This is a genomic window from uncultured Bradyrhizobium sp., from assembly GCF_936928535.1.
GTDB lineage: Bacteria > Pseudomonadota > Alphaproteobacteria > Rhizobiales > Xanthobacteraceae > Bradyrhizobium.
In genome coordinates this window covers 1-54,306 of sequence record NZ_CAKZHY010000018.1, presented here as the reverse complement: position 1 = coordinate 54,306, position 54,306 = coordinate 1, and the positions used below count along the sequence as shown (strand labels likewise).

Here is a 54,306-nt window from a genome sequence, read left to right as displayed (position 1 = left end):
TGCGGTCCACATCGCCGCCATTGTCGCCTATTGGATCAATTGAGTCTGAACCCTAGTTCACGCCGATCTTGAAGTTATTCATCGTGCGGAGGATCGGCTCAATGTCATTTACCCGGCACATCATCCGCTCGCGCGTATCAAGCGCGTCGGCGTCGAAGAACTGGCGGCGTTTCCTCTCATTTTGATGGACCCCGCGACCAGCGTGCGCGCGACCGTCGATGCTGCACTCGTTTCCGCAGGTCGTCGCGTCGAAGCCGCATGTGAAGTGACCTACATGATGACGGCCGTTGGCATGGTGCGCGCGGGCCTCGGCATCACGATATTGCCTGAATCCGCCCACGAAATCCGCGCCGAACCTGATCTCGTCGCCCGCACCATCGACGACCCGCATTTCGTGCGGTCCATCGCCGTCGTTCGAAAACGGCGTCGCACCCTTCCACCGGCGGCAGACAGCTTCATGGCTGTGCTCGTGGAGTTTCTAGACGGTCGAGGAGCGGAGCGGAAAGGACGCGGTGATCGCAGTGCGCGCGCGAAGCGGCGACGAATCTCTTAACGATCAACGCGGTGGCGCATCCGACAGGATTTGATCGTTCGATCCTCTTAGCAGGGATCAACTTCTTAGCCTTGAATCGACAGATGCGCTCGGACGGCGATTGACCCGTCGACACAATGTTCCTATTTTGTTCTGAAGCGTCGAGGTGTCATTCGGGCACCCCACCAACCGTGGGCCAATGGTCGGGACGGGCAATGAAGGCAACTATCCTTCACGCGGACCTGGATGCCTTTTATGCATCGGTTGAGCAGCTGCTCGACCCGTCGCTACGCGGAAAGCCCATTGCCGTCGGTGGCGGTGTTGTGCTTGCCGCTTCCTACGAAGCCAAGGCGTTCGGGGTCCGTGGCGGCATGCCGGGGCGGCAGGCGCGCGAGCTATGCCCTCAACTCACTTTTGTCGGCGGCCACTTCAAGGACTACCAACGGCTGGGTGATGCCGCCATTAAGGTGATCGGCGATTTCACACCCCTCGTTGAACGGATTTCCATCGACGAGGCCTTCGCAGACGTTGCTGGCTGCACTCATCTCTTCGGCTCGCCCGCCGAAATTGCTGCGACAATCCGCCAACGCGTGCGCGCCGAGCTGAGCCTTCCGATCTCGGTAGGTGTCGCGCGCACCAAGCATCTGGCGAAAATAGCTTCGCAAGTGGCGAAGCCCGACGGGCTCGTGGTTGTCGATCCCGACACTGAACTGGAGTTCCTTCACCACCTGCCGGTCGAGTTGATGTGGGGCGTGGGTCCCGTCACGATGGCGCGGCTTGCCGAGATCGGCGTACAAACGATCGGACAACTCGCGACGACTCCGGGATGGTCGCTCGAACAGTTGCTCGGCCCCGCGGCAGGCGAAAAACGCGCAGCGCTGGCGTGGAATCGCGATCCGCGTGAAATCAAGTCTCACCGCCGAGCCCGGTCGGCAGGGGCGCAGTCCGCGATCGGCAGGAGACCTGCGGTCGAGCGGGTTATTCGTCCCACTCTGCTTCACCTCGCGGATCGCATTGCCACCCGGCTCCGGGCGAAGTCCAGACCAGGTCGAACTGTGACGGTCCGAGTTCGCTTCGCCAACCTGCGCTCGGTGACGCGCTCGGTAACGCTTGATGCGCCGATCTTCGCTACCCTGATCCTCACCGAGCTCGCCGAAGAGCTGGTGCGCGCGATCCTTGTCAATTACCCGGACGAGAAGATCATTTCACTATTGGCGATCTCCGTGTCGCATCTCGAGGAGAACTGTGATCTGGAGCTGGAATTGCCGCTCGGGCTTGAAGGTGATGCGCGCCGCCCCGGCACCAAGAGAGGCTTGGCACGTCAGGCAGCCGACGGTGCAATCGATAAGATCCGCGATCGTTTCGGATGGAATTCTATCGGCTATGGCAGCGCTGCGTTGCCCAATTCTCATTCCGTGCCTGATGAGTTTCGCAGGCTCGCCGAAAAGGATCTGTAATCGGTATCAGTCCAGGCTACGCAAACTGAACCATGCTTGCTTTCCTTCGTTCATCACTGTCGCAGCGGACTCCGTCGCTCATCCGGCGAGAAACCCGCCATCCACGGCAACGACGGTGCCGGTCGCGTATTGCGAGGCCGGCATGCAAAGGAAGGCGACTGCGCCGGCAATATCCTCCGGCTGTCCCCAGCGCTTGAAGGCGGTGCGGTCGGCGATACGCTGATAATGCGGCAGGTCGGTACGGCCGGCGGCGTTGATCGCGGTCTGGATATAGCCCGGCGCAACCGCGTTGACGCGGATGCCTTCCTCGGCCCATTTCAAGGCAAGCGCCTTGGTCAGCATCACGACGCCGCCCTTGCTGGCGCAATAGGCCGGAATGCGCGGCAGCGCCAGGGTCGCATTCATCGAGGCGATGTTGACGATCGAACCCTTGGTCTCCGCGAGCCGTGCGTGGAACGCCATGCAGGTGCGGAATGTCCCGGTGAGATTGACGTCGATCACCTTCACGAAGGTCTCGATCTCGAATTCCTTGTCGCGCGCGAGAATGCCGGCACAGTTGACCAGCGCATCGACGCGTTTGTGCGTGCTGGCGAAGGACGTCACGGCCGCGTCGTCGGTGACATCGAGCGTCGCTAGCGTGAGGCCGGCGCGCGGCTTGAGCAGCGTACGGGCAAGATCGGCTTCGTTGGCGCCGGTTGCCGTGACCGTCGCGCCGAGATCGCAAAACTGGTTGCTGATCGCAGCGCCGATGTCGCCGGCGCCGCCGATCACCACGGCGTGAAAGCCGGGCGCGAGGGAAAAATTCGAACTCATGGGAAGGGTCTCACTTCAGCGATTTCGGGGGCGGGGCCGTCGACTCGCGAACCACCAGCGAGAAGTCGATCTCGCGATGCATGATGGTCTGCTCGCCAGCCAGGCTGCGCACCAGGTATTCGCCGGCGCGCTGCCAGGTTTCTCCGGTCGGCACGTGGATCGTGGTCAGGCTCGGCCGCAAATGCCGGCTCCAGTCGAGATCATCGAAGCCGACGACGGAAAGGTCGCGGGGCACGGAGAAGCCGTCGCGCTCCGCCTCGAGCAGCACGCCATAGGCGATGACGTCGTTGCCACAAACCACGGCCGTCGGGCGGTCCTTGAGGTTGAGGAGATAGCGCGCCGCCTCACGCGCGTCGTCCAGCGTGTAGGGCACCTCGACATGCCATTGCGGGGGAAGCTCAATACCGTTTTCCGCCATGGCGCGGCGAAATCCGGCGACGCGGGCGCTGGCACGGTCATTATTGCGCTGGAGCGCCGAGACGATTCCGATGCGGCGATGGCCGAGTTCGATAACATGCGCGGCGGCGCGATGGGCGGCGGCTTCGTTATCGGTGCCGACGCAGGGGTAGGGCCTGCCGGGATGGTAGATGCCGACATTGATGAACGGCACCGCATTGTCGGATAGCAGCTTGCGCAATCCATCGTGATGGCAATCACCGCGCAGCACGAGGCCGTCGACCCCGCGGCTGATCAGATTGCGCGCCTGCTGCAATTCGACATCGAGGTCGTAGCCGCTCGTCGTGAGGAACAGCATGTATCCGACCGACGAGAGATATTGCTGAAGCGAAGCGATGCCGCGCGCGAACATCGTGTTGTCGATCGTCGGCACGATTGCGCCAAGCGTGCGCGAGCGGCGAGACGAGAGAATCCGCGCCGGCGCATGCGGGATGTAGCCGAGTGCGTCGATGGCTTGTTCGATGCGCGCACGCAAGGAGGGGCTGACGGCATTCGGGTTATTGAGGGCGCGCGAGACCGACGCGGTTGAAACGCCGGCCCGCGCCGCCACGGCGCGGATGCCCTGTTTCACAGACTTGGCGGTGGTCAGCCTCATGAATGTAACGGTACATGTTGCGATGCGAATTGCGCGGCAGCGAAATTTCAGCAAATTTGCCGCAGAATGTGCGTCGTGTCCACCGCTTGACTTCACCAATGCGAGGTCTATTTTGTAACCGTTTTCAAGGGGTGTTCAAACCTGTTCAAATGGTCCGCCAGCATAAGGCGGCCAGCCGGGAGGAGAGTTCGATGAAGGCCAGGACGCTCGCGACGCAGGTCGCGTTGCCCGTTATCGCAATCGCCGTGATGACTGCGCCGTCCCGCGCAGCCGATTTCGACTGGATGAAGTTCAAGGGCAAGACCGTCACCTTTCTTGCCAACAACAATCCGGTCTCGCAGGCGCTGCTGACCTACAAGGCCGATTTCGAGAAGCTGACCGGCATGGCCCTGAAGGTCGACAGCTATCAGGAACAGCAGATGCGCCAGCGTCTGGTCACGGTCATGAACGCCGACAGCGATGAGGTCGACGTCTTCATGACGCTGCCCTCACGCGAGGGCGAGCAGTTCGCCGCCGCGGGCTGGTACGGCGATCTCACGGCAATGGCCAAGAACGAGGTGGCCAAGGACTATGACCCGAACGGGCTGAGCCAGGCTTTGCTGAAGGCGGCGACCTTCGGCGGCAAGCTCACGAGCATGCCGATGAACATCGAGGGCCCGATCTTTTACTACCGCACCGACATCTTCAAGAAGTGCGGCCTCGAGGCGCCGAAGACCATCAAGGATGTCGAGGCCGCTGCCGAGAAGATCAAGACCTGCGACAGCACGGTGACGCCGTTCGTCTCACGCGGCCTCAAGCCCGCGGTCGCCTACACGTTCAGCAACATGCTGCACAATATCGGCGGCAGCTATATCGCGAACGGCAAATCGAACCTCTGCTCGGCCAAGGGCAAGGAAGCGCTCGATACCTATAGCCGCCTGCTGCGCGACTTCGGCCCGCCCGGCGTCGTCAACTATAGTTTCCAGCAGATTTCCGCGCTCTATCGCAGCGGCCGCGCTGCGATGGCGTTCGAATCCTCGAATGAATTGCGCACGGTGATGGAAGGCGGGGCGCGCCTGAAGGACACCGGCCTGTTGCCGTTCCCTGCGGGCGATGCCGGTCAGGTGCCGACCACGATCGGCTGGGGCATGGCGGTGTCCTCGCACAGCAAGCAGCCGGATGCGGCCTGGTACTTCGTGCAATGGGCGACCAGCCCCGAGATTCAGAAGAAGATGGCGCTCCAGGGCATTGCCCCGCCGCGTCCCGCGGTCGCCGAGGATCCTGAATACCGCAAGTGGATCGACGAAGAGCCGGTCCGCAAGGAATGGCAGGCCGCGCTCGACGTGCTCGCCACCAAGGGCTCATCCGAAGTCGGCTATCCCATCGTCGCCAATCCGCAATCGCGCGAGTTCATCGGCCAGGCGGTGCAGGATTTGATCCTGAAGCAGAAGCCGGTCGACCAGGCTTGCGCGGATGCCGACAAGGCGCTCGACGCGCTGATCTCGCTGAACTAGCCGCCCGATGCCGGCTGGCTTCGCGCCAGCCGGCATCCCATTCGATTGAGGACACGACTGCATGTCTGATACGGCTGCGACACTCACGCAGGACCGGCAGAAGCTGGAAATGGCGGCGCTTGCGGCGCCGGCCGTGGTCTTCACGGTCGCGATGATCGCGTTTCCCGTCGTCTACACGATCTGGCTCGGCTTCCAGACCTTTTCCTCGGCCGGCAAGCAGTCCTTTGCGGGTCTTGCCAATTATTCGAAGCTGATCTCCGATGCCGAGTTCTGGCACGGCCTGTGGGTCACGATCGCGCTCTACGTGCTCTCGCTGACGCTTCAGCTCGTCTTCGGCATCTGGCTCGCGCTGGTGCTGTTTCATGCCAAGCGCTTGCCGGGCATCGTGCGCTCGCTGTTCATCTCGCCCTTCATGATGCCGCCGGTGGTGGCCGGAATGATGTGGCTGGTCATCCTCGATCCCTCGCTGGGCGCCGCCAACTACATCCTCCAGTGGCTCGGTCTGCCGCCGTCGGACTGGCTGGCCTCGCCGTCGCTGGTTATCCCGACCGTGGCGCTGATCGACAGCTGGCAGTGGACGCCTTACGTCGCGCTGATCGTGCTCGGCGGATTGCAGTCGCTGCCGCCGAGCGTCTATGAGGCCGCGCAGATCGACGGCGCATCTCCTTTCAAGACGTTCCAGCGCATCACGCTGCCGCTGCTGCTGCCGACCATCGTCACGGCGGCGATCCTGCGCAGCGTCGATCTCCTGCGTTTCTTCGACATCATCTACATCACGACCCAGGGTGGCCCGGGCAATGCGTCGAACACGCTCAACATCTACGGGTTCCGGGTCGGCTTCGAGTTCTTCAACATCGGCTATGCCAGCGCCCTGATGCTGACGCTGACGGCGATCGTGTTCGGTGCCGTGCTTGCCTTCAACCGCCTGCGCGGCGCCGTGGCGTGGTGATGTCATGAACGATGCCGCCAATACAGATCGTTGGATCCGCTGGCTCAACACATTGCAGCTCGTGCTCGCCGGCGTGCTCATCATGGCGCCGACGGTCTGGATGGTGTTGTCCTCGTTCAAGCCGTCTTTCGAGGTCACCGCCTATCCGCCGACGCTGATCTTCTCGCCGACATTGGACAACTATGTCGAGCTGACGAAGACCACGCCGTTCCTGAGCTACGCGCTCAACAGCCTCATCGTTACGGTGGGTTCGACCGCGCTGGGATTGCTGTTTGGAATTCCCGCCGCTTTTGCCGTCTCCTGGACGCGCATCTCCTGGCCGGCAATCCTGACGCTCGCGGCGCGCATGGCGCCCGGCACCCTGTTCCTGCTGCCATGGTATGTCATGTTCCGGCAGGTCGGCATGATCGGCTCCTATACCGCGCTGATTCTCAGCCACGCCGTGATCACGCTACCGATCGTGATCTGGGTCCTGTTGCCATCCTTCGACGGCATTCCGCGCAGCGTCTTTGAGGCCGCGCAGGTGGACGGGTGCAGTGTCACGCGCATTCTCTGGCGCATCGCGCTGCCGCTCGTAGCATCCGGCGTTGCCGTCTCTGCGATTCTCGCCTTCGTGTTTTCGTGGAACTACTTCCTGTTTGCGCTGGTGCTCTCCAATGGTGACACCAAGACGCTGATCGCGGCGGCCTTCAACTTCATCGGCGAAGGCTCGACGCAATGGGGCGCCCTCATGGCGGCAGCGACATTGATCGCGTTGCCCCCGCTGGTGCTGGCGGCTCTCGTGCAGCGCTGGCTGGTGTCCGGACTGACGCTCGGCGCGGTGAAAGGCTGAACCCGATGAACGTATCCCCCCGTCCGAATTCGATCATGCAGGCTGCGGTCTTCCACGGCCACGATCGCATCACCATCGAGCGCGTGGCGATGCCTGACGTCGGCGCCGGCGAGGTGCTCGTGCGCGTGTCGCGTACCGCGCTGTGCGGCTCCGATTTCAAGCTTTGGCACAAGGGTGCCGAGTTCACCGCCGGCCACGAGATCTTTGGCGTGGTCGAGCAGCCCGGTCACCGCCGGCATGGCCAGCGTTGCGCGATCTACATTCCCTTGCACTGCGGCCACTGCGCGGCCTGCAAGCGCGGCGACACGCAGATGTGCCTGGAAGTCTCCAGCCTGATCGGCTGGAACAGGCCCGGCGGCTACGCCGAATACGTGCCAGTGCCGGAAAACTGCCTGCTGCCGGTACCCGACGACATCGAGGACAGCCTCGCGCCACTTTTGCTCGACACCATCGGCACGTCAGGTCACGCTGTGCGCTTCGTCAGTCGCGTGGTGCCGGCGAACGAAGCCGGACCAGTTCTCGTGATGGGGGCGGGGCCCGTCGGTCTTGGCGTCGTGCTGGCGCTCCGCGCGCTCGGCTATGACGATGTCTACGTCGCCGATCCCAATGCAGCGCGGTTGAAGATCGCGCAATCCTTTGGCGCAAAGGTTCACCCCGTCGGCGATACGTCAAAGCGCTTTGCGCTCATCATGGAATGCTCGGGGGCGCATGCGGCGCGCAATCTCGGCATCGAGCTCGTGCTGCCACGCGGCGCGCTGGTGCTGATCGGCGAGAACGCCGCGCCCTGGACCATCGAGGAAGGCAAGGTCTTCCGCCGCAAGGATTTCTACATGATCCGGACCTTCTACTTCCCGTTCCAGGATTTCGAGCCAAACGTCGAGCTGCTGCGCAAGTACAAGGACGAATACCGCGTCCTCGTCGACGGCGAGTTTGGGCTCGCAACTCTCCCTGAGAATTTCGCCCGCTTCGCCAAGGGCGAGCTGATCAAGCCTGTGCTGGTGCTGGACTGAGCGATCATGGCCTCGATCTCGATCCGCAACCTCACCAAGCGCTACGGCAATTTCACCGTGATCCCCGATCTCAATCTGGAGATCGCGGACCATGAGTTCGTCGTCTTCGTCGGCCCGTCCGGCTGCGGCAAGTCGACCTTGCTGCGGATCATCGCCGGCCTCGAGCCGATTTCGTCCGGAGACCTCTATATCGGCGACAAGCGGGTTAATGGTGTTCAGGCCGCGCAGCGCGACATTGCGATGGTATTCCAGGATTATGCGCTCTATCCGCACATGCGCGTCTACGACAATATGTCGTTTGCGCTGGAACTGCGGGGCACGCCAAAGGCTGAGATTGACGCTCGGGTGAAGCGCGCCGCGGCCTTGCTGCACATCGAGCCTTATCTGGACCGCAAGCCGAAGGAGCTCTCCGGTGGCCAGCGGCAGCGCGTCGCCATGGGCCGCGCCATCGTGCGCAATCCCAAGGCGTTCCTGTTCGACGAGCCGCTGTCCAACCTCGACGCAAAGCTGCGCGGGCAGGTGCGCGCCGAGATCAAAGCATTGTCGCAGGAGCTGAAGACCACCATGGTCTTCGTGACCCACGACCAGATCGAGGCCATGACCATGGCCGACCGGATCGTGGTGCTCCAGAGCGGCGCCATCCAGCAATACGACACGCCGGAGACGGTCTATGAACGCCCCGCCAACCAGTTCGTCGCCGGCTTCATTGGTTCACCCGCGATGAACTTCTTCCCGGTCGAATGGCGCGACGAGCGTGCGATCCTTTCACATGGGGCGACCGCGGTGCCTCTGGATAGCGCGACCGCAGGCCGTCTGCGTCAGGCCGGCAATGCGGTGCTCGGCATTCGCCCTGAGCATTTTGTCGTCGCGACCGATGCTGCCGACGGCATTGCCATCAACGTCAAGCTGGTCGAGCCGCTGGGCTCGGATACGCTGATCCACTTCGATCTCGCCGGCGTCTCTGCCATCGCGCGGGTCGACCCATCGCTGCGGCCGAAGGTCGGCGATCGGCTTAGCCTCCGTCCGCAGCCAGGCAAGACGCATTTGTTCGATGCCGCCAACGGACAGGTCTTGCGGTGAGCGCGTCGGTCAACATCGGCGATCTCTCGGCACTGGCGGAGGTCGCGTCCAGAGCCAAGCCCGTGCACGTGATCTGTCTCGGGCTGTCGGCGCTTGACCAGGTCTGGCGCGTCGATCGGCCGTTCGCGGGCGGAAGCGAGAAGATCAAGGCCGTCGCGTACGGCACGCTTGGTGGCGGCATGGCCGCCAATGCGAGCGTCGCGGTGGCAAGGCTTGGCGCCTCTGTCGCGTTCTGGGGGCGGGCAGGGAATGACGCTGCGGGCCACGAGATGAAATCGGCCTTCACCGCCGAAGGTGTCGACGTCGAAAACTTTCGGCTGTTTCCGGAAGGGCGCTCCTCCGTTTCAGGTATTGTCGTGGACAGTTCTGGCGAACGGCAGATCGTCAATTTCCGCGGGCTATTCCCGGAAGCCGCGGACTGGCTTCCACATGACGCCGTCGCGCGCGCCTCATCCGTGCTGGCCGATCCGCGCTGGGTCGAGGGCGCGGCGGCGCTGTTCCGTGGGGCTAGGTCGCGCGGCATTCCGACAGTGCTCGACGGCGACGTGGCCGATGCCGAGGTGTTCGAACGTCTGCTGCCGCTGACCGATCATGCGATCTTCTCCGAGCCGGCGCTCACAGCCTTTGCCGGCTCGGCCGAAGACCAATCCCTCGGAGCGCTTGCGCGCTTCGGCTGCCGCGTCATCGCTGTGACCCGCGGTGAGGGCGGTGTGAGCTGGTACGAGAATGGCCAATTGTGTCGACAGACCGCCTATGCGGTTGACGTCGTCGACACTACGGGCGCGGGCGACGTCTTCCACGGCGCCTATGCGCTGGCGATCGGCGCCGGTCTCGACGTGCGCGCTGCCATGGCGTTCTCGGCGGCTACGGCCGCGATGAAATGCCGCCACGCCGGCGGCCGCAACGGAATCCCCACCATCAACGAGTGTCTTGCATTCATGAGGACGAAGCCATGAGAACGATTGGAAAGAACCGCGGCCTGGCACGGCTTGCCGACGCGGGTGGCCACTTTCGCATGGTCGCGCTGGATCAGCGGCCGCCACTGTTCGATGCAATCGCAAAGGCAAAAGGCATCACTCGGGAGCAGGTCGAATATTCCGACGTCACGGCGGCAAAGCGTCTGCTCGTCGAGAATCTCGCACCGCATTGCAGTTCGATGCTGTTCGATCCGAATTTCGCCGTGCCTGCGGCGATCGACCTGCTGCCGCCGCGCTGCGGCCTGATCATGACGCTGGAGGAGCATCGCGTCGAGGAGACCGCCGGCGGCCGCAAATCGCGAGCGATCACCAATTGGAGCGTGGAAAAGATCCGCGCCATGGGCGGCGACGCCGTCAAGGTGCTGGCCTGGTACCGGCCGGACGCCGATGCCGCCGTGAACGAGCACCAGAAGACGTTCGTGCGCGAGATCGGCGAGGACTGCGCGCGTCACGACATTCCCTACGTGCTCGAACTGCTGGTCTATCCGTTCCTCGGCAGCGCCCATCACACCGCCGACTACGTGGAATCGCCCGGCAAGTTGCCCGGTCTCGTTATCGAAAGCGTGCGCGAGTTTGCGAAGCCCGAATACGGCGTCGATCTCCTCAAGCTTGAGAGTCCGCTTGCTGCCAACAGCCTGCCGGCCCGCGACGGCGGCGCGGAGGCAAAAGCCGCACAGAAGGAGTTCGAGGCGATCGGCGATATCTGCCGCCAGCGGAGCATTCCCTGGGTGCTGCTGTCGGGCGGCGCCGCGCCCGAAAAATTCGAGCGCGTGCTCGACTATTCCTACGCCGCTGGCGCAAGCGGATTCCTCGCCGGTCGCACGATCTGGCTCGACGCTGTGCTGAAGAATTTTCCGGATCGCGCCGCCGTATCGGCGAGCCTGCGCAAGGACGGCCTCGGTGTGCTGGAGCGGCTCAACAAGCTGACCACGGCCAAGGGCACGCCGTGGAAGGCGCGTTTTCCGGTATTTACTGATATCAAGCAGGAAGGCGACTTCGCGCGCGCTTACTGAGATGGCAGCAGTCGAGCGTGGGCTCATCCCGATCACAGGATCTGCAACATGACCGACAGCTTCACCATCCGTTCGATCGAGGCGTTCTGCTATCGCTATCCACTGGTAACGCCGGTGGTGACGTCATTCGGCAAGATGCTCAACCGTCCGGCCGTTTTCGTTCGCGTGATCGACGAGGACGGCGTGGAGGGATGGGGGGAAGCCTGGTCCAACTTTCCGGCACCGGGCGCGGAGCATCGCGCCCGGCTCGTCAACGAAGTGCTTGCGCCGGGCCTGGTCGGACGCAAATTCGACGGTCCTGCTGACGCCTTCGAGACCTTGAGAAAGGGCACCGAGGTGCTCGCGCTTCAATGTGGCGAGCCCGGTCCGTTCGCACAGGCGATTTCGGGCATCGATCTGGCCCTGTGGGATCTCTCGGCGCGCCGGCAGCGCTTGCCATTGTGGCGGCTTCTCGGTGGGCAGTCGCGCAGGATCAAGGTCTATGCCAGCGGGATCAACCCCGGTGGTGCGAGGCAGACGGGCGAAGCCGCGCTCGCGCGGGGCCATCGCGCGTTGAAGCTCAAGGTCGGCTTCGGCGCCGATACCGACCTCGGCAATCTGACCGCGCTGCGCGGACTCGTCGGCGCCGGCATGCTCGCCGCCGATGCCAATCAGGGCTGGTCAATGGGGCAGGCGCTTCAGATGCTGCCGCGGCTTGCCGAATTCGATCTGCGCTGGTTGGAGGAGCCGATCCGCGCCGACCGGCCGCGCGAGGAATGGCGCGGTCTGCGCGCCCTGGCGAAGATGCCGATTGCTGCCGGCGAAAACATTTCGAGCATCGAGGCCTTCAAGGAGGTTCTGTCCGAAAGCGTGCTCGGGGTGGTTCAGCCTGATATTGCGAAATGGGGCGGCCTCAGCCTCTGCGCCGGGCTGGCTCGCGACATCCTGGGGGCGGGCAAGACGTTTTGCCCGCATTACCTCGGCGGAGGTCTCGGCCTGCTTGCGTCCGCGCATCTTCTCGCCGGTATCGGCGGTGATGGCTGGCTGGAAGTCGATGCCAATGACAACCCCTTGCGCGATTCGTTTTGCGGCCCGGTGATGAACGTGAGGGAGGGCACCGTTACATTGGGCGAAGACCCCGGGCTCGGAATAACGCCCGATCTTCCCGCGATCGAACGCTATCGCAGCATCTAGATAAGAGCGAAGAATGGCTCTCGCTTGATGGGCCTCGTCGATTCAATCCGACTAGCGTTATTTCCTCGCCACCTCGGCGCGGTACCAATCGCCGATTTCACTTGCGGTCATCAGGGCTACGCCATCATGGCAGATGACATGGTCGAGTAGCGCCTCCAGATATTTGATCCGGTGCGGCACGCCGGTGATGTAAGGATGGATCGAGATCGCCATCACCCGTGCATTGTCGGCGCCTTCGAGATAAAGGCGGTCGAACTGGTCGGTGCAGCGCTTCAAGAACTGCTCGGACGGCAGATGCTGGAGCGCATGGATCACAATGTCGTTGGTCTCCACCGAATAGGGGATGGTGGTGATGGTGCCATGGGGCGTGGCGATCTCCTGCGGCAGGTCGTCGATCACCCAGTCCGCGACATATTCGATGCCGTTGAGGCGGAGCAGGTCCAGCGTTGCCTCGGTTTCCGTGAGGCCCGGGCTTTCCCACGAGCGTGGCGGCTTGCCGGTAAATTTGGCGATGGTGTCGACCGCGCGCTTGATCGCGTCGGCCTGATTGTCGAGCTTGTGCATCGGCCCCTGCAGGAAGCCATGGCCCATGAACTCGAAGCCAGCCTCCAGCGCGGCGGAGGCGACGCGGGGATAGCAGTTGCAGACATTGCCGTTGATCGCGAGCGTGACCGGGACCTTGCGCTCGGTGAGCGCCTTGAACTGGCGCCAGAAGCCTGCGCGCATGCCGTATTCGTGCCACGACCAGTTCGGCACGTCGGGGAGCAGTGGCTGTCCCATCGGCGGCGACAGTATGGTACGCGGCATGGCACCTTCAATCCGCCATTCCTCGACATTGAGGATGACCCAGACGGCGAGCCGCTTGCCGCCTGGCAGCTTGAGTCTTGGGCGGTCGATCTGCGCGACGTAGGGGATGCGGTCGGAGAGGGCCATCGTGTTCAACCTGCAGCGTCACTGCTTCGGGCGGAGGCGGCGTTGACGCGCGGCATGACCTGCTCCGCCATCAGAATCATGGAGCGGCGGCCGAGTTCGCGGTCGCGCCAGTCCTTGCCGGCGTAGAGCAGCGTGCCGAAAGAGCCGACATCGTCCTGGAAAGCCAGCAACTGGTCGGCGACGCTGTCAGGCGTGCCGTGAATGATGAGCTTTTCGCAGATACTCTCCAGCGTGATTTCATCGTCGGGCTGATCGCGCCGGGTCTTGAACAGCTCGATGCGGCCGTTGCTCTTCAGCTTGGTGAAGAGCGAGCGGTAGTAGTATACGTAAGGCCCGTTCGGATCGGTGGCATAGGCCTTGGCGGTCGCGGCGTCCTTGGCCACGAACACGCTCTTGGCAACGCGCCAGTTGGCGGGATCGGCGGGACGGCCGGCGCGTTCGCAGCCCTCGACATACTTTGGCCAGTGGCTCTTCACCCACGCCGGCATCAGGAAGTTTGCGGAAATCGGTTCCCAGCCCCGTGCGGCCGCTTCGGTGACTCCCTTGGAGAACGGCGCGACCGCCGTCACCACGATCGGCGGATGCGGACGCTGCAGCGGCTTTGCGATAAAGCCCTGGCCAATGTCTTCGATGAGGGTCTTCTCGGTCGAGATGTTCCAGTATTTGCCCGCAAGATTATAAGGCGGCTTGCCGTCCCAGATCGCGAGCACCTGGTTGATCGCCTCCAGAAACATTGCGTTACGATCGGCATCGAGATTGCCGAACAGCTCGGCGTCCGACAGCAGCCCGCCCGGGCTGATGCCGAAAATCAGCCGCCCCTCGAGTATGTGGTCAAGCATGGCGATGGAGGCCGCGATCGCAGCCGGATGGCTGTTCGGCATGTTGATCGTGCCGGTCCCGAGCCGGATCTGCTTCGTCGCAGCGGCCAGCCAGGCGATGAAGGCGATGCAGGAGGTGATGTTTTCGGCGCGGTCGGTGACATGCTCGCCGACATAGGCTTCCGAAAATCCGAGTTCATCCGCCAGTAGGAAGGCTTCCCGGTCCTCCGCGAGGGATTGCCGCCAATCCTTGTCCAGCGGGTGGATCGGCATCGTGAAGAACCCGAGCTTCATGATCTCTGCGTCTCCCCGCATTCTTGGTTGGTAGGAGGGTGCGTCGGCAGGTCGTTCAAGGCAAGTCCGAAAGTCGAAAAGACCGCGGAGTCGGGGCGGCTTGACCTTTGAAAGGTCCCATCCTCTAATCCATCAAAAGCAGAAAAACAGGGGTCGGGAGGAGCCTGCCTGCATGAAAGCCTCGGCTTTCACTTACGCACGCGCGGCCAGCGTTGACAATGCGCTGGAGCTGCTTGCCGTGCATGGAGAGAGGTCGAGGGTGCTTTCGGGCGGGCAAAGCCTGATCCCCGCCATGAACCTGCGGCTGATTTCGCCCGAATTGATCGTCGATATCGGCGGGCTCGCGGAGTTGCGAGGAATCACGGCGAGGGGCGAAACGCTCGTCATCGGCGCGCTGACCCGGCATGCCGACCTTCTCGGATCATCCGACATTGTGAAATGCGCGCCGCTGCTCGCCGCCGCGGTCGCGCACATCGCGCATCCCGCGATTCGGAACCGGGGGACCATCGGCGGCAGCCTTGCGCAGGCCGATCCGGCATCCGAACTGCCCGCCTGCATGCTGGCGCTGGACGCAACCATCGTGGTTCGAGGCCCCGCTGGCGAGCGGCGGATTGCCGCTGAACAGTTTTTCACCGGGATCTATGAGACGCAGCTCGCGCCGCAGGACCTGCTGGTCGCCGTCGAAGTGCCGCTCGCCCGCAAGGGCTCGGTGCATTTCTTCAAGGAGTTTGCGCGGCGGCACGGCGACTATGCGATCATGGGGCTCGCCGCGCAAGCCGTGCTGGACGGCGACGAATTCGCCGACCTCCGGCTTGGCTATTTCGCCGTCGGCGACAAGCCTGTTTTGGCGAAGGCGGCCGGCAAGCTGCTTGGCACTGCGATGACGCCTGCGCGGCTTGCGGAAGCCGCTGACGCGCTTTCAGACGAGCTCGATCCGCATGAGGATCAGGAGGCGACACCGGCCATGCGCCGGCATCTTGCAAAGGTGCTGCTGACACGCTGCGTCGCGTCGCTGCTCGACCGCCCCGATCTCCTCCATATCGGAGGACATGTGTGACGGCTCCAGCGGCAATCTCGCTCACGGTCAACGGCGAACGCGTCGAGGCCCATGTCCTGCCGCGGCTCAACCTTGCGGATTTCCTGCGCGACCACCTCAAACTCACGGGCACGCATGTCGGATGCGAGCACGGTGTTTGCGGCGCCTGCACGGTGCGTGTCGGCGGCGAGATCGTGCGGTCCTGCCTGATGCTGGCGGTGCAGGCCGATGGCGCCGCGGTCGAGACCATCGAGGGCTTGTCCGATTCCGGCGAGATCGCCGATCTGCAGGCGGCGTTTCGCGATCGCAACGCGCTGCAATGCGGCTTCTGCACGCCGGCCATGCTGATGGCGGCGCAGGATTTGTTGCGGACGAAGGCGATGCCCGCACGCGAGGAGATCCGCGAGCATCTCTCGGGCAATTACTGCCGCTGCACCGGCTATCAGGCCATCATCGACGCGGTCGAGACCACCGCCCGGGCGCGAATGGAGCCGAAGGCATGAGCCCAATCCGCGTCAATCCCGATGGGTTGTCGGTGCTGGACCGGCCGAACTCCTATATCGGCAAGACGGTGCCGCGCCCGAACCTCGACCGTCTGCTGCAGGGCCGAGCCAGCTATGTCAGCGACATCGAACTGCCGCGCATGGCGCATGTCGCATTCCTGCGCTCGCCGCACGCGCATGCGAAGATTTCGAGCATTGATGCCGCCGCCGCAAAGCAGATGCCCGGCGTTATCGCGGTCGTCACGGGCAAGGAGCTCGCGGCGGTCATCACCCCCTGGGTCGGCGTGCTCTCGCATCTCAAGGGCCTCAAATCCGCACCGCAATCGGCGATCGCGGTCGACCGGGTGTGTTGGCAGGGCGAGGCGGTTGCCGCCATCGTCGCGACGAGCCGTGCGGCGGCCGAAGATGCCGCGGAGCATATCGCGGTCGCATATGAGGAGCTCGAAGCCGTCACGGACATGCGCACGGCGCTCCATCCCGGGACGCCGGTGATCCATTCCTCGCTCGGCGACAATCTGGCCTTCGAGCGCGTCCACGATGCGGGCGCCGTCGATCAGGCCTTTGCTGGTTCAGATGCTGTCGTCGAGGCTGATTTCATCTTCGGCCGCCACACCGGCGTGACGCTGGAGCCACGTTCGGTCGTTGCCGACTGGAATTCGGCGGAAGCGCGGCTGACGATCTACCAGGGCACCCAGGCCCCGCATATGGTGCAGAACATCGCCTCCATGCATCTGGGCTTACGGGAGGCGCAGGTTCGCGTCGTCTGCAAGGACGTTGGCGGCTCCTTTGGCATCAAGGTGCATATCTACGCCGACGAGATGGCGACCTATGCGCTGGCAAAGCTGCTGCGCCGGCCGGTAAAATTCGTTGCCGACCGGGTCGAGAGCTTCAATACCGACATCCACGCCCGCGACCATCGCTGCAAGGGCAAGATCGGCGTCAAGCGCGACGGCACCATTACGGCGTTCGAGATCGACGATCTCACCGGCATCGGGCCCTATTCGATGTATCCGCGCACCAGCGCGATCGAAGCCAACCAGGTCGTCAACCTTGTCGGCGGCCCTTACACCAGCAAGAACTACCGCGCGCGAGCGCGGGTGGTGTTTCAGAACAAGAACGTGATGTGCCAGTACCGCGCGGTTGGCCATCCCGTCGCCTGTTCGGTGACGGAGGGGCTGGTCGATCTCGCAGCCCGGAAGATCGGCATGGACCCCGTGGAGATCCGCCGCCGCAATCTGATCGCCGACGACGCTTACCCCTGCGCCTCGCCGTCGGGGCTGCGGTTCGAGCAATTGTCGCACCATGCCTCGCTCGACAAGCTCGTGACGATGATGAACTACGACGCGTTACGGGCCGAGCAGGCGGCGCTGCGCGCGAAGGGCATTCATCGCGGTATCGGTATCGCCAGTTTCATCGAGGTAACCAACCCCAGCGCAGCCTTCTATGGCGTCGGCGGTGCAAAAATCTCATCGCAGGATGGTGTGGCCGTACGGCTGGATGCCCAAGGTTCGGTGATCTGCCAGACCAGCATCACCGAACAGGGGCAGGGCTCGGAGTCGCTCACGGCCCAGATCGTGGGCAGCGTCCTCGGCGTCTCCATGGACCGGGTCCGGGTCGTCCTCGGCGATACCGAGATGACCCCCTATGGTGGCGGCACCTGGGCCTCGCGCGGCGCCGGCATCGGCGGCGAAGCCGCACTGCAGGCAACGAAAATCCTGCGCAAGAACATTCTCGACGTCGCCGCTGTGATCCTGCAGTCCACAGCGGCCGAGCTCGATATCGTCAACAACGCGATCGTGAATTCCGGCGACGGCGCATCGCGGATCGAGCTGAGTGAGCTTGCCCGGATCGTCTATTTTCGCCCCGATACCCTGCCGCCGGGCATCCAGCCCGAACTGATGGCGACCAGACATTTCGTACCGCGCGAATATCCGTTCGCCTTCACCAACGGTGTTCAGGCCGCCTGGGTCGAAGTCGATACCGACGCCGGCTTCGTCAAGCTGCTCAGGCATTGGGTCGTCGAGGATTGCGGCACCATCATCAATCCGCAGCTGGTCGATGAGCAGATCAGGGGCGGGGTGGTGCAGGGCCTTGGTGCGGCGCTGTTTGAAAAGTGCATCTATGACGAGCGTGGGCAGCTGACCAACGCCAACATGGCGGATTATCTGGTGCCGATGTCTGGCGAAATGCCAGATATCGACGTCGGCCATGTGGTCTCGCCGACGCGCGAGTCCGAGCTTGGCGCCAAGGGCGCGGGCGAGGCGGGCACCGCGGGGGCGGCAGCGGCGGTGACTAACGCGGTCAACGACGCGCTCACACCGTTCGATACAATAATTACCGAGATTCCCCTGACACCGCAGGTTATCCTGACGGCTCTGGGGAAAATCTGACGAGGGACGCTGCCGGCCAAACGCGATCACGCAAACAACAATATACAAGAGAGGAAGCTGCCAATGTCGAAGAAGGTGTCTAAGCCAGGATCGATCTCGCGTCGTCGCCTGCTGGCGTCCGCAGGTGCAGCGATTGCTGCTTCGCCGCTCGGTGCAAACCTGCTGCAGGCGCAAGCGGCTCCGATCAGGATCGGCATGAGCATGCCGCAAACCGGTGGCCTCGCAGGCGGCGGCAAGGCTTCGCTGCTCGGCATCGAGATCTGGCGTGACGACGTCAACGCCAAAGGTGGGCTACTTGGCGGCCGCAAGATCGAACTGGTGGTCTATGACGACAAGTCGAGCGCTTCGGAGACGCCGGCCATCTACTCGAAGCTGATCGATGTCGACAAGGTCGACCTCTTGTTCGCGCCCTATGCGACCGTACCGACAGCGCCGATCATGCCGATGGTCAAACAGCGTGGGCTTCTGCTGATCGGCAACTTCTCTTTCCAGGTCAACAGCAAGGTCGGCCACGATATGTGGTTCAACAATGCGCCGTGGGGACCGGCTGACAGCTGGGCGACGTCGTATCTCGATATCGGCCAGAAGGCCGGCGGCAAAACCATGGCGCTGCTTTCGGCCGACCAGGAATTCGCGCAGAATCTGGCGAAGACCGCGCGCGAAGTCGCGAACAAGCGCAACCTGCCGATCGTTTTCGACCAGGCCTATCCGCCTAACACGGTCGAGTTTTCCAGCATTATCCGCGCACTCAAGGCGACCAAGCCCGATATCGTCTACGTCGCATCCTATCCGCCGGACTCGACCGGCATCCTGCGCGCCGTCAACGAGATCGGCATCGGCGACAGCGTCAAGGTTTTCGGCGGCGGCATGGTCGGCCTTCAGTTCGGCGCCGTGATGGAGAGCATGGGCTCGCTGCTCAACGGCGTTGTCAACTACAACACCTGGCTTCCCGAGAAGAGCATGTACTTCGAGGGGACCAAGGAGTTCTTCGACAAGTACACCAAGCGGGCTGTGGAAGCGAAGATCGACCCGCTCGGCTATTATCTAGCGCCGTTCGGCTATGCGAGCGGCCAACTCATCGAGCGGGCCATCGCTGCCGTGGGGTCGCTGGATCAAAAGGCACTCGCCAAATATCTGCGCGAAAACACGCACCACACCATCGTCGGTCCGATCGCGTTTTCGGCCGACGGCGAGCGTAAGGAAACGGCGGTGTTGCAAGCTCAGTTCCGTGGCGTCGTGGACAAGAACATCGAGCAGTTTCGCAGCGCGGGCAAACAGGTGATCCTGTTCCCTGACAATCTGAAGTCCGGCGAGCTGGTCGCTCCGTTCGAGGCTGCGCGGAAATAGGCCGGATATCACGAGGAGATGCCCGGGAAGGGGTGTCCCGGGCAGGGATCCCCGAAATCGGGGACTAAAGGCTCAGGCCGGGTCAAGGGGGACCACACTTGTTTTCACTGGACCTGCTGCTCGATGCGGTGGTGATCGGGGTGCTGCTCGGCTGTTTCTATGGCGCGGTCAGCCTCGGATTGTCGGTGTCGTTCGGACTGCTCGACGTTCCGCATGTGGCGCATCCGGCGTTTCTGGTGCTGGCATCCTACGCCGTGTATTTTCTCAACGAGCAGTATGCCGTTGATCCCTTGCTGGCGGGGCTCCTGATCACGCCGGTCTTCTTCCTGTTCGGGTTGGCTGCCTACCGACTGTATTACGAGACGTTCGAGAGGCGAGGAAGCGATGCCGCGGTACGCGGCATCGCCTTCTTCTTCGGTATCGCCTTCATCATTGAAGTGCTCATCATCCTGCAATTTGGCGTCGATCAGCGCTCCGTCACCGCCGACTACATCGGCAAGGCGTGGCGGTTAGGCGAGATCCGTATTCCGTACCGGCTTCTGGTTGCCTTTGCGGTGGCGACCACACTAACCATCCTGCTGACGCTGTATCTGTCACGGACCTTCATGGGACGCGCCATCCGTGCGGTGGCACAGGACGAGGAGGCGTTGCGATTGATGGGCACCAACCCGGTCAAGATCAAGCAATGGGCGTTCGGCATCGCCACCGCCGTGCTTGGGATCTCCGGCGCGCTGCTCATCATCGTTGCTCCTGTCGATCCGACGCTCGACCGCGCCTATATCGGACGCACATTCTGCGTCGTGGTGATGGCGGGGCTCGGCAGCATGGGCGGAACGCTCGTCGCGGCCATCATTCTCGGTGTTGCCGAGTCGATCGTGCTCACCATGTTCGGCGCTTCCTGGGCGCCGGCGATTTCGTTTGCGATGTTGCTCGGCATTCTCGCCGTACGGCCGCAGGGTCTGTTTGGCAGGCGATCATGAAGCGCAGCAGCATCACCTTCTGGGTCGGCGCGGCGGTGTTTCTCATCGCCGCTCTTGCGATGACTCAAATCGTCCACAACCAGTATCCGTTCTTTGCCGGCTACATCATCCTGCAATTCATCGCGCTTGCGGTTGCCTGGAGCATTCTTGGCGGCTACGCCGGCTATGTGAATTTCGGCACCAGCGCATTTTACGGCGTTGGCGTCTATGGCTCGGTCTTCCTGGTCAAGGCCTTTGGCGCGCCGCTTCCGCTGCAGATTTTGGCTGGCGCTGCGATCGGTGCACTCATGGGGCTGGCCCTTGGTCTCTTGACGCTTCGTATGCAAGGCATTTTCTTCTCGATTGCGACGATTGCGCTGACGATCGTCATCGAGACGACGATCACGAATTGGCGGTATGTCGGCGGAGCGGCGGGTATCCAGATCCAGCGGCCCGAGGTGACGGCGCCCTTCGACAGCTATGTGCAGATGCTATTCTTCGTCCAGGCTCTGCTCGTGGTGCTGGCGGTGGCAATCTCGCGCTACATCCAGCACTCATGGATTGGCCGCGGCCTGCAGGCGCTCCGCGACGACGAACTCGCGGCCGAGTGCACGGGCGTGCCGACCCTTCGCCTGAAGCTGCTCGCCTGCGTCATATCGGGTGCGCTGATGTGTGCGGTCGGCGCTCCGGCTGCGATGTACCTGCAATATGCGGACCCCGGGTCGGCGTTCAATCTCAACTACTCGGTCACGACGCTGGCGATGTCGCTGATCGGTGGAACCGCGCATTGGGCAGGACCCATCATCGGTGCAATCCTGCTCGGTACGACGCAGCAGGTGCTGACGGTCACGATCTCGTCGGAAGTTAATCTGCTGGTGCTCGGCTTGATGTTGGTGCTGTTCGTCGTGGGCGCTCCGGAGGGCATCGTCGGCCTCATCTACAAGCTGCGCGGCAACCGAAAGGAGGGCGAGATATGACCCTCTCCGAGACCCAGACGCCGCTACTACGGATTTGCGCGCTCACGAAGCGTTTCGGCGGGTTCACAGCGCTCCACAGTGTCAGCGTCGACATCAGGCCCGGCGAGCGGTTCGGCCTGATCGGCCCGAACGGATCGGGCAAGACCACACTGATCAACTGCATTTCCGGCGCGTTTCGCACCGAACCTGGCACCATCCTGTTTCGCGATGAGGACATTACGCCGCTCCAGCCGCACCTGCGCACACGGCGCGGCATTGCCCGCAGCTTTCAGATTCCGAGGCCGTTTCGAAGCATGACGGTTGCCGAAAATCTCATGGTCGCACTCGACTTCGCCGCGCACGAGCATGTGTCGGTGACGCAGCGCCGCGACACCATGATGTCGATCCTGGAACAAATGGGGCTTGGGTCGAAGGCCAACGCCTCCGCCACGCAGCTCAGTCAGGTGGAATTGCGCAAGATGGAGCTCGCGCGTGCGATGGCGACGCACCCGAAGCTGCTGATTTCAGACGAGGCCATGGCAGGTCTTTCCAGCTCGGAAGTCGACGAGGTGCTGGACCTGCTGTTGAGCCTTGCGAGCCGGGACATCACCATCATCATGATCGAGCATATTATGCAGGCGGTGATCCGCTTCTCCGAGCGTATCATGTGCCTTGATGCCGGCCGGATCATCGCGATCGGAACGCCGTCCGAGGTCATGGCCGACAAACGGGTGCAGGAGGCCTACCTTGGCACTTAGCCTGGCCATCAATGACCTCGATGCGGGTTACGGCGCTGTGAAAGCGTTGCGTGGCGTCTCGCTCCATGTCGACGCCGGCGAAATCGTTGCCTTGCTCGGCACCAACGGCAACGGCAAGAGCACGCTCATGAAGTGCATTGCGGGCCTGGTGCGGCCGCAACGTGGCGCCATCTCATTGACGATTGACGGAACAGCGCACGATCTTTCCCGTTTGTCGACGGAAGACATCGTTGACCTTGGCGTAGCGATGGTCCCGGAAGGCCGGCGGTTGTTCCCCCGGTTGACCGTGCTGGAGAACCTGATGCTCGGCGCGTTTCGCAAGGCCGCCCGGCGCAGTATCGATCGCAATCTGGCGGTCGCTTTCGAAACGTTTCCTGTCCTGAAGGAGCGGAAGGGGCAACTGGCGGGCACCATGTCCGGCGGGCAACAGCAGATGCTGGCGATTGCGCGCGCCCTGATGTCGTCACCACGGCTGTTATTGGTCGATGAACCCTCGGTGGGTCTCTCACCGCTCCTGGTCTCGCAGACGATCACCAAGATAGGCGAGCTCAATCAGCATCTCGGCCTGACGGTTCTGATGGCAGAGCAGAACTTCAATCAGGCGATCCGGATCGCCAGCCGCGGCTATATCATCGTCCATGGTGAGATCGTCGTGTCGGCCGCTTCAGTCGATGATTTGCGGAGCAATGATATCGTCAAACGCCTCTATCTCAGCGGTGCCGCGTGATTGAAGTATAAAGACTATCGCTTTTCCGTGGCTCCCATGATGGATTGGAGCGAAACGTTAAGTGTTTCAAAGCGCGGTTGGCGCGGATCGCGTTGGCGGTGAAAAGCTGTTGAAGATCCAGCTTCAAGTACGCTGGAAGCGACCGTAAGTCCCTTTGTGAAAGACGAGCGGACTGCACGCCATCTCGTCGCCCGTGAGCACCTCGCCCAGGATAATGTCGTGGTCCCCCGCTTTGTGGACCGCCGCGACCCGGCAGCAGAGCTGTGCGGCGGCCCCTTGGAGGAGCGGCAGTCCGTCGGTGCTGAACGCTACAGGGAGATCGTGGAAACGGTGGTTGAGCTTCGCCGTGAAGCGGGCGGACACTTCGGATTGATGCTGGCCAAGAATGTTCACGGAAAACAGCCCGCGATTGCGGATCGCCGCGCCCGTCGCGCTGCCTTCGTTGGTGCAGAACAGCAGCATGCACGGCTTCAGAGATACCGAGGTAAGCGAGTTGACCGTGGCGCCGAACAGCTCGCCGCCAAACTCCGTCGCGACTACGGCGACGCCGGTGGCAAAGCTGCCCATCACCGAGCGGAAGCGCATGGGATCAATGGTCTGCACGTTCATGCCGTTACGGCTCCTTGCCGCGGCGCCGGAGCGGCTTTCGTACCGCTCCGGCGCATCCGTCATTTCTTCATCATGTGGTAGCTCAACTCGCCAGGGTCCGTCAGATCAGGCACCTTCCAGCCGTCGAGGTCGTATTCGGCCATGCAGTCTTCGGCAAAACCCTTGAAGCGGTCGGCGTTGCCGGAGGCCTGCGCGCCGAACAGGCAGTAGCGGCGGATTTCTTCCGTCGAGCCGCCATAGTTGATCTCGTAGAGTTCGTGGCGACCGCCGAACTCGCTGCCGATGCAGTCCCACAGCAGCTTGAGCAGCTTGACGCGCTCCTCGGCCTTGTAGCCGTTGGAGCCGCGCAAGTAGCGATCGAGATAGGGGCGGATCTCGGCGTTCCTGAAATCGCTGGAATGGCTGTTGAGATAGATCAGGCCGGAGGCCACCGTCTGCTCGATCAGGTACTTCACCTTGGTGTAGGCCATGGTGGCGATGATCTGGTAGGCGTTGCCCGGATCCATGTTCGGCAGCACATAGTCGCCGATCCACGGCTTGGGATCCCTGACCATCGCATCCGACAGGCTCCAGAACAGATTGCGCCAGGCGATGACCTCGCCGACATTGGCCTGCACGCCGCGATAATCCTTGGTGCCGGCGGCCTCCGTCGCCTTCAGCAAGAGACCGCTGATGAAGTCGAGCTTGACCGCAAGCCGCGTGCAGCCATGCACGACGAAGCGCGGTAAAAAGCCGGTGCGCGGGAAGAAATTGTTGGCCTTCTCGATGTCGCCATAAACGAACACGTTCTCCCAGGGCACCAGCACCTTGTCCATGATGAACACCGCGTCGTTCTCGTCGAGCCGGCTCGAGATCGGATAGTCGAACGGGCTGCCCATCACGCTCGCGCTCATCTCATACGAGGTGCGGCAGATGAATTTGACGCCGGGCGCATTCGTCGGGACCATGAACACGGCGGCGAACTTCTTGTCCTGCAGCGGAATCAGGCCGTGGTGGGCGACGAAGGTGTAGTTGGTCAGCACCGATCCCGTCGCCACTACTTTTGCACCCGACACGATCAGGCCGGCGTCGGTTTCCTTCTCGACATGGCAGCAGACATCCGCAACCTCGTTCGGCGGACGGTCGCGATCGACCGGCGGATGGATGATGGCGTGGTTGATGAAGGGCACGCGCTCCTGCGAAAATTTGTACCAGCGCTTTGCGTTGTCCTGGTACGGATCGTAGAAGTCGGAGTTGGCGCCCAACGTCGCGAGGAAGGCCGCCTTGTAGTCGGGCGCGCGGCCCATCCAGCCATAGGTGATCTTGGCCCATTCGGCGATCGCATCGCGCCCGGCGATCAGATCCTGCATCGACTTCGGCGCCTTGAAGAAGGCGTGCGTCACGCTGCCGTTGCCGGTGTCGGTCGGCAGCAACAGCTTGTCCTTGCGCTTGTCGTCGTGCAGCGCGTCGTAGAGACGGGCGGTCATGCGCGCGGTGTTACGGAAGGCCGGGTGCGTGGTGACGTCCTTGACCCGCTCGCCATAGATGTAGACGGCGCGGTCGTCGCGCAGCGACTCCAGGTATTCAGCGCCAGTCTGCGGCCTCGTCACTTTGACGTTGCCCGTGTGCTCCGGCGGGATTGCCGCTGCCTTGCCAGCCATCGCATCATCTCCCCATCTATGTTCGATTATCGAACTAGTGTCCGTATTCCGAACTTGGCGAAACGATACGGCTGGCCCTCGCAGTTGGCAAGGGGAGGGTGCGGATCACACAGTCATCGCGGAGAGCAGCTCGGCAATGCGATTGAGCTCGGGGAGAAAATGCTCGCGCATTTCGTTGCGCGTCGTGCGCGTCGAGTGCGTCGACAGATTGATGGCGCCGACCGCCTGGCCGCTGCGGTCGAGCACCGGGACGGCGAGGGCGCGCAGGCCGCGCTCGAGCTCTTCGTCGATGATTGAGAATCTCTGGGCTCGATCGGCGCGGATGCGATCGAACAGCGCCTGGAGGTCGGTGATGGTCTGCGGGGTGTAGGCCTCGATACGCTGCGACTTCAGCCGCCGCCAGATCTCGGCCTCGTCGAGATACCCGAACATGATCCGCCCGAGCGCGGTGTGCAACGCCGGCAGGCGGCTGCCAACCGACAGTGCCGCCGACATGATTCTGCGGGCCGGGACGCGCGCGACATAGACGATGTCATTGCCTTGCAGGATCGCCGCCGAGCAGGATTCGCCGAGCCGCTCGCTGAGCTCGCGCATCAGCGGCAGCGCGCGATCAATCCAGCTTTGGGTCGAGAGATAGGCAAAGCCGAGATCGAGAATCTTCGGCGACAGCGAAAACGACCGGCCATCCTGTTCGACATAACCGAGCTGGGTCAGCGTGCGCAGCACGCGGCGCGCTGTGGCGCGTGACAGGTCGGTGACCTCCGCCGCTTCCGACAAGGTCATGGTTGGTCGCTGCCGGCCGAACGCGCAGAGAACCGCAAGGCCCTTGGCGAGCGTCATCATGAATTCTTTGTCGTCAGCTTCACCCTTGTGGGGTTGCGGAGCTTGCGTCATCGGGCGGCTGTTGACTCCCTTCGGTCTCTGGAAGACACTGGTCGGCATACGAACGTATGTTCGAATATCGAACGCCGGCCCGTGTGTCAATCGATCCACGATGGGAATCCGGCGCATCCAGAGGGGAGGACGCGCAGATGACCTGCCACAAGATCAGCTCGACTCATCGTCATTCCATCGACCGCCGTACGCTCCTGAAATACTCCGCCGCGGCCGGCGCCGCGCTGTCGGTCGGATTGAAGTCGCCGGCGATCGCGCAAACGCGCGCGATCAAGCTCGGCTATGTTTCGCCGCTCACCGGGCCGCTCGCCGCCTTCGCGGAAGCCGACAATTTCATCATCGCCAACTTCGAGGAAGCGGCGAAAGCGGGGATCAAGGTCGGCAACGCCACCGTGCCGGTCGAGGTCGTCGTCAAGGACAGCCAATCCAATCCGAACCGCGCCGCAGAAGTTGCCAAGGACCTGATCGTCCAGGACAAGGTCGATCTGATGCTGGTGGCTTCGACGCCGGAGACCACCAACCCGGTCTCGACCCAGTGCGAGATCGAGGAGGTGCCTTGCATCTCCACCGTTGCGCCGTGGCAGCCCTGGTTCATCGGCCGCCAGGCCAATCCCGGCGGCGGACCGCCAGCATGGAAGGGCTTCAACTACACTTACCACTTCTTCTGGGGGCTCGAGGACGTCATCGCCGTCTTCACCAACATGTGGAGTCAGGTTGCGACCAACAAATCCGTCGGCGGGCTGTTTCCGAACGACGGCGACGGCAATGCCTGGGGCGACAAGGTCGTCGGCTTCCCGCCGGTGCTAGACAAGGGCGGCTACAAGCTCACCGATCCCGGCCGCTACCAGAATCTCACCGACAATTTTTCGGCGCAGATCGGTGCATTCAAGTCGGCCAATTGCGAGATCGTCACCGGCGTGGTGCTGCCGCCGGATTTCACCACGTTCTGGAAGCAGGCGTTGCAGCAGGGCTTCAAGCCGAAGGTCGCATCCATCGGCAAGGCGATCCTGTTCCCCGTCGCCGTCGAGGCGCTCGGCAAGGACGGCAACAATCTCTCTTCGGAGGTCTGGTGGTCGCCGAACCATCCCTTCAAGTCGTCGCTCACAGGCATGAGCGCGAAAGATCTCGCCGCCGCCTACCAGGCTGCGACCAAGAAGCAGTGGACGCAGCCAATCGGTTTTGCGCACGCACTGTTCGAAGTTGCCGTCGATGTGCTCAAGCGGACGCCGGCGCGCGAGCCAAAGGCAATTGCTGCAACCATTGCAGCGACCAATCTCGATACGGTCGTCGGCAAGGTGCAGTGGGGCGGCGCAGATCTGCCACCATTCGCCGCCAAGAATGTCGCCAAGACGCCGCTGGTCGGCGGCCAGTGGCGGTTCAAGGACGGCAAGTATGATATCGTCATCACCGATAACAAGACGGCGCCGGTGATCCCCGTCGGCGGCCAGATGGAGGCCATCGCGTGATCGCGCTGGCGCTTTGACGTCTCATGCTGCTGGAAGTCGCCGGCCTAAAGAAAAGTTTCGGCTCGATCGTCGTTGCCGACGCCCTCGATCTTGCGATCGAGCCTGGCGAGGCAGTTGGCATCATCGGGCCGAACGGTGCGGGCAAGACCACGCTGTTCAACCTGATTGCCGGCAACCTTGCACCCGAGGCAGGCTACATCCGCTTCGATGGTCGGGATCTCGCGAGCATCTCGCCGCAGGGGCGCTGCCGGGCCGGCATCGGCCGTACCCATCAGATCCCGCAGCCGTTCGAGAAGCTCACCGTGTTCGAGAATCTTCTGGTCGGGGCGGTCTACGGACGCCGGAGTTCCGAGCGCCAAGCCGCGCAATATTGTGGCGAGATCCTCGGCCGGCTTGGTCTGCTCAAGCGGGCCAATTCTCTCGCAGGCTCCTTGACGCTACTGGAGCGCAAGCGTCTCGAGATGGCCCGCGCCCTCGCTACCGCGCCACGGCTCTTGCTGCTCGACGAGATCGCAGGGGGCTTGACCGAAGGCGAATGCAGCGAGCTCGTCACTACGATTAACGACATCCGCAAGACCGGCGTCGCGATCCTATGGATCGAGCATATCGTGCACGCCCTGCTTGCCGTGGTCGATCGGCTGGTAGTGCTTAATTTCGGCCGCAAGATCGCGGCAGGCTTGCCGCGCGAGGTGATGCAGCGGCCCGACGTGCATCAGATCTATATCGGTATCGAAGCGTGATGCATCCGCTCCTGGAAACCCGCCAACTCAAGGCCTTCTACGGCGACTTCCAGGCGCTCTTCGGCATCGACATGACCCTCGATGCCGGCGAGACCGTCGCCATCATCGGCGCCAACGGAGCAGGGAAGTCGACCTTCCTCAAGGCGATCGCAGGCCTCATTCACGGTGAGGCCGACAACGTCTTGCTCGACGGCACGCCGATCGGCGCGCGCTCGGCGTCCGATATTGTCAGGCTCGGGGTAGCCCTCGTGCCGGAAGGCCGGCGGCTGTTTCCCTCGCTTACCGTCGAGGAGAATCTCCTGATCGGCGACTACGGCTGCAAGGTCCCGGGCCCGTGGACGCTGGACCGCGTCTATGCGCTGTTTCCGGTACTCAGGGAGCGGCGCCATTCGGCGACGCCGGCCTTGTCGGGAGGCCAGCAGCAGATGGTCGCGATCGGCCGCGCCCTGATGTCCAATCCGCGCGTGCTGCTCTGCGACGAGATCAGCCTTGGCCTGGCGCCGATCATCATCGCCGGCATCTATGCCGGCCTGCCGCAGATCAAGGCGGAAGGCACCAGCGTCGTGCTGGTCGAGCAGGACATCGTGCAGGCGATGAAGGTTGCCGATCGCGTTTACTGTTTCCAGGAGGGCCGGCTATCGCTCACCGGCCGCCCGCGCGATCTTACACGCGAGCAGATCCACCGGGCCTATTTTGGCGCATGACATGACCAGCTGGCTCGACGCATTGATTCAAGGCGTGCTGCTCGGCGGCCTCTACGCCCTGTTCGCGGCGGGGCTGTCGCTGATGTTCGGTGTAATGCGGCTGGTCAATCTCGCGCATGGCGATCTTATCGTGTTGGCCGCCTTCGTAATCCTCTTTCTCGCAGCAAAGCTCGGTCTCGATCCCTTCGTCGCGGTGCTGGTCGCGCTTCCCATCGTGTTCGTCGCCGGTTTTGCACTCCAGTACGTGCTGCTGAACCGCACCCTCGGTCGCGATCTCTTGCCGCCGCTGCTCGTGACCTTCGGGCTCTCGATCATCATCGAGAACGGGCTGCTGCAGCTCTTCTCCGCCGACAGCCAGCGCCTGCGCTCAGGGGCAATCGAGACGGCATCGATCCCGCTCGGCGGCGGCATCGCGATCGGTGTCGTGCCCCTGCTCACGCTGCTGTCGGCAATCGCAGTGATCGTGCTTCTCAATCTGATCTTCTACCGCACGCCGATCGGCCGCGCCTTCCGCGCGACGTCGGACGATCTCGAAGTGGCGCAGCTCATGGGCATCGATCACAAGCGCATCTTTGCGATAGCGATGGGGCTTGGCTTCGTCGTGACCACGATTGCGGCGCTTTATCTCGGGCTGCGCGCGAATTTCGATCCCACTATAGGGCCCGCGCGTCTGCTCTATGCTTTCGAGGCCGTGATCATTGGCGGCCTCGGCAGCTTCTGGGGGACGCTCGCCGGCGGCATCGTGCTCGGGCTCGCGCAGACCATCGGCGCGCGCATCGATCCGGAGTGGCAGATTTTGGCAGGCCATCTCGCCTTCCTCGTGGTTCTCGTCATCAAGCCGCGCGGCCTGTTTCCCCGGGCACAGGATTGAATGTGATGGACGAAGCATCGAGCCGTCCGGTGCAGACGTTCCGCATCAAGACCGTTGGCCGCGCGTCGCACGCTGCCTTGGTCGTCGTCACCGTCGCTCTGCTGGCGTTGGCGCTGCTTCCGGTGTTTGCGGGGCGCACCCTGATCCAGGACCTGATCTTCCTGTACTATATGCTTGCGCTGGCGCAGTGCTGGAATCTGCTGGCCGGCTATGCCGGCCTGATCTCGGTCGGCCAGCAAGCCTTTGTCGGGCTCGGCGGCTATATCCTGTTTGCGCTCACGCTGACCGGCGGCCTCAATCCCGTGCTTGCCATTCCGATCGCCGGCTTGGTCTCGGCGCTGTTCGCGTTTCCGACTGCGCTGGTCGTGTTCCGCCTGCGCGGCGCCTATTTCGCGATCGGCACCTGGGTCGTCGCCGAGGTCTATCGGCTTGCCTTCGCGCAAGTGAAACCGCTCGGTGGCGGTACCGGAACGTCACTCACGCCGTCCATCACCTCGTCCGCATACGGCATTGAATGGGTCAAGACCCTGCTTGACGTGCGCACACCGGCGGCGCGCGACATCGTCTCTTACTGGCTCGCCTTGGCATTGGTGGCAGGAACGCTTGCTGCCGTCTATTTCATGCTTCGCTCGCGCCGCGGTCTTGCGCTCGGTGCGATCCGTGACCACGAGACGGCCGCCGCGAGCCTTGGTGTCGACATCTATCGCATCAAGCTCGCCGTCTACGTCGCAACCGCTGCCATGACCGGCATGATCGGCGCCCTGATCTATCTGCAGAAGGCGCGCATCTCGCCCGACGCTGCCTTCTCGGTGCTGGACTGGACCGCCTACGTCATCTTCATCGTGGTTATCGGTGGCATCGGTACGATGGAAGGCCCGTTCATCGGCGCTATCATCTTGTATTTGATGCAGCACTACTTGGCCGATTTCGGCGCCTGGTATCTCATTCTGCTTGGCGCGCTCGGCATCCTCGTCATGCTGCTTGCGCCGAAGGGGGTGTGGGGGCTCGTCTCGGAGCGCTTCGACCTCACGCTGTTTCCGACCCGGCGCCGGCTCGTCGTCGATGACGAGGAGCGACCAATCGCCTCAAAACGTCCCAAAATGCGTGAAACGTAGCAACGGAAACAATGTGGTCGGCTCGGGCGAGCATGCGATATTCGCTGTCGGTCGCAATTCGCGAACGTTGCTGAACGGGGTGGTGTCTCCAGTTATCCAGCGCGACTTGCTGGTCTGCGGCCGGCGGAAAGGCGGCCATGACGTGATGCGGGCGGGATGAAGTTTCTCCTAGCTGCAGCAGCATCATCTCCTCACCCACACCGTTCTGGAGTTCGATTTTCGCCTGCGGCCTGTTCATCTGTAGCCCCCGCCGGACGTCTGAAGAGGGCAGGCGAGGAGAAAATGAGAGAACGCAGTTCCGATACTGCGAGTGCCGCCGGCCGATCATGTCTTGCGCCTATTTTCCTGGTAAGCGCCTATGGCAAGTTGGCGGCTGCAGAGAAGACCAAGGGCCTCATCGCTACCGCCGGCACTCCCCGGCCGGAATTGGTTTATTGGATATCCCCCCATATTTCTGCTAGTCGCCGCGCAACTCGTAGCTTGTGAGCGTAGGTTTGGAGGAGAGATCAACGATCGCAGCGCGGGTAAAGCTCATGCCGATCGAGATTGAGTTCAGAAAGAGAAGTGCGGTCAATTAGTTAGATCGTGACCTGAACCGAATGTCGGTATCGATGGCTGCGCCTCCGCGATTTGAACCTACTCGCCGACCATTTTGGGCGGCGACGGATCGCGCAGCGGTTGTTGGCGGACTATCGAGATCTGATGTTCCGGGTTAGGCTCCTCTCCAGTAAGAAAACTCCATAATTGTTTTGCATGCAAAATTACGATTTTGCGCGTCCGACGCGGCCACCTATGGCCTGGGTCGCGCGATTTGCGCTTTCCAGCAGCGCCTTCACCTGATCGCCCGTTGGCTCCCGGTTCATCGTTGCGCGCGTGCCCGCTCGCCCGCAGATCGACCGGTCTACTTCGCCTTCGATCTGCTTTGGCTGGATCTGCGCAACGAGCCGCAGATCGAGCAAAAAGGCTGCTGAAGGAGTTGATTGATCGGCACGAGTCCCGGCGCTTGGTTCCGGCAAGTTTCCTTTGAATGAATATCTGTCGCGCCGTTCGACTTCGAGATCGTCATATCCGGATGGAACTCGGATTCGCTCCCGCAGCCTTTCAAAGACCCTCATCTATCGTGCTCCGATCTATTCCCTGTGAGCTTCTCCCTCTTGGGAACCCGGCCGTCTTTGCGGCATCACAAAGAACGCCGCGGCGGTCCGGGTAAGATCATCCGCATGACGCCCGGTTCACGGCGGAATTTCTTCGCCGAGCCGGAAAGGGATGACGAAACGATCATGATCGGCGGCGGCATTTCCCGGTGGACGATGGCATACTTCGCAACGGCGCTGACCTGGCTGTTGGCCGCGCTCGCGCTGATGGTCGCAGGCATCGGCCATCCCGCAACGGACCTCGCTGCCCCGGACACGCTGGTTCTGGTGCATGTCGTCTGCATCGGCTGGTTGAGCCTGGCGATGTGTGGGGCGCTCTTCCAGTTCGTTCCCGTCCTTGTCGCCAAGCCGCTCTTCTCCGAAGGACTGGTCTTGCCGGCGTTGGGGTTGTTGACGGCGGGGCTAGTCGCCTTGCTCGCCGGATTCATGGCACTAGGTGGCCGCCTGCCTTCGGCTCCCTGGCTTCTGCCGCTTGGAGCGGTATTGCTGGTCGCAGGTTTCGGCCTCGTCGTGATCAATCTCGGTGTGACCGCGTGGTTGCGGCCGACCGGTCCGGCGCGCTTCGTCCTGGTCGGCCTGGCGTCTCTTTGCGCGACCGCGGCATTCGGTACGGTGTTCGCGTTCGCACTCGCCGGATGGGCTGGGCCGACCGGCGACGCCGTCTTGGCGCGGGCCGTCCCGCTGCATGCCATCGCCGGACTCGGCGGCTGGCTGACGTTGACGGCGATGGGTGTCAGCTACCGATTGCTCTCGATGTTCATGCTAGCGCCCGAGGTCGAAGATCGGCAGAGCCGCCTCACGCTCGCGGCCGGCGCGCTCGCCGTCGTCACGACCGTGGGCGGCGGAGCGGTGACGATCGGATTTGCGATGGGGCAGAATGTCGTGCTGTCGGTCGCCGCGATTTTCGGCTTGTCTTGCGCCGCTCTCTACGGGCGGGATCTCGCAGGTATCTTCCGGGATCGGAAGCGGCAACTCGAGCTCAATACGCGGATGGCTATCTTGTCTTTCGCAAGCCTGGCAGGGGCAGCGGTGCTGGGTATCGCGCTCGTTTCGATGGGAACGCTGACGTCGCATTCGGGCGCGTTCGTCTTTCTGGCGGTGTTCGGCTGGCTGTCCGGTTTGGTGCTCGCCAAACTCTACAAGATCATCGCGTTTCTCACCTGGCTCGAGACCTATGGCCCGGTGATGGGGCGCGCGCCGACGCCGCGCGTTCAGGATCTGGTCACCGAGAGCAGGGCTACGAAGTGGTTCGCCATCTACCACCTGTCCGTCTGGACAGGAACGCTGGCCCTTCTGGCGCAGGAGCCGAATGCCTTTCGGGTGACCGCGGCCGCGATGACCGTGGGCGTCGTCGGCATCGTGCACGAAATCATCCGGATCCGGCGGTTGGAAGACGTCGCGCCGCCGCTGCGTCTGCCCGCGGGCGCAGCCGCGCCCCACCTCTTATTCGCCAAGTCCTGAGGAGATAGCCATGACCGCCTACATCGATGTCGACGTCCGTCCGATCCTGCGCACGGGAGGCGAACCATTTTCGCTCATTATGGCCGCGCTTGCGCGTCTGGAACAAGGGCAGGGGCTCCGCCTGTTCGCGACCTTCAAGCCGGTCCCGCTGTTTGCAGTGATGGCCGACAAAGGCTTCGCCCATTCGGCCAGAGAGATGGATGGCGGCGAATGGGAGGTCCTATTCACGCCCGCAGCAGCGAAGACGGAAAGGGTTTCGGCCCCGTCGGGCGATTTTGATTTCGGCGCCTGGCCCGCCCCAGGAATCCAGCTGGACAACCGCGACCTGGAGCCGCCGGAGCCGATGGTTCGAATCCTCGCCGCCGCCGACGAGCTCGGCCCGGGCGAGACGCTTTCTGCCCTTCTGCGACGTGAGCCGGTCTTTCTGTTTCCGCAGCTCGAAAGGCGCGGCTTCCGCTGGCTCGGCGGATTTACTCCGGACGGGGGCACCTACGAACTCACGGTGAGGGCGCCGTCGCCATGACAGACCAACTCGTTGAACGAGTCCGCGACGCGTTGCGCGTCGTGATCGATCCGGAGCTTGGCGAAAACATCGTCGATCTCGGCTTCGTCTACGACGTCGCGGTCGCCGGCGGGACCGTCCGCATCACCATGACAGCAACAACGCCCGGATGCCCAGCGACCTCATTCCTGAAGGATGGGGCGCAAACGGCCGCGTCTGCCGTTCCAGGGGTCGTTTCCGCCGACGTAACGATGACATTCGAACCGCCCTGGACCCCTTCCTTGATCGAGCCGACGGTCAGGGCCTCGCTCGGCTTCGCCGCTATCAACTGAAGGCCCAACATGGCGATCACCATCGAGATCAATCATGCGAAAACGAGGGCTAAGGCCACGGCGGCAGCCGGCCTGCCGGTGGTGCCGCAGGCTGTCAGGGGGCCAATTCGACGGCTGAAATGGGTCATCTTGTTGCTGACGCTCTCAATCTACTACGTCACGCCGTTTCTGCGATGGGATCGCGGCCCCCACGCGCCCCATCAGGCCGTTCTGCTCGATTTCGCGAACGGGCGTCTCTACGCATTCTTCGTCGAGATCTGGCCGCAGGACCTCTATCTCGTCACGGGTCTGTTGGTGCTCGCTTCGACGATCCTGATCCTCACGAATGCGTTGGCCGGCCGCCTATGGTGCGGGTTTGCTTGTCCCCAGACGGTCTGGACCGACCTGTTTCTGCTCGTCGAGCGCTTGATCGAAGGCGACAGGCGCCAGCGTTTGAAGAACATCGGCGCGCCCCTGACGGTAAAGCGGGCCGCTCAGATCGTAGCTAAGCATTTCGGATGGCTGGTGATCTCCCTGGCGACAGGAGGGACGCTAATCTTCTATTTCACGGACGCACCGGATCTGCTGCGCGGCATCGTCTCCGGAGACGTGTCGGCCAACGCGCTCACCTGGATGGCGGTGTTCGCTGGCACGACATACGGCCTGGCCGGTTTCGCGCGCGAGCAGGTCTGCACCTTCATGTGCCCATGGCCGCGCCTGCAGGGCGCGATTTGGGATCCTGAAGCCTATACCGTGAACTACCGCGACTACCGCGGCGAGCAGCGGACTTCGGCGAAGAAGGCAGCCGAACTGCGTCTCCGCGGCGAGCGCGCAGGCGATTGCGTCGATTGCGGACAGTGCGTCGCGGTTTGTCCGATCGGGATCGACATCCGCGAAGGCCCGAATTTCGCCTGCATCAACTGTGGCCTTTGCGTCGACGCATGCGACGCGGTGATGACGAAGCTCGGCCGAACACGCGGGCTGATCGACTACGAAAGCTGGGAGAACATCGAGCGGGGCCGTCGCAATGAGGCGCCAGTCAACCGTCTGGCGCGGCCAAAGACCATCGGGCTGACCGCTGCCTGCGTTGTCCTGGCGGGCGCCATCGGCGTTGCCTTCGCAACCAAGACGACGGCGAAATTGTCGGTCGAGCACGATCGCGACCCGGTTGCAGTCCGCCTGTCCGACGGCTCACTACGCAATGCCTATACCGTAAAGCTGCTCAACAAGTCGTCGAGCCCGCACCGGTACACACTGTCCGTCGGCGGTGTCGATGCAGTGTTGTCCATCGTCGGTTATGACCGGCCCGCCCCCATCGAAGTTGCGCCTGATGCATCGGAATCGCTGAGAGTGACCTTGACGGCGGCTGAGGGTCGGGAGGGCGACGTCGTATTCACGGCGCGAGACGAAACGGGTGATACGGTGCTTTCGGCCAAGGACAGATTCCTCGAACGTTAAGTCCCGTCACGCCGGACCGACTGAAGTGGCGGGACAACGCGTGTGGTGGCGCGTGTGGTCTCCAGGGCAATGGTGCTTTCGTCAGGCGGACAAAGATCGAAGCCATGCAAGACGGGCGATCGATCGGCCGGCGAGAGTTTGGAGAGTTTCGAGGTGGGCGGCGTTAGAAGGTGCCTCCGCTCCTTCCAGATAGGCATCTGTCAGCGCCTCGGCGATCGTCTCGGCATCTCGCTGCTCCAGGCTGGCTGGAAATCGCCCGTATCCGTCCGCCTGTCCCGACATCGACTGCGCTTCGTTCGCGAGTTCGCGAATCCTTGCAGCCTGCACCGGATCGAGGGCGCCTTCCAATTGCAGGAGGCGGTCGGCCAACCGGCGTTCCAGGATGCCGGCATCGATTCGCTCAACCGGCGCCTTGCTCGGGTGTGCCGCATCAGGTTCCTCCCGGTAGGCCCGCCGGCGCGCCTTACGCAAGATGGCCACGTGGCCGAGTTCTTCGCTCGCCATCGCCTCCGCGGCCGTCTTGATCTCGGGATCGTCGGTGAACGCCGCCAAGTACGACCAGAACGCAAAGGCGCGCTCCTCATTGCGCACAGCCATTGCCAGCGCGCGATACGGCGTCAGCAGCTTCGAAGCCTTGATTTCGGCTATGGCGTCGCTGTCGAAGGTCTTAGGCGCCTCCCAGCGAACGAGGGAGGGATCGGGGAGCTTGCCTCGCCGCGAATGCGACCAACGCTGCACGCTGTCGACGTGTTCGCGTTCCGCCGCCGCAAGATCGGTGAAAACGGCGGCCAACTCGCCGCGCTCTTGACGTCGCATCTCGTCGGCGAGTTCGCCGTACTTGGTGGCCGCTTCCTGCTCCATCGCATTGGCGACCGCGAACAGTTCGTCGAGCGACAGCAAGGTCCCTGCAGGTTCGGCCTTCAAGAGCATTGTTCGCAACAAAGGCATGATCATTTCCTTCGCTGTTTGTTGCAGCGCAAATTTCGAGATCCTTCCTGTCGCTAAATAACCTCTCTTGATGCAGATCAACTTGCGTTGGCTCAATCTGTATCAACTTGCGTTAGCTCAATCCGCCGTCCCATCCGGCGTCAACGGCGATCCCGGGACATCAAACATTCAAGATTCGGTGGAGTACGCCGCTTCGGCAGGCGTTCCACTTTGAGGTACTCCATGGCCGGGAGTCTTTTCGCCGCCAGACGACCTGCGCTTACAGTCGCATGCGCTGCCATTCTCGCGATCTGCGCGATCGTGTGGGCACATGCAGCGCATGCGGCCGGCGATCTTACCAGCTATCTGCCGAAGATCGCGCCCGCCGATTTCTTTCCGGACGCCGACCGGTTCGGTCCGCCGCAGGGAGATCCGCCAATCGTTCCAGTCTACCGCGGCGACCAGTTGCAGGGATTTGTCTATCTCAATTCCCAGTTCGCCAACGCGACGGGCTATTCCGGCAAACCGATCCAGCTTCTGATCGGCATCGATACAAAGGGCGTGCTCAAGGGACTGAAACTCGTTGAGCACAAGGAGCCGATCGTGCTCGTCGGCATCCCGGAGAAGCGCATTCTCGACGCTGTCAACAAGCTGATCGGCGTCGACATGGGCGAGGTGGCGCGCGGCGCCGCGCCGACGCCCCCAGTCGACATCGTCAGCGGCGCAACGGTGACAGTCCTGGTGATCGGCGACAGTATCGTCCGTTCTGCGACCAAGTTGATCAAGAGCGGCCGGCTAGGCGTGCAAGGCGGTGCAGCCACCAGCGCACCTCCGCAAGCGTCGAAAGCGGTCGATGAGGGAAAAAGCGAGGTTCGCGACTGGCACAGCCTCGTCGGCGATGGCTCGGTCCGACGCCTGTTCCTCTCGGTCGCGGATATCAACAAGGCGTTCGAACACGCAAACAACGCCGCCGCAGTCGCGCATCCGGAGGAGGGCGATCCCGACGATACGTTCATCGATCTGTATGTCGCTGATGTCGCCGTTCCCACAATCGGACGCAGTCTGCTGGGGGACGACGGCTACCAACGTCTCGTCGGACGGCTGAAGCCAGGGCAGCAGGCGCTTGTCGTCGCGGGATCCGGCCGCTACTCGTTCAAGGGAGCGGCCTACGTCCGCGGCGGAATCTTCGACCGCATCGAACTGATCCAGGAGACGAACAGCGTTCGCTTCCGCGACCGCGATCATACCCGGCTGGGCAATCTTGCCGCCGAGGGCGCCCCAGATTTTCCCGAAATCGCTCTGTTCACGGTTCCTCCCGAGCTCGCGCTCGATCCGACGGAGCCGTGGACGCTGGAGCTTCTGGTTCAGCGGGTGGTCGGGGCCCGGGACAAGGCCTTGGTCACCTTTGATCTGGGCTACACGCTTCCCGAGATTTACCTGAAGCGGCAGCCGCCGCCTCAGGCTGTGCAGACCGCGCCGGCGAAGCTATCGGCGGCTTCGGCCGCAGAGACCCGCCAAGTCGGCACGCCGCCGGCGCCGTCCGACGAAGAGCCGCTGTGGATGCGGATCTGGCGAGCCAACACCGTCAAGATCGCACTTGCCGTCGTCGCACTGGGCGCTCTCACGCTGATCTTCTTCTTTCAGAATTTCCTTGTCCGCCGCCCGGCCGTCTACGTCTGGGTTCGTCGTGGCTACCTGCTCTTCATCCTGGTCTGGCTGGGCTGGTATGCGAACGCTCAGCTCTCGGTCGTCAATGTCCTGACCTTCGCCAACTCGCTGTTGACTGGGTTCAGTTGGGAATACTTCCTGTCTGCTCCGTTGATCTTCATTCTCTGGGCCTCGATCGCCGCTGGCCTGCTGTTCTGGGGGCGCGGTCCGTTCTGCGGTTGGCTCTGCCCTTTCGGCGCCTTGCAGGAATTGCTCAACAATCTGGCGCAAGCGCTCAAAGTCCCGCAGTACCGCGTGCCCTGGGGCCTTCACGAACGGCTTTGGCCAATCAAGTACATCATCTTCCTCGGTCTGTTCGGCATGTCGCTCTACTCCACCGCGTTCGCCGAGCAACTTGCCGAGGTCGAGCCGTTCAAGACCTCGATCATCCTGAAATTCGCGCGCGAGTGGCCGTTCGTCGTCTACGCCCTGACACTGCTCTCGCTAGGCCTTTTCGTAGAGCGGTTCTTCTGCCGCTACATGTGTCCGCTTGGCGCGGCGCTGGCGATTCCTGGTCGCATCCGCATGTTCGAGTGGCTGCGGCGTTGGCCGGAATGCGGCTCGCCGTGTCAGCGTTGCGCCAATGAGTGCCCGGTGCAGGCGATCCATCCGGAGGGCCACATCAACGTCAACGAGTGCATCTACTGCATGCATTGTCAGGAACTCTATTTCGACGACCACCGCTGTCCGCACATGATCCAGGTGCGGCTGAAGCGGGAGAAACGTCAGGCGATGTCGTCGCCGTCAATGCGTTCCGGCGGCAAAGGCCCCGCGACCGTGATTACCGTCGGCGGAAAGCCGGTCAAGGGGCCGACCGCCGATCCCATCACTCCACCTGCCATCTGAACCGAAAGCCGAGGAGACGATCATGAGCGAAAACGAGAACGGAAAGGGCGTCAGCCGAAGAACCTTGCTGGGGACCACCGCCGCCGCTGCGGGCGTTGGCCTTGCCGTCGGGGCGACGGCGACGAAGGACGGCAGCGGATTCATCGCGACCGCGGAAGCCCAGACCAAAGCTGCCGCGCCGAAGGCGCCGGTGGCCCGGCCAGCCGTACAGAAGACGGAGGTGGCGCCCGGCGAGCTCGACGAATATTACGTGTTCTTCTCGAGCGGCCAATCCGGCGAAATGCGCATCGTTGGGCTTCCTTCGATGCGCGAACTGATGCGGGTGCCTGTCTTCAACCGCTGCAGCGCCACCGGTTGGGGCCTGACCAACGAGAGCCTGAAGGTGCTGACCGAAGGGCTGCAACCGGCCACCCGCGAATTCTTGAAGACTCGTGGCGGCACCTTCATGAACGGCGATCTGCACCACCCGCACATCTCCTTCACCGACGGCACTTACGACGGTCGCTACGCCTTCATGAACGACAAGGCAAATACCCGCGTGGCGCGGGTACGTCTCGATGTCATGAAGTGCGATAAGATCATCGAGCTGCCCAACCAGCACACCGTTCACGGCCTGCGGGTGCAGAAATTTCCCCGTACCGGCTACGTCTTCGCCAACGGCGAAGACGGCGTGCCTCTGCCGAACGACGGCAAGATCCTCGACGATCCCAAGCAGTACCACTCAATCTTCAGCGCCATCGACGGCGATACGATGAAAGTGGCCTGGCAGGTCATCGTCAGTGGCAATCTCGACAATGTCGATGCCGACTATCAGGGCAAGTATGCCTTCTCGACGTGCTACAACGCCGAAGAAGGCGTTACGCTCGCCGAAATGACCGCCAACGAGCAGGACTGGGTCGTCATCTTCAATCTCAAGCGGATCGAAGAGGCGGTCAAGAAGGGCGACTTCAAGGAGATGAACGGCGTACCCGTGATCGACGGCCGCAAGGGTTCGGCCTATACGCGCTATGTACCAGTCTCGAACAATCCGCATGGTATGAATACCGCGCCCGATGGCATCCACATCGTCGCTGCCGGAAAGCTTTCGCCAACGGTGACCGTGATGGACGTCCGTAAGTTCGACGCTCTCTTCGACGACAAGATCAAGCCGCGTGACGTCGTCGTCGCGGAGCCCGAACTCGGGCTCGGGCCGTTGCACACCGCTTACGACGGCAAGGGCAACGCCTACACCACACTGTTCCTCGACAGCCAGGTCTGCAAATGGAACATCGACCTCGCCAAGCGCGCGTTCAAGGGCGAGAAGGTCGATCCCATCATCCAGAAGCTCGACGTCCATTACCAGCCTGGCCACAACCACTCTTCGATGGGCCAGACCAAGGAGGCGGACGGCAAATGGCTGATCTCGCTGAACAAGTTCTCCAAGGATCGCTTTCTCAATGTCGGTCCGCTGAAGCCGGAGAATGATCAGTTGATCGACATCTCGGGCGACCAGATGAAGCTGGTGCACGACGGACCTAGCTTCGCAGAGCCGCATGACGCCACCATCGTGCATCGTTCCAAGATCAACCCGATCTCGATCTGGGACCGCGCCGATCCGATGTTCGCAGATGCGGTCAAGCAGGCGAAGGCCGACGGCATCAATCTCGAAGCCGACTCGAAAGTCATCCGCGACGGCAACAACGTCCGTGTCTACATGACGTCGACCGCACCGGCATTCGGCCTGGAGCAGTTCCAGGTCAAGCAGGGCGATAAGGTGACCGTCTACATCACCAATATCGATGCCGTGGAAGACCTGACACACGGCTTTTGCATCGTGAACTACGGCATCCAGATGGAGGTCGCGCCGATGGCGACGGCATCGGTGTCATTCTCGGCGGATAAGCCCGGCGTCTACTGGTACTACTGCTCGTGGTTCTGCCATGCCATGCACATGGAGATGAAAGGGCGCATGTTCGTCGAACCGAAATCGGTCTGATCGGAGAGGCACCGTGCGTCCTCCATTATACATGCTTCCGGCGGCGCTCGTCGCCGCCGGGTTATCCGGCTCCGCCAGCGCGGAAATGCTGACGGCTGTGCCGGGCCAACCGCTTCAGGCTGTGCTCGACCGTGCTCGGGATGGCGACGTCGTCCAGCTTGAAACCAGAACTTACCAGGGTCCGATCAGAATCGATCGTCCCATGACCGTGGTCGGACGGCCGGGCGCCTTGATCGATGGCGGCGGCGCGGGCAGTGTCATCACCGTGACAGCACCGCAAGTCGCGATCCGCGGCATCACTATTCGAGGATCCGGCCGCGATCTGCAAGCCATGGATTCCGGGATTTTCCTCGAGAAGACCGCGCAGCGCGCGGAGATCGAAAACAACCGTCTGGAAGGAAACCTGTTCGGCATTTACGTGCACGGCGCGCAGGGCTCACGGGTCGTCCACAACGTGATCGAAGGGCTGCGCGGAGGGCGTCTCAGCGAAGCGGGGAACGGCGTCTCGCTTTGGAATGCGCCTGACGTCACCATTGCCGAAAACACGTTCCGCTACGGTCGCGACGGCATATTCACGATTTCCAGCCGGAAGGACCGCTTCGTCGACAACCGCTTCGAGCAGGTTCGCTTCGCGGTCCACTACATGTACACCAACGACAGCGAAGTCAGCGGCAACGTTTCCATCGGCAACCATGTCGGCTACGCCATCATGTATTCGAACCGATTGGTGGTCCGCAACAACGTCTCGGATCGAGACCGCGACTACGGGATCCTCTTCAACTACGCCAACTACGCCGCGATCGATGGCAACCGGGTGACCGGGGGTCCTTTGGGGGCAATTACGAGCAGGGCGGAAGAGCGCGCCGACGACGAACGGGGCATGATCCCGGAGACGAAGCAGCAGCGAGATCTGCGGAGCGGCCCCGAAAAATGTGTTTTCATCTACAACACCAACCACAATGTGTTCCGCGACAACTGGTTCGAGCGCTGCGCCATCGGCGTGCACTTCACGGCGGGCTCCGAAGGTAACGAGATCACCGGGAACGCCTTCGTCAACAACGCCAACCAGGTGAAATACGTCGGCACCAAGCACCTCGACTGGTCGAGCGGTGGGCGCGGCAATTACTGGAGCGACAATCCGGCCTTCGATCTCAATGGGGATGGAGTTGCCGACACGGCATACCGGCCGAACGATCTCATTGATCGCGTGTTATGGACGGCTCCCGCGGCGAAGCTGCTCATCAACAGCCCCGCCGTGCAGGTAATCCGCTGGGCACAGGCACAGTTTCCAGCGTTGTTGCCTGGCGGGGTCGTCGACAGCCATCCCCTGATGTCTCCGCCGGTCCGCCCTATGGTCGAGGACGCACCATGACCAGCACGGTACACGTCACCGACGTCGCCAAGGACTACGGCGGTCTCAAAGCGGTCTGCGGAGTTTCGTTCGAACTGAGACAGGGCGAACTGGTGGCGTTGATTGGCCACAATGGTGCGGGTAAGACCACGCTGATGAAGCTGATGCTCGGACTGATCCGTCCGACGAGCGGATCGATCGAGGTGCTTGGCGACAACCCGGCTGCAGGACAATTCGCCGGCCGCCGACAACTGGGCTACCTTCCGGAGAATGTCTCGTTCGACGCCGCCCTTACTGGGCGCGAAACCCTGGCATTTTACGCGCGGCTCAAGCGGGAAACGGTTGCCAGCGCGCTGAAGCTTCTCGATGCGGTTGGCTTGGGCGACGCCTCCCGTCGGCGTGTCGGCACCTATTCCAAAGGCATGCGCCAGCGCCTGGGGCTCGCACAGGCGCTCATCGGCCACCCGCGCGTGCTCCTGCTGGACGAGCCCACGACGGGACTGGATCCAGAGCTGCGTCAGACCTTCTACGAGATTATCCAGAGGCTCGCGGCCGAGGGCACCACGGTTCTCTTGTCGTCCCACGCCCTGACCGAACTCGAAGAACGCGCAGGCCGCGTGATCATCATGAATCGCGGCGTCAAGGTCGCCGATGGATCGATTGAAGGGCTGCGTAACATCGCGCGCTTGCCGACCAAGATAAGGCTCAAGATCGCCGGCCTCGGGCCGGGCGAGTTACCGTCCTGGCTACCAACCGGCGCGCCCTGTCGGCGCCTGGACGGCCACCTTGTCGAGATCGAAGCGGAGCCGGACCAAAAGATCGAGCTGCTGCACAGCGCCACCGCATCGGGGCGCGCGGTCGAGGACCTCGACGTGCTTCCACCGACACTGGACGAACTCTACGCCCATTTCCTCCGGCAGGCGGAGCGGACGCCATGAATGCACTGATCATTGCACGCAAGGAGATCCATCAGGCCGTCCGTAACCGCTGGGTGCTCGCATCCACGCTGCTGCTCGCCGGCCTGGCATTGTCGCTGACTTTCCTAGGCAGTGCCCCGACCGGCACCGTCAGCGTGCGTGCGCTGGACGTCGTGATCGTCAGCCTCTCGAGCTTGACCATCTTCCTGATTCCGCTGATCGCGCTGTTGATCTCGCATGATGCCATCGTCGGCGACATGGAGCGCGGGACCATGCTCCTGCTGCTCAGCTACCCGGTCGCCCGCTGGCAGGTTCTGCTCGGCAAGTTCATTGGACATCTGGCGGTACTGGCCTTTGCGACTTGTCTCGGCTATGGAATTGCCGCTGCGGCTCTGGTCGCCACGGGAAGCAGGATTGGCTTGGATAGCCTCGTCGCCTTCGCCGCGATGATTGGTTCCTCGGTGCTACTCGGAGCCGTGTTCGTCGCGATTGGATATCTGGTGAGTTCACTGGTTCGCGATCGGGGAACGGCCGCCGGCATTTGCATCGGCCTGTGGCTCTTTCTGGTCCTGATCTACGACATGGCGCTGCTCGGCGTCCTCGCCGTAGACCAGGGCCGCAGCATCTCTGCGGCCGCCGTCGACGCGATGCTTCTGCTGAATCCAGCCGACGTCTACCGGTTGTTCAACCTGACCGGATTCGCCAACGTGAGCAGCTTCGCAGGCATGGCCGGACTTGCTCAGAGCACGACATTGTCCGCCCAGATGCTCTTGATCGCCCTGCTGGTGTGGACGCTCGTCCCGCTGGGACTTGCGGCAACGGCTTTTTCGCGGAGGGAACTATGAGACGCCTCCTCCTGGCGTTCCTGGGCGCGCTCGTACTCGCCGGCTGCGGCGAAAAGCAGGTCGCGCAGGCGCCGCCACCTCATAGGATGACGGCCGAGTTGATCGGTCACTATTGCGGGATGAACGTGCTCGAGCATCCGGGTCCTAAGGGGCAGATCTTCGTGGCCAGCCTGATCGAACCGGTCTGGTTCTCCTCGGCGCGGGATACCATTGCGTTCACAGTTCTGCCAGACGAGCCGAAGGACATCCAGGCGATCTATGTGACCGACATGGGCAAGGCGCCAAGCTGGGAGAAACCGGGCGTCGATAATTGGATCGAGGCCCGCAAGGCGCTCTTCGTCATCGGCAGCCGCGTGAAGGGAGGAATGGGAGGTGACGAGGCCGTTCCGTTCTCGGAGCGCTCGGCGGCGGCGAAGTTCGTCACCGACAACGGCGGACGTATCGTTTCGTTCGCGGACGTACCGCGCGACTACGTACTCGGCTCGGACGGAGACAAGACCGGGGTTGTTCCGGAAAGCGCGCCAGGGCGCGCTTCCCTCGACTAGGAGGACGCGATGGTTGGCTCCATCTCCCGACGACGTTTCATCCAGATCAGTGGCGCTGCCGCCGGGCTCGCGCTCGCGACACCGGCCGGCGCTGCAGATGGTAGGTCTGATCTCGCTACCTGGCGCGGCACGATGCTAGGTGCGGTCGCAACCATGAAAATCTACCATCCCGACCGGCGCGAGGCCGAGCGTCTGATCTCGCTGGCTTGCGCGGAGGCGCGCCGGCTCGAGCGCTTGTTTAGTCTGTATATTGATGACTCTGCGCTGGTGCGATTGAACCGCACCGGAATCCTGGTGAACCCCGCCCCGGAGTTCGTGGAGCTTCTTTCGGCGTCGCAGCGATACGCAGAGCTCACCGGCGGCATGTTCGATCCGACGGTGCAGCCATTGTGGGAGCTCTACGCAAACCATTTTGCGAAATCCGATCCGGATCCATCGGGGCCCGACCAAGCGTTCGTGAAAGCGGCGCTCGCATGCGTAGGTTACCACCGGTTGTCGGTCAGCCGGGACCGCATCGTCATTCCCAAGGGCACTGCGATCACGCTCAATGGAATTGCGCAAGGATACGTCACCGATAAGGTTGTCGATCTACTGCGCTCGCGCGGCATCGCTCACACCCTGGTCGACATGGGTGAGAGCCGCACCATCGGCAGGCGCCCGAACGGCGAACCCTGGGAAGTGGGCATCGCCGATCCGGAGCTGCCAGGGCGAATCCACGCTGTTCTCCCGGTCGTCGACCATGCCGTCTCGACCTCGGGCGCATACGGCTTCCGGTTCGATCCAGCCGGGCGTTTCAATCACCTCTTCGATCCGGCGAATGGCGCCTGCGGTCATCTCTATCGGAGTCTCACCACCATCGCCGACACCGCAACGACCGCCGATGCGCTGTCCACGGCCTTTAGTCTGATGGATCAAACGCGGATTCACGCGTTGATGTCCCCGGCCGGCATCCAACGCGTTCATCTGGTCGATGCCGCGGGAAACGTTGTCGACCTTGCCGCCTGACTCCAGTTCCACACAACCCAGGGAGAAGTGAATGAAGCGAATGGTTATTGCTGCGGTGTTCGTCGCGGCCGGATTTGGCCAAGCCAACGCGCAGGACGCGGCCGCTGGCGAAAAGGTGTTTGTGGTCTGTAAGGCCTGTCACCAGATCGGCGACTCTGCGAAAAACGGCGTAGGTCCCGTGCTCAACGGTCTGATCGGACGGAAGTCGGGGTCAGTCGAGGGCTATAATTATTCCGACGCGAACAAGAACTCGGGCATCACCTGGAACGAAGTGACATTCTCCGAATACATCAAGGACCCGAAGGCGAAGATCCCCGGCACCAAGATGGCCTTCGCCGGAATAAAGGACGAGCAAAAGATCAAGGACCTAATCGCCTACCTTCACACCTACGACAAGGCGCCTGTCAAGCTGTCACAATAGTTCGATGGCTATCCACGAAAGGCAGACCGCGTGCGAGCGTCGCGCGCGGTTCTGCGCACCATTTTCTCCGGCGAGGAATTGCGTACGAACGGCGGCTCGTCGAGGCGCTGAGTGGGCATTTTGGGCAGTCGCATGCATCCAACGACGACGGTGAAGATGTCCTTGAACGAGCGCCGGTCGAGACCTCGAGCGGCAAGATCACCGAAGGGCTTGATCGCCTGAAGCGGTTGGTCGTCGTAGACCAGAAGCCGATCGGACGGACTCCTCGCTCCAATCTGGCGACCTACACCGGTCTGTTCGACGATGTGCGAAAGCTGTTCGCACAGACCAAGGAGGCGCGCCGGCGCCGCTTCGATGCCGGGCGATTCTCCTTCAACATGCCGAAGGGCCGCTGCCCGAATTGCCAGGGAGAAGGCTTCGTCTGCGTCGAATTGCTGTTCCTGCCAAGCGTTTACGCGCCATGTCCGGAATGCCAGGGCGCGCGCTACAATCGGGAGACACTCCAGATCAAGCTCAGCGGCAAGTCGAACGCCCGACGTGCTCGGAATGACCGTCGATGAGGCCCATGCGTTCTTCGCCGATGACGCCCACATTGCGCGATCGCTCGATGTGATCCGGCAGGTCGGGCTTGGATATATCCGCCTGGGTCAGCCGGCGACTGAGCTGTCCGGCGGCGAAGCGCAACGGGTGAAGCTCGCCACCGAGCTGCAGCGCACGCAACGCGCCGGCAGCTTCACACTACCGAGCTCAGCTTTGAGCGACGCCATCACAGCAGCCTTTGACCGGCGAGGGGGCTTTCCAACATCGCGCATGTCTTCGTCGTGCAGATCAATCAGATCGCCAAATGTGCGAACGTCTCGCACCAGGCGTGGTTTGGACGATCCATTGCGGTCAATGTTGCGCTCCATCTCGAGCGCCCATTCTTCGCCGTCCTTGCGCCGCCGGAAAGTCTCGGCGATATAACGGTTCTTGCGGCGGACTTGAACGCGCCAGTTTCCCGATCCCAATCGAGTGAAGGTCGCCACGCGTGTGCACTCCGGCTTCGTGTGCACTATGTGTGCACCGGGAGGTCAAAACGGGTACTAACGTGTGCAAATTCGGCTAGTTTGGAGTCCACACGTTCTTCTTCCATCCCATTGAGAGGATAGGATAAACGATTGAAATATCAAGATTATCGCTTTTCCGTGGCACCCATGATGGATTGGACGGACCGGCACTGCCGGGTGTTCCATCGTCACCTGACGCAACGGGCGCTGCTTTATACGGAGATGCTGACGACGGGTGCCATCATCCATGGCGATCGGGAGCGGCTCCTCGGCTTCGACGCGCGCGAGCACCCGGTGGCGCTTCAGCTTGGCGGGTCAGATCCAGCCGACCTGGCGAAAGCTGCCCAGATCGGCGAACAGTTCGGTTATGACGAGATCAACCTCAATGTCGGCTGCCCGTCCGATCGTGTGAAGGATGGCCGCTTTGGTGCCTGCCTGATGGCGGAGCCCGAGCTTGTTGCAAGATGTATCGACGCGATGAAGCGCGCGGTGTCCATCCCGGTTACGGTGAAATGCCGCATCGGCATCGATGACCAGGATCCCGAAGTCGCGCTCGATAGGCTCGCGCGCGCCGTCGTGGCTGCGGGTTGCGATGCGCTGATCGTGCATGCCCGAAAAGCGTGGCTGAACGGTCTGTCGCCGAAGGAAAACCGCGACATCCCGCCGCTCGATTATGATCGCGTCTATCGGCTCAAGCGAGCGTTGCCGGACGTGCCCGTCATCGTCAATGGCGGCGTTCTGAGCATCGAGGAGGCGAAAGCGCATCTTGCGCATGTCGATGGCGTGATGCTCGGCCGGGCAGCCTACCAGGAGCCGTGGCGACTGCTATCGGTCGATAGCGACATCTTCGGCGAGGCTGCGCCGCATGCGACGATGCAGGAGGCGTTCGAGGCGATGATGCCCTATATCGAGGCGCAGCTCGCGCGCGGTACGCGGCTGCATGCCATGACGCGGCATTTCGTCGGCGCCTTCCACGCGGTGCCCGGCGCGCGGGCCTTCCGTCGCCATCTTGCCGAACAAGGTGTCAAGCCGGGGGCTGGCGTCGAGGTCCTGCGCGATGCGATCGCACGGGTCGGTGCTCACGCGCCGGCGGAGGTGGCTGCTTAGGTCCTCAATCCACCGCCGTGCGCGCGCGGCGATGGCTGCCTTGCAGCTCCGGATAGCCCGTCAGCATGAGCTTGTCCGCGCGCACGCCCCAGCTTTCCAGGCGATCGAGAAAGCTCATGCCGAGCAGATTGGTCTTCATCTGCCCGCGCTGCACGACAAGTGCCGGCACCGATTTCTCGACGAGATGGCCGACGGCGAGACGATCGAGCGTCAGCCGGGCCGCCTTGGTGTGGCCGCCGGCGGTTTCGAGGTCGACGTCGTATTCGAGCATCTCGAGTGGCAGGCCGATCGCCTTCGCGGTCTCCCAGGTCAGCACCACGGAGGTGGCGCCAGTATCGATCACCATCGGCGCGGCGACGCCGTTGATCTTGGCACGCAGCGCAAATTCGCCGCCCTGACCGCGCTGGATCTGCACTTCGGGCGCGGGGGAGGCCGCCGGCCGGCGGAACATGTAAGAGACCTTGTGACTTGCGCGCGCAATCTGGTCGGGATCGCCATAGGCGACCACGGCGCCCGCTGTGCCAGCCAGCAAGATGAGAACGAGCAGGAGGCGGGTCATCGCGCGCCTCCGATGGCGCGGACGCCGCTCAGGCGCGTCTCGGCGATCCGGCGACCTGTGCGAGGCCAGCGTCCGCCATGCGCGCCGGCAACAGCGCCATCACCTCGAGCCGTTCTGCGCTCTCCATGGCGTGCCAGCGCGCGATCTCCGGCAACGTCCGGCCGCAGCCGAAGCATAGCTTGGTCTTGGGATCGATCATGCAGACGGCGACGCACGGCGTTTCTTTGCTCATACGGACATAGTGAAGGACTATCGGGCATGTCGGCAAGCATGTGTTTTACGAGCCCGTGCCTGCGCTCATGATCGGTCTGTGGCGCGGCCGGCGCTTCTCATCGGGCACCATGGAACTCTCTGGCTGCAGCGGCGGCGCATCCTCCGACAGCGGCGCCAGCGCGCTCATCACACGCTCCGGCGGGAAGGTGACGATCACCTCGGTGCCGATGCGCAGTTTCGACTTCAGCGTGAAGGTGCCGCCATGCAGGTCGATCAGGTTCTTGGCAATGGGCAGGCCGAGGCCCGCGCCCTGTTCGGCCGATTTGATCGAGTTGGAGCCCTGGCCGAACGAGGCGAGGACGACCGGGATCTCGTCCTCCGGGATGCCTGAGCCGGAATCCTTCACGGACAGGTATTGCCCGCCGGAGGCGGTCCAGCCCGCCTTGAGCCAGATCTCGCCGCCCTGCGGAGTGAATTTGATCGAGTTCGAGAGCAGGTTGAGCACGACTTGGCGGATCGCGCGCTCGTCGGCCCAGAGCCGCGGCATGGCGTGCTCGAACACTTCGTGGATCGTAATGCCGCGGCTGGAGGCGCGCAGTTTCATCAGATGATGGCAATCGGCGACGATGCCGACCAGCGACACCGCTTCCTCGTTCAATTCGTAGCGGCCGGCCTCGATCCGCGACAGATCGAGGATCTCGTTGATGAGGTTGAGCAGGTGCACGCCAGAGTTATGAATGTCCGCGGAATATTCCTTGTAGACCGGCACGGCATGCGCGCCGAAGATTTCGCTCTTCATCACCTCGGAGAAGCCGAGGATGGCGTTGAGCGGCGTGCGCAGCTCGTGGCTCATTTGCGCAAGGAAACGCGATTTGGCCACGTTGGCGGATTCGGCACGGTGGCGCGCCTCGTCCGAGATTGCCTTTGCCTGTTCGAGCTCTCCGATCAGCGCGTCCTTCTCGGCGCGTGCTTCGAGTGTGGCGAAGGTAGAGGAGTGCAGGCGATGCGCCAGCAGTACGAAATAGCCTTCGGCTGCGAGTGCGAGTGCGCCGAGGATGTAATTGTCCAGCGTGCCGGTCATCACGAAGCTCAGCGCCATCGCGACCGCGACCGGCGCTGTGGCGGCGAGGGCTGCGATCGGTAGATTGGCGGCAAGCATGCTTGACACTGCGATCACCAGCAGCATCAGGAACATCATCAGCGTTTCCGTGACCATGTCGAGCACGGGATGGATCAGGATCGCCATCCAGCACAGGCCATAGAGCAGGTCGAGCACGACAAAACGTGTCCGCCAGGCGCGCGTTGCCGCCGGCGAGGTCGGCTCTGCCAGGAAGCGGCGGCAGCTGCGGATCATCGCCGCGTGCAGGCAGATCATGCCGGCGGTCCAGGCGGCGGCTGGGATCGGCTGCATCCACAGTCCGAACAGCACACCGGTCGCGACCACCAGCAGCATCACGACATAGGAGGCCGACAGTCGCGTCTGGGCATATTGGCGCAACAGCTCGGCATCGAAGGCCGGCCGGGTTCCGCTGGTCGACGTTAACTTATCGCGTGCCTCGCGGACCCGCTGCGACGCAGCCCTTCGGCTGCTCGCTGATGGAGCGCTGACCGGCTCGGCCGGTAGCTGCACTACCTCAGGCTTTTCAGCGGGGTTACTCATCAAGCAACAACGATTCCTGCCCGCGTCGGACGCGGGCCTTCTGCATTGTCTATCTCTGGCAAGAAATCCTTAAGAGGTGACTTAAGGAGCTAAAGAATTACGTTAACGGAGCGTTAATTTGGATCGGGCTGCAGCCGCTCAGTGCAGCCAGGCATGCTGCGCGACATAGACCACGGCGCCAGCCAGATAGCCCGCAAGCGCCACACCTGCGATGCGTCGGGCATACCAGAAGAACTCGATCCGCTCGAGCCCCATGGCGGCGACGCCGGCGGCGGAGCCGATGATCAGGATCGATCCGCCGGTGCCGGCGCAATAGGCGATGAACTCCCAGAGGAAGCTGTCGGCCGGATAATGCGCGAGGTCGTACATGCCCATGGTCGCGGCGACCAGCGGCACGTTGTCGATGACGGCGCTGAGCAGGCCGAGCACGACGACGATGATGTCCTGGCGGCCGATCGAAGCGTCCAGCCATTTGGCCAGCATCGAGAGCAGGCCGGCATGTTCAAGGCTGGCGACGGCCAGCAGAATGCCCACGAAGAACACGACGGAGCCCATGTCGATACGCGTCAGCGCATGCGCCAGCGACAGGGGACGTCGCACATGCTCGTCCTTGTCGCGATGCACGACCTCGCCGACCAGCCACACGATGCCGAGTCCGAGCAGGACGCCCATGAACGGCGGCAGATGCGTGACCGTTTTGAACGCGGGCACCGCGATCAGAACGCCGAGCCCGAGATAGAACATCACGTTGCGCTCGAACGAATCGACACCCTGTAATCCGTCATCCTTCTGAGGCGGTGCGATGCTCTTGCCCTTCAGCGAAAAGCTGAGGAACGCGAGCGGCACCAGCAGATTGACCAGCGAGGGCAGGAACACCGAGCCCATGATTTTCAGCGGAGATATCTGTCCGCCGATCCACAGCATGGTCGTGGTGACGTCACCGATCACAGTCCACGCGCCGCCAGCATTTGCGGCGATGACGATGAGTGATGCGAACAGCAGGCGATCCTCACGCCGGGCAATCAGCCGCTGGATCAGCGAGACCATGACGATGGTGGTGGTCAGATTGTCCAGGATCGAGCTCAGGAAGAACGTCACGATGCCGATCAGCCAAATCAGCCTGATCTGGCTGGTCGTGCCAATGCGGGACGTGATGACCTCGAAACCGTCATGCGCGTCGATGACCTCGACGATGGTCATCGCGCCGATCAGGAAGAACACGATCTGCGCGGTGGAGGCGACGGACTCGTCGAGCTGACGGCCGACCGCCGCTTGGTCGCCCGTCGCGAGTGCGTAGACGGTCCAGAGCAGGCTCGCAGCCAACAGCGCGGACGCGCTCTTGTTGACTCCGATCGGGTGCTCGAGCGCGATGGCCGCGTAAGCAACAACGAAGATGGCGGCGATCGCGATCAGCAAGACAGGCCCAGAATGTTCGAGATCAGCGATTAAGGCGCGCGAGCAGGCTCGACGTATCCCAGCGCTTGCCGCCCATTTTCTCGACCTCGGAGTAGAACTGATCGACCAGCGCGGTGACCGGCAGATTGGCGCCGTTGCGGCGAGCCTCAGCCAGCGCGATCGAGAGGTCCTTGCGCATCCATTCGACTGCAAAGCCGAAATCGTACTTGTCGTCGTTCATGGTCTTGTAGCGGTTCTCCATCTGCCAGGACTGTGCCGCGCCCTTGGAGATGGTTTCGATCACGGCAGCGACGTCGAGGCCGCTCTTCTTGGCGAAGTGAATACCCTCCGAGAGGCCCTGCACCAGGCCTGCGATGCAGATCTGGTTGACCATCTTGGTCAGCTGGCCCGAGCCGGCGGGTCCGAGCAGCTTGCACATCCGCGCATAGGCGCCCGTAATGATCGGCTCGGCGCCGGCATAGGCGCCCTCAGCGCCGCCGCACATCACCGTCAGCACGCCGTTCTCGGCGCCGGCCTGGCCGCCGGAGACGGGGGCGTCGATGAACTTGAAACCGGCCTTGGTCGCGACCGCGTCGAGCTCGCGCGCGACCTCGGCAGAGGCGGTGGTGTGGTCGACGAAGGTCGCGCCCTTATTCATGCCGGCGAATGCGCCGTCGGGCCCGATCGTGACCGCGCGCAAATCGTTGTCATTGCCGACGCAGCACATCACGAAGTCCTGGCCCTCGGCTGCGGCCTTCGGGGTCGGTGCCGTCTTGCCGCCGAACTTGTCCGCCCACTCCTTCGCCTTGGCGGCGGTGCGGTTGTAGACGGTGACCTCATGGCCCCCTTTTTTCACGAGGTGTCCGGCCATGGGGAAGCCCATCACGCCAAGACCGAGGAAAGCGACTTTAGCCATATCTGTGTCCGTAGCTTGAGTTTTACGGTTGCGGCCGGCCGAGGGGTGCCAGCCGGGTGTCCCAAAGGTTCCGCCTGAGGGGGGAACGCGCGCACCATAAACCCTTGAGGGCGGAGGGCAACGGCTTCGTTTGGCGGCCTCCTGTGCTAGGATGGCGGACCTCAAGGACTTCAAAACAAGGGAGCGAAAGCATGGGTGGAATAAGCGTCGGCGTCCTCGATCATTTCAACATCCGGACCCGGAATCTGGCCGAGACGGTCCGCTTCTACGAGGATGTGCTGGGCCTTGAAAAAGGCGCCCGGCCGAATTTCGCCTTCCCGGGAGCCTGGATGTACAGCGAGGGCAAGCCGGTGGTGCACCTCGTCGATATTTCCCCGACTGCGGAGCCGCAAAAGCCGGATTCCGGCGTGGTCCACCACGTCGCCTTCGCCAGCCAGGGCTTCGATGGCATGAAGCAGCGCCTCACTGCCAAGGGCATGAAATTCGACTCCCGCCAGGTGCCCGGCGGTGAGCTCTGGCAGATCTTCGTCCACGACCCCAACGGGGTCATGATCGAGCTCAATTACGAGGCGGCGAAGGAGCAGGGGGCAGCCCCGGCCGAGATGGCTGACGATATCGGCAGGCAGTAGCCTTTTGGCCGTTTCCGCTCTAATGGGGCATCTTGAACTTCCAGGAGATGCGCTTTGAGCGTGACGCAGCAACAGGTCCTCGACGGCCTCGCCAAGATCAAGTCGCCCCGCGGGGTCGCGCTCACCAATGCCAATGTGTTGAGCGCGATCAGCGCGTCCGACGGCAAGGTGTTCTTCTCGATCAACGTCGATGCCGCCGAGGCCCGGGCTTGGGAA

The 54,306-nt window shown here is 62.8% G+C and carries 52 protein-coding genes and 2 pseudogenes; 39 read left to right on the top strand and 15 right to left on the bottom strand.

The genetic code is table 11. The features are described 5' to 3' along the window. Positions 1-76 precede the first annotated feature (76 nt). Both Q0687_RS35785 and dinB read left to right on the top strand, forming a co-directional pair. Complete coding sequence (locus Q0687_RS35785) at positions 77-553, top strand: LysR substrate-binding domain-containing protein (RefSeq protein ID WP_363323916.1); 477 nt, start codon at positions 77-79, stop codon at positions 551-553. A 194-nt stretch (positions 554-747) separates the two neighbouring features. Then, positions 748-1,989: a DNA polymerase IV gene (gene dinB, locus Q0687_RS01910; protein WP_298871458.1), complete on the top strand. Its 1,242-nt coding sequence runs from the start codon at positions 748-750 to the stop codon at positions 1,987-1,989. A 78-nt stretch (positions 1,990-2,067) separates the two neighbouring features. Here the strand turns inward: dinB and Q0687_RS01905 are convergent, their stop codons facing one another. Together Q0687_RS01905 and Q0687_RS01900 are read right to left on the bottom strand one after the other, a co-directional pair. Continuing rightward, positions 2,068-2,802 carry an SDR family oxidoreductase gene (locus tag Q0687_RS01905; protein ID WP_298871456.1) on the bottom strand — a complete coding sequence of 245 codons (735 nt, stop codon included), beginning with the start codon at positions 2,800-2,802 and terminating at the stop codon, positions 2,068-2,070. 10 nt (positions 2,803-2,812) lie between these two features. Beyond that, complete coding sequence (locus Q0687_RS01900; protein WP_298871455.1) at positions 2,813-3,853, bottom strand: LacI family DNA-binding transcriptional regulator; 1,041 nt, start codon at positions 3,851-3,853, stop codon at positions 2,813-2,815. Positions 3,854-4,044: 191 nt separating this feature from the next. Here Q0687_RS01900 and Q0687_RS01895 point away from each other — a divergent pair, with 191 nt between their 5' ends. The 8 genes from Q0687_RS01895 (at position 4,045) to Q0687_RS01860 (ending at position 12,380) form a co-directional block, all read left to right on the top strand. Then, a complete protein-coding gene (locus tag Q0687_RS01895) occupies positions 4,045-5,346 on the top strand; it encodes a sugar ABC transporter substrate-binding protein (protein ID WP_298871452.1) in 1,302 nt (433 codons plus the stop codon). A 61-nt stretch (positions 5,347-5,407) separates the two neighbouring features. Then, the gene (locus tag Q0687_RS01890) at positions 5,408-6,295 is read left to right on the top strand and encodes a sugar ABC transporter permease (RefSeq protein WP_298871449.1); all 888 of its coding nucleotides are present in this window, start codon (positions 5,408-5,410) and stop codon (positions 6,293-6,295) included. A gap of 4 nt (positions 6,296-6,299) precedes the next feature. Then, positions 6,300-7,127: a carbohydrate ABC transporter permease gene (locus Q0687_RS01885; protein ID WP_298871446.1), complete on the top strand. Its 828-nt coding sequence runs from the start codon at positions 6,300-6,302 to the stop codon at positions 7,125-7,127. A 5-nt stretch (positions 7,128-7,132) separates the two neighbouring features. Then, positions 7,133-8,137, top strand: a complete 1,005-nt coding sequence (locus Q0687_RS01880; RefSeq protein WP_298871443.1) for a zinc-binding dehydrogenase — start codon at positions 7,133-7,135, stop codon at positions 8,135-8,137. Positions 8,138-8,143: 6 nt separating this feature from the next. Further along, complete coding sequence (gene ugpC, locus Q0687_RS01875) at positions 8,144-9,217, top strand: sn-glycerol-3-phosphate ABC transporter ATP-binding protein UgpC (RefSeq protein WP_298871441.1); 1,074 nt, start codon at positions 8,144-8,146, stop codon at positions 9,215-9,217. Then, positions 9,214-10,173 (top strand): sugar kinase, encoded by a 960-nt coding sequence (locus tag Q0687_RS01870; protein WP_298871438.1) that lies wholly within the window; start codon positions 9,214-9,216, stop codon positions 10,171-10,173. Before ugpC ends, Q0687_RS01870 begins: the two co-directional genes overlap by 4 nt. Next, positions 10,170-11,207 (top strand): tagatose 1,6-diphosphate aldolase, encoded by a 1,038-nt coding sequence (locus Q0687_RS01865; protein ID WP_298871435.1) that lies wholly within the window; start codon positions 10,170-10,172, stop codon positions 11,205-11,207. The genes Q0687_RS01870 and Q0687_RS01865 overlap by 4 nt, the downstream gene beginning before the upstream one ends. Positions 11,208-11,255: 48 nt before the next feature. Continuing rightward, entirely contained in the window at positions 11,256-12,380 is a 1,125-nt protein-coding gene (locus Q0687_RS01860) for a mandelate racemase/muconate lactonizing enzyme family protein (protein ID WP_298871432.1), read from the top strand. 57 nt (positions 12,381-12,437) lie between these two features. On the opposite strand, the gene Q0687_RS01855 is transcribed toward Q0687_RS01860, so the two are convergent. Together Q0687_RS01855 and Q0687_RS01850 are read right to left on the bottom strand one after the other, a co-directional pair. Continuing rightward, the gene (locus Q0687_RS01855) at positions 12,438-13,313 is read right to left on the bottom strand and encodes a polysaccharide deacetylase family protein (RefSeq protein WP_298871430.1); all 876 of its coding nucleotides are present in this window, start codon (positions 13,311-13,313) and stop codon (positions 12,438-12,440) included. Positions 13,314-13,318: 5 nt separating this feature from the next. Next, positions 13,319-14,425, bottom strand: coding sequence for an LLM class flavin-dependent oxidoreductase (locus Q0687_RS01850; protein ID WP_298871427.1), 1,107 nt, complete (start codon positions 14,423-14,425; stop codon positions 13,319-13,321). Between the two features lie 172 nt (positions 14,426-14,597). On the opposite strand from Q0687_RS01850, the gene Q0687_RS01845 reads away from it, so the two are divergent. The 8 genes from Q0687_RS01845 to Q0687_RS01810 all read left to right on the top strand — a co-directional run bounded on the left by Q0687_RS01845 (position 14,598) and on the right by Q0687_RS01810 (position 23,101). Further along, the gene (locus Q0687_RS01845) at positions 14,598-15,482 is read left to right on the top strand and encodes a xanthine dehydrogenase family protein subunit M (RefSeq protein ID WP_298871424.1); all 885 of its coding nucleotides are present in this window, start codon (positions 14,598-14,600) and stop codon (positions 15,480-15,482) included. Further along, a complete protein-coding gene (locus Q0687_RS01840; RefSeq protein ID WP_298871421.1) occupies positions 15,479-15,964 on the top strand; it encodes a (2Fe-2S)-binding protein in 486 nt (161 codons plus the stop codon). Before Q0687_RS01845 ends, Q0687_RS01840 begins: the two co-directional genes overlap by 4 nt. Next, the gene (locus Q0687_RS01835; RefSeq protein WP_298871419.1) at positions 15,961-18,354 is read left to right on the top strand and encodes a xanthine dehydrogenase family protein molybdopterin-binding subunit; all 2,394 of its coding nucleotides are present in this window, start codon (positions 15,961-15,963) and stop codon (positions 18,352-18,354) included. The genes Q0687_RS01840 and Q0687_RS01835 overlap by 4 nt, the downstream gene beginning before the upstream one ends. Positions 18,355-18,417: 63 nt before the next feature. Beyond that, positions 18,418-19,701: an amino acid ABC transporter substrate-binding protein gene (locus Q0687_RS01830; RefSeq protein ID WP_298871416.1), complete on the top strand. Its 1,284-nt coding sequence runs from the start codon at positions 18,418-18,420 to the stop codon at positions 19,699-19,701. A gap of 98 nt (positions 19,702-19,799) precedes the next feature. Continuing rightward, a complete protein-coding gene (locus Q0687_RS01825; protein ID WP_298871414.1) occupies positions 19,800-20,681 on the top strand; it encodes a branched-chain amino acid ABC transporter permease in 882 nt (293 codons plus the stop codon). After that, positions 20,678-21,637 (top strand): branched-chain amino acid ABC transporter permease, encoded by a 960-nt coding sequence (locus Q0687_RS01820; protein ID WP_298871411.1) that lies wholly within the window; start codon positions 20,678-20,680, stop codon positions 21,635-21,637. The genes Q0687_RS01825 and Q0687_RS01820 overlap by 4 nt, the downstream gene beginning before the upstream one ends. Further along, a complete protein-coding gene (locus Q0687_RS01815) occupies positions 21,634-22,374 on the top strand; it encodes an ABC transporter ATP-binding protein (protein ID WP_298871409.1) in 741 nt (246 codons plus the stop codon). The genes Q0687_RS01820 and Q0687_RS01815 overlap by 4 nt, the downstream gene beginning before the upstream one ends. Beyond that, a complete protein-coding gene (locus Q0687_RS01810; RefSeq protein ID WP_298871407.1) occupies positions 22,364-23,101 on the top strand; it encodes an ABC transporter ATP-binding protein in 738 nt (245 codons plus the stop codon). Before Q0687_RS01815 ends, Q0687_RS01810 begins: the two co-directional genes overlap by 11 nt. Positions 23,102-23,224: 123 nt before the next feature. Here Q0687_RS01810 and Q0687_RS01805 read toward each other — a convergent pair whose 3' ends face one another. The 3 genes from Q0687_RS01805 to Q0687_RS01795 all read right to left on the bottom strand — a co-directional run bounded on the left by Q0687_RS01805 (position 23,225) and on the right by Q0687_RS01795 (position 26,193). Next, positions 23,225-23,710 (bottom strand): flavin reductase family protein, encoded by a 486-nt coding sequence (locus tag Q0687_RS01805; protein ID WP_298871403.1) that lies wholly within the window; start codon positions 23,708-23,710, stop codon positions 23,225-23,227. Between the two features lie 59 nt (positions 23,711-23,769). Beyond that, positions 23,770-25,350: a 4-hydroxyphenylacetate 3-hydroxylase N-terminal domain-containing protein gene (locus tag Q0687_RS01800; protein ID WP_298871402.1), complete on the bottom strand. Its 1,581-nt coding sequence runs from the start codon at positions 25,348-25,350 to the stop codon at positions 23,770-23,772. A gap of 105 nt (positions 25,351-25,455) precedes the next feature. Next, complete coding sequence (locus Q0687_RS01795) at positions 25,456-26,193, bottom strand: IclR family transcriptional regulator C-terminal domain-containing protein (RefSeq protein ID WP_298871400.1); 738 nt, start codon at positions 26,191-26,193, stop codon at positions 25,456-25,458. Between the two features lie 188 nt (positions 26,194-26,381). Between Q0687_RS01795 and Q0687_RS01790 the strand changes: the two genes are divergently transcribed. Genes Q0687_RS01790 through Q0687_RS01770 form a run of 5 tightly spaced genes read left to right on the top strand, consistent with a single transcriptional unit; the run spans position 26,382 to position 31,140 of the window. Continuing rightward, positions 26,382-27,710, top strand: coding sequence for an ABC transporter substrate-binding protein (locus tag Q0687_RS01790; RefSeq protein ID WP_298871398.1), 1,329 nt, complete (start codon positions 26,382-26,384; stop codon positions 27,708-27,710). A 23-nt stretch (positions 27,711-27,733) separates the two neighbouring features. Beyond that, entirely contained in the window at positions 27,734-28,450 is a 717-nt protein-coding gene (locus Q0687_RS01785) for an ABC transporter ATP-binding protein (protein WP_298871395.1), read from the top strand. Then, positions 28,450-29,154 carry an ABC transporter ATP-binding protein gene (locus Q0687_RS01780; protein ID WP_298871468.1) on the top strand — a complete coding sequence of 235 codons (705 nt, stop codon included), beginning with the start codon at positions 28,450-28,452 and terminating at the stop codon, positions 29,152-29,154. Before Q0687_RS01785 ends, Q0687_RS01780 begins: the two co-directional genes overlap by 1 nt. A 1-nt stretch (position 29,155) precedes the next feature. After that, complete coding sequence (locus Q0687_RS01775) at positions 29,156-30,025, top strand: branched-chain amino acid ABC transporter permease (protein ID WP_298871392.1); 870 nt, start codon at positions 29,156-29,158, stop codon at positions 30,023-30,025. A 5-nt stretch (positions 30,026-30,030) separates the two neighbouring features. Then, complete coding sequence (locus Q0687_RS01770) at positions 30,031-31,140, top strand: branched-chain amino acid ABC transporter permease (protein WP_298871389.1); 1,110 nt, start codon at positions 30,031-30,033, stop codon at positions 31,138-31,140. Positions 31,141-31,901: 761 nt separating this feature from the next. Here Q0687_RS01770 and Q0687_RS01765 read toward each other — a convergent pair. After that, positions 31,902-32,255, bottom strand: a complete 354-nt coding sequence (locus tag Q0687_RS01765) for a hypothetical protein (RefSeq protein WP_298871386.1) — start codon at positions 32,253-32,255, stop codon at positions 31,902-31,904. Between the two features lie 165 nt (positions 32,256-32,420). Between Q0687_RS01765 and Q0687_RS01760 the strand changes: the two genes are divergently transcribed. Genes Q0687_RS01760 through ccoG form a run of 4 tightly spaced genes read left to right on the top strand, consistent with a single transcriptional unit; the run spans position 32,421 to position 36,026 of the window. Continuing rightward, on the top strand, positions 32,421-33,755 hold the full coding sequence (locus tag Q0687_RS01760) for a hypothetical protein (RefSeq protein WP_298871466.1): 1,335 nt from the start codon (positions 32,421-32,423) through the stop codon (positions 33,753-33,755). A 10-nt stretch (positions 33,756-33,765) separates the two neighbouring features. Then, positions 33,766-34,278 carry a DUF2249 domain-containing protein gene (locus Q0687_RS01755; RefSeq protein WP_298871383.1) on the top strand — a complete coding sequence of 171 codons (513 nt, stop codon included), beginning with the start codon at positions 33,766-33,768 and terminating at the stop codon, positions 34,276-34,278. Next, the gene (locus Q0687_RS01750) at positions 34,275-34,589 is read left to right on the top strand and encodes a metal-sulfur cluster assembly factor (RefSeq protein WP_298871380.1); all 315 of its coding nucleotides are present in this window, start codon (positions 34,275-34,277) and stop codon (positions 34,587-34,589) included. Before Q0687_RS01755 ends, Q0687_RS01750 begins: the two co-directional genes overlap by 4 nt. Before the next feature lie 9 nt (positions 34,590-34,598). Continuing rightward, positions 34,599-36,026, top strand: coding sequence for a cytochrome c oxidase accessory protein CcoG (ccoG, locus tag Q0687_RS01745; protein ID WP_298871377.1), 1,428 nt, complete (start codon positions 34,599-34,601; stop codon positions 36,024-36,026). An 81-nt stretch (positions 36,027-36,107) separates the two neighbouring features. Here the strand turns inward: ccoG and Q0687_RS01740 are convergent, their stop codons facing one another. Continuing rightward, entirely contained in the window at positions 36,108-37,070 is a 963-nt protein-coding gene (locus Q0687_RS01740; RefSeq protein WP_363323914.1) for a ferritin family protein, read from the bottom strand. A gap of 126 nt (positions 37,071-37,196) precedes the next feature. On the opposite strand from Q0687_RS01740, the gene Q0687_RS01735 reads away from it, so the two are divergent. From Q0687_RS01735 to Q0687_RS01695, 9 genes and pseudogenes are all read left to right on the top strand, one after another. Continuing rightward, entirely contained in the window at positions 37,197-39,506 is a 2,310-nt protein-coding gene (locus Q0687_RS01735; RefSeq protein WP_298871375.1) for a NosR/NirI family protein, read from the top strand. A 22-nt stretch (positions 39,507-39,528) separates the two neighbouring features. Next, positions 39,529-41,481 carry a TAT-dependent nitrous-oxide reductase gene (gene nosZ, locus Q0687_RS01730; RefSeq protein ID WP_298871372.1) on the top strand — a complete coding sequence of 651 codons (1,953 nt, stop codon included), beginning with the start codon at positions 39,529-39,531 and terminating at the stop codon, positions 41,479-41,481. Between the two features lie 13 nt (positions 41,482-41,494). After that, positions 41,495-42,853, top strand: a complete 1,359-nt coding sequence (locus tag Q0687_RS01725; RefSeq protein ID WP_298871369.1) for a nitrous oxide reductase family maturation protein NosD — start codon at positions 41,495-41,497, stop codon at positions 42,851-42,853. Beyond that, entirely contained in the window at positions 42,850-43,770 is a 921-nt protein-coding gene (locus tag Q0687_RS01720) for an ABC transporter ATP-binding protein (protein ID WP_298871367.1), read from the top strand. The genes Q0687_RS01725 and Q0687_RS01720 overlap by 4 nt, the downstream gene beginning before the upstream one ends. Further along, on the top strand, positions 43,767-44,594 hold the full coding sequence (locus Q0687_RS01715; RefSeq protein WP_298871364.1) for an ABC transporter permease: 828 nt from the start codon (positions 43,767-43,769) through the stop codon (positions 44,592-44,594). Before Q0687_RS01720 ends, Q0687_RS01715 begins: the two co-directional genes overlap by 4 nt. Beyond that, complete coding sequence (locus Q0687_RS01710) at positions 44,591-45,139, top strand: nitrous oxide reductase accessory protein NosL (protein WP_298871362.1); 549 nt, start codon at positions 44,591-44,593, stop codon at positions 45,137-45,139. The genes Q0687_RS01715 and Q0687_RS01710 overlap by 4 nt, the downstream gene beginning before the upstream one ends. Before the next feature lie 9 nt (positions 45,140-45,148). Next, complete coding sequence (locus Q0687_RS01705; RefSeq protein WP_298871359.1) at positions 45,149-46,144, top strand: FAD:protein FMN transferase; 996 nt, start codon at positions 45,149-45,151, stop codon at positions 46,142-46,144. Between the two features lie 31 nt (positions 46,145-46,175). Continuing rightward, positions 46,176-46,565 carry a cytochrome c family protein gene (locus tag Q0687_RS01700; RefSeq protein WP_298871356.1) on the top strand — a complete coding sequence of 130 codons (390 nt, stop codon included), beginning with the start codon at positions 46,176-46,178 and terminating at the stop codon, positions 46,563-46,565. Positions 46,566-46,774: 209 nt separating this feature from the next. Then, positions 46,775-47,288 (top strand): annotated as a pseudogene (locus Q0687_RS01695) (excinuclease ABC subunit A); the annotation flags it as partial. Here Q0687_RS01695 and Q0687_RS01690 read toward each other — a convergent pair. Continuing rightward, the gene (locus tag Q0687_RS01690; protein WP_298871353.1) at positions 47,213-47,590 is read right to left on the bottom strand and encodes a hypothetical protein; all 378 of its coding nucleotides are present in this window, start codon (positions 47,588-47,590) and stop codon (positions 47,213-47,215) included. The pseudogene Q0687_RS01695 and the gene Q0687_RS01690 sit on opposite strands and share 76 nt — an antisense overlap. 132 nt (positions 47,591-47,722) lie before the next feature. On the opposite strand from Q0687_RS01690, the gene dusA reads away from it, so the two are divergent. Then, positions 47,723-48,718: a tRNA dihydrouridine(20/20a) synthase DusA gene (gene dusA / locus Q0687_RS01685; RefSeq protein ID WP_298871351.1), complete on the top strand. Its 996-nt coding sequence runs from the start codon at positions 47,723-47,725 to the stop codon at positions 48,716-48,718. 4 nt (positions 48,719-48,722) lie between these two features. Here the strand turns inward: dusA and Q0687_RS01680 are convergent, their stop codons facing one another. The 5 genes and pseudogenes from Q0687_RS01680 to Q0687_RS01660 form a co-directional block, all read right to left on the bottom strand. Further along, positions 48,723-49,277 carry a TIGR02281 family clan AA aspartic protease gene (locus Q0687_RS01680; RefSeq protein ID WP_298871348.1) on the bottom strand — a complete coding sequence of 185 codons (555 nt, stop codon included), beginning with the start codon at positions 49,275-49,277 and terminating at the stop codon, positions 48,723-48,725. A 28-nt stretch (positions 49,278-49,305) separates the two neighbouring features. Continuing rightward, positions 49,306-49,509: a DUF1289 domain-containing protein gene (locus tag Q0687_RS01675; protein ID WP_298871346.1), complete on the bottom strand. Its 204-nt coding sequence runs from the start codon at positions 49,507-49,509 to the stop codon at positions 49,306-49,308. A gap of 45 nt (positions 49,510-49,554) precedes the next feature. Next, complete coding sequence (locus Q0687_RS01670; RefSeq protein WP_298871343.1) at positions 49,555-51,150, bottom strand: HAMP domain-containing sensor histidine kinase; 1,596 nt, start codon at positions 51,148-51,150, stop codon at positions 49,555-49,557. A gap of 138 nt (positions 51,151-51,288) precedes the next feature. Continuing rightward, complete coding sequence (gene nhaD / locus Q0687_RS01665) at positions 51,289-52,566, bottom strand: sodium:proton antiporter NhaD (RefSeq protein WP_298871341.1); 1,278 nt, start codon at positions 52,564-52,566, stop codon at positions 51,289-51,291. A 22-nt stretch (positions 52,567-52,588) separates the two neighbouring features. Beyond that, positions 52,589-53,485 (bottom strand): annotated as a pseudogene (locus Q0687_RS01660) (NAD(P)-dependent oxidoreductase); the annotation flags it as partial. Between the two features lie 167 nt (positions 53,486-53,652). Between Q0687_RS01660 and Q0687_RS01655 the strand changes: the two are divergent. Continuing rightward, positions 53,653-54,090: a VOC family protein gene (locus tag Q0687_RS01655; RefSeq protein ID WP_298871339.1), complete on the top strand. Its 438-nt coding sequence runs from the start codon at positions 53,653-53,655 to the stop codon at positions 54,088-54,090. Between the two features lie 54 nt (positions 54,091-54,144). Continuing rightward, a partial coding sequence (locus tag Q0687_RS01650; protein WP_298871462.1) for an iron-sulfur cluster assembly protein occupies positions 54,145-54,306 on the top strand: 162 nt, incomplete at its 3' end.

What these genes read in the sequence shown, in the direction of transcription:
- dinB (WP_298871458.1), top strand. Translation starts at nt 748, where the DNA reads ATGAAGGCAACTATCCTTCACGCGGACCTGGATGCCTTTTATGCATCG.
- Q0687_RS01905 (WP_298871456.1), bottom strand. Translation starts at nt 2,802, where the DNA reads ATGAGTTCGAATTTTTCCCTCGCGCCCGGCTTTCACGCCGTGGTGATC.
- Q0687_RS01900 (WP_298871455.1), bottom strand. Translation starts at nt 3,853, where the DNA reads ATGAGGCTGACCACCGCCAAGTCTGTGAAACAGGGCATCCGCGCCGTG.
- Q0687_RS01895 (WP_298871452.1), top strand. Translation starts at nt 4,045, where the DNA reads ATGAAGGCCAGGACGCTCGCGACGCAGGTCGCGTTGCCCGTTATCGCA.
- Q0687_RS01890 (WP_298871449.1), top strand. Translation starts at nt 5,408, where the DNA reads ATGTCTGATACGGCTGCGACACTCACGCAGGACCGGCAGAAGCTGGAA.
- Q0687_RS01885 (WP_298871446.1), top strand. Translation starts at nt 6,300, where the DNA reads ATGAACGATGCCGCCAATACAGATCGTTGGATCCGCTGGCTCAACACA.
- Q0687_RS01880 (WP_298871443.1), top strand. Translation starts at nt 7,133, where the DNA reads ATGAACGTATCCCCCCGTCCGAATTCGATCATGCAGGCTGCGGTCTTC.
- ugpC (WP_298871441.1), top strand. Translation starts at nt 8,144, where the DNA reads ATGGCCTCGATCTCGATCCGCAACCTCACCAAGCGCTACGGCAATTTC.
- Q0687_RS01865 (WP_298871435.1), top strand. Translation starts at nt 10,170, where the DNA reads ATGAGAACGATTGGAAAGAACCGCGGCCTGGCACGGCTTGCCGACGCG.
- Q0687_RS01860 (WP_298871432.1), top strand. Translation starts at nt 11,256, where the DNA reads ATGACCGACAGCTTCACCATCCGTTCGATCGAGGCGTTCTGCTATCGC.
- Q0687_RS01855 (WP_298871430.1), bottom strand. Translation starts at nt 13,313, where the DNA reads ATGGCCCTCTCCGACCGCATCCCCTACGTCGCGCAGATCGACCGCCCA.
- Q0687_RS01850 (WP_298871427.1), bottom strand. Translation starts at nt 14,425, where the DNA reads ATGAAGCTCGGGTTCTTCACGATGCCGATCCACCCGCTGGACAAGGAT.
- Q0687_RS01845 (WP_298871424.1), top strand. Translation starts at nt 14,598, where the DNA reads ATGAAAGCCTCGGCTTTCACTTACGCACGCGCGGCCAGCGTTGACAAT.
- Q0687_RS01835 (WP_298871419.1), top strand. Translation starts at nt 15,961, where the DNA reads ATGAGCCCAATCCGCGTCAATCCCGATGGGTTGTCGGTGCTGGACCGG.
- Q0687_RS01830 (WP_298871416.1), top strand. Translation starts at nt 18,418, where the DNA reads ATGTCGAAGAAGGTGTCTAAGCCAGGATCGATCTCGCGTCGTCGCCTG.
- Q0687_RS01820 (WP_298871411.1), top strand. Translation starts at nt 20,678, where the DNA reads ATGAAGCGCAGCAGCATCACCTTCTGGGTCGGCGCGGCGGTGTTTCTC.
- Q0687_RS01815 (WP_298871409.1), top strand. Translation starts at nt 21,634, where the DNA reads ATGACCCTCTCCGAGACCCAGACGCCGCTACTACGGATTTGCGCGCTC.
- Q0687_RS01805 (WP_298871403.1), bottom strand. Translation starts at nt 23,710, where the DNA reads ATGAACGTGCAGACCATTGATCCCATGCGCTTCCGCTCGGTGATGGGC.
- Q0687_RS01800 (WP_298871402.1), bottom strand. Translation starts at nt 25,350, where the DNA reads ATGGCTGGCAAGGCAGCGGCAATCCCGCCGGAGCACACGGGCAACGTC.
- Q0687_RS01795 (WP_298871400.1), bottom strand. Translation starts at nt 26,193, where the DNA reads ATGATGACGCTCGCCAAGGGCCTTGCGGTTCTCTGCGCGTTCGGCCGG.
- Q0687_RS01790 (WP_298871398.1), top strand. Translation starts at nt 26,382, where the DNA reads ATGACCTGCCACAAGATCAGCTCGACTCATCGTCATTCCATCGACCGC.
- Q0687_RS01785 (WP_298871395.1), top strand. Translation starts at nt 27,734, where the DNA reads ATGCTGCTGGAAGTCGCCGGCCTAAAGAAAAGTTTCGGCTCGATCGTC.
- Q0687_RS01780 (WP_298871468.1), top strand. Translation starts at nt 28,450, where the DNA reads ATGCATCCGCTCCTGGAAACCCGCCAACTCAAGGCCTTCTACGGCGAC.
- Q0687_RS01775 (WP_298871392.1), top strand. Translation starts at nt 29,156, where the DNA reads ATGACCAGCTGGCTCGACGCATTGATTCAAGGCGTGCTGCTCGGCGGC.
- Q0687_RS01770 (WP_298871389.1), top strand. Translation starts at nt 30,031, where the DNA reads ATGGACGAAGCATCGAGCCGTCCGGTGCAGACGTTCCGCATCAAGACC.
- Q0687_RS01765 (WP_298871386.1), bottom strand. Translation starts at nt 32,255, where the DNA reads ATGAGGGTCTTTGAAAGGCTGCGGGAGCGAATCCGAGTTCCATCCGGA.
- Q0687_RS01760 (WP_298871466.1), top strand. Translation starts at nt 32,421, where the DNA reads ATGATCGGCGGCGGCATTTCCCGGTGGACGATGGCATACTTCGCAACG.
- Q0687_RS01755 (WP_298871383.1), top strand. Translation starts at nt 33,766, where the DNA reads ATGACCGCCTACATCGATGTCGACGTCCGTCCGATCCTGCGCACGGGA.
- Q0687_RS01750 (WP_298871380.1), top strand. Translation starts at nt 34,275, where the DNA reads ATGACAGACCAACTCGTTGAACGAGTCCGCGACGCGTTGCGCGTCGTG.
- ccoG (WP_298871377.1), top strand. Translation starts at nt 34,599, where the DNA reads ATGGCGATCACCATCGAGATCAATCATGCGAAAACGAGGGCTAAGGCC.
- Q0687_RS01735 (WP_298871375.1), top strand. Translation starts at nt 37,197, where the DNA reads ATGGCCGGGAGTCTTTTCGCCGCCAGACGACCTGCGCTTACAGTCGCA.
- nosZ (WP_298871372.1), top strand. Translation starts at nt 39,529, where the DNA reads ATGAGCGAAAACGAGAACGGAAAGGGCGTCAGCCGAAGAACCTTGCTG.
- Q0687_RS01720 (WP_298871367.1), top strand. Translation starts at nt 42,850, where the DNA reads ATGACCAGCACGGTACACGTCACCGACGTCGCCAAGGACTACGGCGGT.
- Q0687_RS01715 (WP_298871364.1), top strand. Translation starts at nt 43,767, where the DNA reads ATGAATGCACTGATCATTGCACGCAAGGAGATCCATCAGGCCGTCCGT.
- Q0687_RS01710 (WP_298871362.1), top strand. Translation starts at nt 44,591, where the DNA reads ATGAGACGCCTCCTCCTGGCGTTCCTGGGCGCGCTCGTACTCGCCGGC.
- Q0687_RS01705 (WP_298871359.1), top strand. Translation starts at nt 45,149, where the DNA reads ATGGTTGGCTCCATCTCCCGACGACGTTTCATCCAGATCAGTGGCGCT.
- Q0687_RS01700 (WP_298871356.1), top strand. Translation starts at nt 46,176, where the DNA reads ATGAAGCGAATGGTTATTGCTGCGGTGTTCGTCGCGGCCGGATTTGGC.
- Q0687_RS01680 (WP_298871348.1), bottom strand. Translation starts at nt 49,277, where the DNA reads ATGACCCGCCTCCTGCTCGTTCTCATCTTGCTGGCTGGCACAGCGGGC.
- Q0687_RS01675 (WP_298871346.1), bottom strand. Translation starts at nt 49,509, where the DNA reads ATGAGCAAAGAAACGCCGTGCGTCGCCGTCTGCATGATCGATCCCAAG.
- Q0687_RS01670 (WP_298871343.1), bottom strand. Translation starts at nt 51,150, where the DNA reads ATGAGTAACCCCGCTGAAAAGCCTGAGGTAGTGCAGCTACCGGCCGAG.
- Q0687_RS01655 (WP_298871339.1), top strand. Translation starts at nt 53,653, where the DNA reads ATGGGTGGAATAAGCGTCGGCGTCCTCGATCATTTCAACATCCGGACC.